Origin of the sequence: Siminovitchia fortis, assembly GCF_003605365.2 — a bacterium.
GTDB classification, from domain to species: Bacteria; Bacillota; Bacilli; order Bacillales; family Bacillaceae_C; genus Siminovitchia; species Siminovitchia fortis.
This window is the reverse complement of record NZ_QYTU02000006.1, coordinates 1-57,671: the sequence shown is the minus strand read 5'-3', so window position 1 is coordinate 57,671 and position 57,671 is coordinate 1. Positions and strand designations below refer to the sequence as shown.

The 57,671-nt window shown below is 45.0% G+C and carries 62 protein-coding genes and 1 other annotated feature (1 of these 63 running past the window's edge); of the genes, 8 read left to right on the top strand and 54 right to left on the bottom strand.

All coding sequences use genetic code 11. The features are described 5' to 3' along the window. The 7 genes from leuB to ilvE form a co-directional block, all read right to left on the bottom strand. Positions 1–872: the 5' portion of a 3-isopropylmalate dehydrogenase gene (leuB, locus tag D4N35_RS04725; protein WP_120070769.1), read on the bottom strand. The gene continues 229 nt to the left of window position 1, outside the view; 872 of the gene's 1,101 nt are visible here — the first part of the coding sequence; the start codon lies at positions 870–872; its stop codon lies beyond the left edge, outside the window. Positions 873–899: 27 nt separating this feature from the next. After that, positions 900–2,444 carry a 2-isopropylmalate synthase gene (locus D4N35_RS04720; RefSeq protein WP_120070766.1) on the bottom strand — a complete coding sequence of 515 codons (1,545 nt, stop codon included), beginning with the start codon at positions 2,442–2,444 and terminating at the stop codon, positions 900–902. Then, a complete protein-coding gene (ilvC, locus tag D4N35_RS04715) occupies positions 2,431–3,465 on the bottom strand; it encodes a ketol-acid reductoisomerase (RefSeq protein ID WP_120070763.1) in 1,035 nt (344 codons plus the stop codon). Before ilvC ends, D4N35_RS04720 begins: the two co-directional genes overlap by 14 nt. A 17-nt stretch (positions 3,466–3,482) precedes the next feature. Then, on the bottom strand, positions 3,483–3,998 hold the full coding sequence (ilvN, locus tag D4N35_RS04710) for an acetolactate synthase small subunit (RefSeq protein WP_120070760.1): 516 nt from the start codon (positions 3,996–3,998) through the stop codon (positions 3,483–3,485). After that, the gene (ilvB, locus tag D4N35_RS04705) at positions 3,995–5,716 is read right to left on the bottom strand and encodes an acetolactate synthase large subunit (protein ID WP_120070935.1); all 1,722 of its coding nucleotides are present in this window, start codon (positions 5,714–5,716) and stop codon (positions 3,995–3,997) included. Before ilvB ends, ilvN begins: the two co-directional genes overlap by 4 nt. A gap of 269 nt (positions 5,717–5,985) precedes the next feature. Continuing rightward, positions 5,986–6,233 (bottom strand) — a binding site (T-box leader). Positions 6,234–6,235: 2 nt separating this feature from the next. Next, positions 6,236–7,900: a dihydroxy-acid dehydratase gene (gene ilvD, locus D4N35_RS04700; protein WP_120070757.1), complete on the bottom strand. Its 1,665-nt coding sequence runs from the start codon at positions 7,898–7,900 to the stop codon at positions 6,236–6,238. 18 nt (positions 7,901–7,918) lie between these two features. Next, complete coding sequence (ilvE, locus tag D4N35_RS04695) at positions 7,919–8,818, bottom strand: branched-chain-amino-acid transaminase (RefSeq protein WP_120070753.1); 900 nt, start codon at positions 8,816–8,818, stop codon at positions 7,919–7,921. Between the two features lie 348 nt (positions 8,819–9,166). Between ilvE and D4N35_RS04690 the strand changes: the two genes are divergently transcribed. Both D4N35_RS04690 and D4N35_RS04685 read left to right on the top strand, forming a co-directional pair. Beyond that, the gene (locus tag D4N35_RS04690; RefSeq protein WP_120070750.1) at positions 9,167–9,829 is read left to right on the top strand and encodes a hypothetical protein; all 663 of its coding nucleotides are present in this window, start codon (positions 9,167–9,169) and stop codon (positions 9,827–9,829) included. An 18-nt stretch (positions 9,830–9,847) separates the two neighbouring features. Further along, a complete protein-coding gene (locus D4N35_RS04685) occupies positions 9,848–11,104 on the top strand; it encodes an efflux RND transporter periplasmic adaptor subunit (RefSeq protein ID WP_120070747.1) in 1,257 nt (418 codons plus the stop codon). A gap of 47 nt (positions 11,105–11,151) precedes the next feature. Here the strand turns inward: D4N35_RS04685 and nagB are convergent, their stop codons facing one another. Continuing rightward, a complete protein-coding gene (gene nagB / locus D4N35_RS04680; RefSeq protein ID WP_120070745.1) occupies positions 11,152–11,865 on the bottom strand; it encodes a glucosamine-6-phosphate deaminase in 714 nt (237 codons plus the stop codon). Between the two features lie 256 nt (positions 11,866–12,121). Then, positions 12,122–13,306, bottom strand: a complete 1,185-nt coding sequence (gene megL, locus D4N35_RS04675) for a methionine gamma-lyase (RefSeq protein ID WP_120070742.1) — start codon at positions 13,304–13,306, stop codon at positions 12,122–12,124. Positions 13,307–13,501: 195 nt separating this feature from the next. Between megL and D4N35_RS04670 the strand changes: the two genes are divergently transcribed. From D4N35_RS04670 to D4N35_RS18050, 3 genes are all read left to right on the top strand, one after another. Then, a complete protein-coding gene (locus tag D4N35_RS04670; RefSeq protein WP_235870288.1) occupies positions 13,502–14,809 on the top strand; it encodes a C40 family peptidase in 1,308 nt (435 codons plus the stop codon). Between the two features lie 160 nt (positions 14,810–14,969). Continuing rightward, a complete protein-coding gene (locus tag D4N35_RS04665) occupies positions 14,970–16,481 on the top strand; it encodes an alkaline phosphatase (protein ID WP_120070740.1) in 1,512 nt (503 codons plus the stop codon). Between the two features lie 189 nt (positions 16,482–16,670). Continuing rightward, positions 16,671–16,826: a hypothetical protein gene (locus D4N35_RS18050; protein ID WP_164876285.1), complete on the top strand. Its 156-nt coding sequence runs from the start codon at positions 16,671–16,673 to the stop codon at positions 16,824–16,826. A gap of 67 nt (positions 16,827–16,893) precedes the next feature. Here the strand turns inward: D4N35_RS18050 and D4N35_RS04660 are convergent, their stop codons facing one another. Next, positions 16,894–17,256 (bottom strand): single-stranded DNA-binding protein, encoded by a 363-nt coding sequence (locus tag D4N35_RS04660; RefSeq protein ID WP_120070736.1) that lies wholly within the window; start codon positions 17,254–17,256, stop codon positions 16,894–16,896. A 284-nt stretch (positions 17,257–17,540) separates the two neighbouring features. Between D4N35_RS04660 and D4N35_RS04655 the strand changes: the two genes are divergently transcribed. Beyond that, the gene (locus D4N35_RS04655; protein WP_164876284.1) at positions 17,541–17,969 is read left to right on the top strand and encodes a YwpF family protein; all 429 of its coding nucleotides are present in this window, start codon (positions 17,541–17,543) and stop codon (positions 17,967–17,969) included. 24 nt (positions 17,970–17,993) lie between these two features. Here the strand turns inward: D4N35_RS04655 and D4N35_RS04650 are convergent, their stop codons facing one another. The 9 genes from D4N35_RS04650 to spoIID form a co-directional block, all read right to left on the bottom strand. Next, positions 17,994–18,242: a hypothetical protein gene (locus tag D4N35_RS04650; RefSeq protein WP_120070724.1), complete on the bottom strand. Its 249-nt coding sequence runs from the start codon at positions 18,240–18,242 to the stop codon at positions 17,994–17,996. 165 nt (positions 18,243–18,407) lie between these two features. Beyond that, the gene (fabZ, locus tag D4N35_RS04645; RefSeq protein WP_120070722.1) at positions 18,408–18,833 is read right to left on the bottom strand and encodes a 3-hydroxyacyl-ACP dehydratase FabZ; all 426 of its coding nucleotides are present in this window, start codon (positions 18,831–18,833) and stop codon (positions 18,408–18,410) included. Positions 18,834–19,265: 432 nt separating this feature from the next. Next, the gene (locus D4N35_RS04640; RefSeq protein ID WP_120070719.1) at positions 19,266–19,544 is read right to left on the bottom strand and encodes a DNA-directed RNA polymerase subunit beta; all 279 of its coding nucleotides are present in this window, start codon (positions 19,542–19,544) and stop codon (positions 19,266–19,268) included. A 41-nt stretch (positions 19,545–19,585) separates the two neighbouring features. Further along, positions 19,586–20,416: a flagellar hook-basal body protein gene (locus D4N35_RS04635; protein WP_120070717.1), complete on the bottom strand. Its 831-nt coding sequence runs from the start codon at positions 20,414–20,416 to the stop codon at positions 19,586–19,588. 14 nt (positions 20,417–20,430) lie between these two features. Further along, a complete protein-coding gene (locus tag D4N35_RS04630; protein ID WP_120070714.1) occupies positions 20,431–21,207 on the bottom strand; it encodes a flagellar hook-basal body protein in 777 nt (258 codons plus the stop codon). 15 nt (positions 21,208–21,222) lie between these two features. Continuing rightward, positions 21,223–22,224: a rod shape-determining protein gene (locus D4N35_RS04625; protein ID WP_120070711.1), complete on the bottom strand. Its 1,002-nt coding sequence runs from the start codon at positions 22,222–22,224 to the stop codon at positions 21,223–21,225. 462 nt (positions 22,225–22,686) lie between these two features. Beyond that, entirely contained in the window at positions 22,687–22,947 is a 261-nt protein-coding gene (gene spoIIID, locus D4N35_RS04620) for a sporulation transcriptional regulator SpoIIID (protein ID WP_018706548.1), read from the bottom strand. Positions 22,948–23,569: 622 nt separating this feature from the next. Then, positions 23,570–24,457, bottom strand: a complete 888-nt coding sequence (spoIIQ, locus tag D4N35_RS04615) for a stage II sporulation protein SpoIIQ (protein WP_235870287.1) — start codon at positions 24,455–24,457, stop codon at positions 23,570–23,572. A gap of 176 nt (positions 24,458–24,633) precedes the next feature. Then, positions 24,634–25,653: a stage II sporulation protein D gene (spoIID, locus tag D4N35_RS04610; protein ID WP_120070709.1), complete on the bottom strand. Its 1,020-nt coding sequence runs from the start codon at positions 25,651–25,653 to the stop codon at positions 24,634–24,636. Positions 25,654–25,826: 173 nt separating this feature from the next. On the opposite strand from spoIID, the gene D4N35_RS18045 reads away from it, so the two are divergent. Then, on the top strand, positions 25,827–25,979 hold the full coding sequence (locus tag D4N35_RS18045) for a hypothetical protein (protein WP_164876254.1): 153 nt from the start codon (positions 25,827–25,829) through the stop codon (positions 25,977–25,979). A gap of 134 nt (positions 25,980–26,113) precedes the next feature. Here D4N35_RS18045 and murA (D4N35_RS04605) read toward each other — a convergent pair whose 3' ends face one another. The 32 genes from murA (D4N35_RS04605) to D4N35_RS04450 form a co-directional block, all read right to left on the bottom strand. Then, the gene (gene murA, locus D4N35_RS04605) at positions 26,114–27,424 is read right to left on the bottom strand and encodes a UDP-N-acetylglucosamine 1-carboxyvinyltransferase (protein ID WP_120070706.1); all 1,311 of its coding nucleotides are present in this window, start codon (positions 27,422–27,424) and stop codon (positions 26,114–26,116) included. Positions 27,425–27,457: 33 nt separating this feature from the next. Next, on the bottom strand, positions 27,458–28,195 hold the full coding sequence (locus D4N35_RS04600) for a YwmB family TATA-box binding protein (protein WP_120070703.1): 738 nt from the start codon (positions 28,193–28,195) through the stop codon (positions 27,458–27,460). Between the two features lie 169 nt (positions 28,196–28,364). After that, positions 28,365–28,610 (bottom strand): DUF1146 family protein, encoded by a 246-nt coding sequence (locus tag D4N35_RS04595; protein ID WP_120070700.1) that lies wholly within the window; start codon positions 28,608–28,610, stop codon positions 28,365–28,367. A gap of 88 nt (positions 28,611–28,698) precedes the next feature. Further along, positions 28,699–29,100, bottom strand: coding sequence for a F0F1 ATP synthase subunit epsilon (locus tag D4N35_RS04590; RefSeq protein WP_120070698.1), 402 nt, complete (start codon positions 29,098–29,100; stop codon positions 28,699–28,701). A 22-nt stretch (positions 29,101–29,122) separates the two neighbouring features. Then, complete coding sequence (atpD, locus tag D4N35_RS04585) at positions 29,123–30,544, bottom strand: F0F1 ATP synthase subunit beta (protein ID WP_120070695.1); 1,422 nt, start codon at positions 30,542–30,544, stop codon at positions 29,123–29,125. Positions 30,545–30,590: 46 nt separating this feature from the next. Continuing rightward, positions 30,591–31,448 carry a F0F1 ATP synthase subunit gamma gene (locus D4N35_RS04580; RefSeq protein ID WP_120070692.1) on the bottom strand — a complete coding sequence of 286 codons (858 nt, stop codon included), beginning with the start codon at positions 31,446–31,448 and terminating at the stop codon, positions 30,591–30,593. 92 nt (positions 31,449–31,540) lie between these two features. Then, positions 31,541–33,052, bottom strand: a complete 1,512-nt coding sequence (atpA, locus tag D4N35_RS04575; protein ID WP_120070690.1) for a F0F1 ATP synthase subunit alpha — start codon at positions 33,050–33,052, stop codon at positions 31,541–31,543. A gap of 30 nt (positions 33,053–33,082) precedes the next feature. After that, the gene (locus D4N35_RS04570; RefSeq protein ID WP_120070686.1) at positions 33,083–33,619 is read right to left on the bottom strand and encodes a F0F1 ATP synthase subunit delta; all 537 of its coding nucleotides are present in this window, start codon (positions 33,617–33,619) and stop codon (positions 33,083–33,085) included. Further along, a complete protein-coding gene (atpF, locus tag D4N35_RS04565) occupies positions 33,616–34,143 on the bottom strand; it encodes a F0F1 ATP synthase subunit B (RefSeq protein ID WP_120070683.1) in 528 nt (175 codons plus the stop codon). Before atpF ends, D4N35_RS04570 begins: the two co-directional genes overlap by 4 nt. A 152-nt stretch (positions 34,144–34,295) precedes the next feature. Continuing rightward, the gene (gene atpE, locus D4N35_RS04560) at positions 34,296–34,508 is read right to left on the bottom strand and encodes a F0F1 ATP synthase subunit C (RefSeq protein WP_018708433.1); all 213 of its coding nucleotides are present in this window, start codon (positions 34,506–34,508) and stop codon (positions 34,296–34,298) included. Between the two features lie 75 nt (positions 34,509–34,583). Further along, positions 34,584–35,297 carry a F0F1 ATP synthase subunit A gene (gene atpB, locus D4N35_RS04555; RefSeq protein WP_120070680.1) on the bottom strand — a complete coding sequence of 238 codons (714 nt, stop codon included), beginning with the start codon at positions 35,295–35,297 and terminating at the stop codon, positions 34,584–34,586. A gap of 7 nt (positions 35,298–35,304) precedes the next feature. Then, positions 35,305–35,697, bottom strand: coding sequence for an ATP synthase subunit I (locus tag D4N35_RS04550; RefSeq protein WP_120070676.1), 393 nt, complete (start codon positions 35,695–35,697; stop codon positions 35,305–35,307). 6 nt (positions 35,698–35,703) lie between these two features. Beyond that, positions 35,704–35,919 carry an AtpZ/AtpI family protein gene (locus D4N35_RS04545; RefSeq protein WP_120070673.1) on the bottom strand — a complete coding sequence of 72 codons (216 nt, stop codon included), beginning with the start codon at positions 35,917–35,919 and terminating at the stop codon, positions 35,704–35,706. A 302-nt stretch (positions 35,920–36,221) separates the two neighbouring features. Continuing rightward, positions 36,222–37,373 (bottom strand): non-hydrolyzing UDP-N-acetylglucosamine 2-epimerase, encoded by a 1,152-nt coding sequence (gene wecB / locus D4N35_RS04540; RefSeq protein WP_120070671.1) that lies wholly within the window; start codon positions 37,371–37,373, stop codon positions 36,222–36,224. Between the two features lie 35 nt (positions 37,374–37,408). Beyond that, on the bottom strand, positions 37,409–38,038 hold the full coding sequence (upp, locus tag D4N35_RS04535) for a uracil phosphoribosyltransferase (protein ID WP_120070668.1): 630 nt from the start codon (positions 38,036–38,038) through the stop codon (positions 37,409–37,411). 673 nt (positions 38,039–38,711) lie between these two features. After that, positions 38,712–39,974, bottom strand: a complete 1,263-nt coding sequence (gene glyA, locus D4N35_RS04530) for a serine hydroxymethyltransferase (protein WP_120070665.1) — start codon at positions 39,972–39,974, stop codon at positions 38,712–38,714. 110 nt (positions 39,975–40,084) lie between these two features. Further along, positions 40,085–40,657 carry a TIGR01440 family protein gene (locus D4N35_RS04525; protein WP_120070663.1) on the bottom strand — a complete coding sequence of 191 codons (573 nt, stop codon included), beginning with the start codon at positions 40,655–40,657 and terminating at the stop codon, positions 40,085–40,087. A gap of 26 nt (positions 40,658–40,683) precedes the next feature. Next, on the bottom strand, positions 40,684–41,130 hold the full coding sequence (gene rpiB, locus D4N35_RS04520; RefSeq protein WP_120070659.1) for a ribose 5-phosphate isomerase B: 447 nt from the start codon (positions 41,128–41,130) through the stop codon (positions 40,684–40,686). A gap of 92 nt (positions 41,131–41,222) precedes the next feature. Then, positions 41,223–41,657, bottom strand: coding sequence for a low molecular weight protein arginine phosphatase (locus D4N35_RS04515; protein WP_120070656.1), 435 nt, complete (start codon positions 41,655–41,657; stop codon positions 41,223–41,225). Between the two features lie 139 nt (positions 41,658–41,796). Next, positions 41,797–42,345: a manganese efflux pump MntP gene (locus D4N35_RS04510; RefSeq protein WP_120070653.1), complete on the bottom strand. Its 549-nt coding sequence runs from the start codon at positions 42,343–42,345 to the stop codon at positions 41,797–41,799. A 93-nt stretch (positions 42,346–42,438) separates the two neighbouring features. Then, positions 42,439–43,491: an L-threonylcarbamoyladenylate synthase gene (locus tag D4N35_RS04505; protein WP_120070651.1), complete on the bottom strand. Its 1,053-nt coding sequence runs from the start codon at positions 43,489–43,491 to the stop codon at positions 42,439–42,441. 264 nt (positions 43,492–43,755) lie between these two features. Continuing rightward, positions 43,756–44,472: a stage II sporulation protein R gene (gene spoIIR / locus D4N35_RS04500; protein WP_120070648.1), complete on the bottom strand. Its 717-nt coding sequence runs from the start codon at positions 44,470–44,472 to the stop codon at positions 43,756–43,758. A 54-nt stretch (positions 44,473–44,526) separates the two neighbouring features. Next, positions 44,527–45,402 carry a peptide chain release factor N(5)-glutamine methyltransferase gene (gene prmC, locus D4N35_RS04495; protein WP_120070645.1) on the bottom strand — a complete coding sequence of 292 codons (876 nt, stop codon included), beginning with the start codon at positions 45,400–45,402 and terminating at the stop codon, positions 44,527–44,529. After that, positions 45,403–46,473, bottom strand: coding sequence for a peptide chain release factor 1 (prfA, locus tag D4N35_RS04490; RefSeq protein WP_120070643.1), 1,071 nt, complete (start codon positions 46,471–46,473; stop codon positions 45,403–45,405). 182 nt (positions 46,474–46,655) lie between these two features. After that, positions 46,656–47,273 carry a thymidine kinase gene (locus tag D4N35_RS04485; protein ID WP_120070640.1) on the bottom strand — a complete coding sequence of 206 codons (618 nt, stop codon included), beginning with the start codon at positions 47,271–47,273 and terminating at the stop codon, positions 46,656–46,658. Positions 47,274–47,375: 102 nt separating this feature from the next. Continuing rightward, positions 47,376–47,576, bottom strand: coding sequence for a 50S ribosomal protein L31 (gene rpmE, locus D4N35_RS04480; RefSeq protein WP_120070638.1), 201 nt, complete (start codon positions 47,574–47,576; stop codon positions 47,376–47,378). 155 nt (positions 47,577–47,731) lie between these two features. Then, positions 47,732–48,982: a transcription termination factor Rho gene (rho, locus tag D4N35_RS04475; RefSeq protein ID WP_120070926.1), complete on the bottom strand. Its 1,251-nt coding sequence runs from the start codon at positions 48,980–48,982 to the stop codon at positions 47,732–47,734. 252 nt (positions 48,983–49,234) lie between these two features. Further along, positions 49,235–50,200, bottom strand: coding sequence for a class II fructose-bisphosphatase (glpX, locus tag D4N35_RS04470; protein ID WP_120070635.1), 966 nt, complete (start codon positions 50,198–50,200; stop codon positions 49,235–49,237). A gap of 103 nt (positions 50,201–50,303) precedes the next feature. Further along, on the bottom strand, positions 50,304–51,590 hold the full coding sequence (gene murA / locus D4N35_RS04465; protein WP_120070633.1) for a UDP-N-acetylglucosamine 1-carboxyvinyltransferase: 1,287 nt from the start codon (positions 51,588–51,590) through the stop codon (positions 50,304–50,306). A 121-nt stretch (positions 51,591–51,711) separates the two neighbouring features. After that, positions 51,712–52,359, bottom strand: a complete 648-nt coding sequence (gene fsa / locus D4N35_RS04460; RefSeq protein WP_120070630.1) for a fructose-6-phosphate aldolase — start codon at positions 52,357–52,359, stop codon at positions 51,712–51,714. Between the two features lie 242 nt (positions 52,360–52,601). Next, positions 52,602–53,465 (bottom strand): class II fructose-1,6-bisphosphate aldolase, encoded by an 864-nt coding sequence (gene fba, locus D4N35_RS04455; RefSeq protein ID WP_120070628.1) that lies wholly within the window; start codon positions 53,463–53,465, stop codon positions 52,602–52,604. Positions 53,466–53,588: 123 nt separating this feature from the next. Further along, positions 53,589–53,972, bottom strand: a complete 384-nt coding sequence (locus D4N35_RS04450) for a response regulator (protein ID WP_120070625.1) — start codon at positions 53,970–53,972, stop codon at positions 53,589–53,591. A 225-nt stretch (positions 53,973–54,197) separates the two neighbouring features. Here D4N35_RS04450 and D4N35_RS04445 point away from each other — a divergent pair, with 225 nt between their 5' ends. Then, positions 54,198–54,719: a DUF2529 domain-containing protein gene (locus D4N35_RS04445; protein ID WP_120070622.1), complete on the top strand. Its 522-nt coding sequence runs from the start codon at positions 54,198–54,200 to the stop codon at positions 54,717–54,719. An 85-nt stretch (positions 54,720–54,804) separates the two neighbouring features. Here the strand turns inward: D4N35_RS04445 and pyrG are convergent, their stop codons facing one another. The 3 genes from pyrG to D4N35_RS04430 all read right to left on the bottom strand — a co-directional run bounded on the left by pyrG (position 54,805) and on the right by D4N35_RS04430 (position 57,601). Further along, complete coding sequence (gene pyrG / locus D4N35_RS04440) at positions 54,805–56,409, bottom strand: CTP synthase (RefSeq protein ID WP_120070618.1); 1,605 nt, start codon at positions 56,407–56,409, stop codon at positions 54,805–54,807. A 263-nt stretch (positions 56,410–56,672) separates the two neighbouring features. Next, positions 56,673–57,221, bottom strand: coding sequence for a DNA-directed RNA polymerase subunit delta (gene rpoE / locus D4N35_RS04435; RefSeq protein WP_430722746.1), 549 nt, complete (start codon positions 57,219–57,221; stop codon positions 56,673–56,675). Positions 57,222–57,421: 200 nt separating this feature from the next. Then, complete coding sequence (locus D4N35_RS04430) at positions 57,422–57,601, bottom strand: hypothetical protein (RefSeq protein WP_120070615.1); 180 nt, start codon at positions 57,599–57,601, stop codon at positions 57,422–57,424. Positions 57,602–57,671 lie beyond the last annotated feature (70 nt).

Sequence of the window (57,671 nt, the reverse complement as noted above, 5' to 3'; positions counted from 1 at the left end):
AGCGGATTCGCTTTGTTCTGTCCGGCAATATCGGGAGCAGATCCGTGCACCGGCTCATACAGGCCGAATCCGTCTGCACGAAGGCTTGCTGAAGGGAGCATTCCAAGCGATCCGCAAATGACGGAAGCTTCGTCGCTTAAAATATCCCCGAACATATTCTCAGTTACAATTACGTCGAAAGAAGCTGGAGAAGTAATCAACTTCATGGATGTCGAATCCACAAGCATATGCTCATATTCCACGTCAGGAAATTCAGCCGCAATTTCTTCCACAATTTTTCGCCATAGACGGCTTGACTCCAACACGTTGGCTTTATCTACCGACGATACTTTTTTCTTGCGGAGTTTCGCCAATTCGAATGCAAATCTGACAACGCGCTCGATCTCTTCGCGTTTGTACACTAATGTGTCAACTGCTTCTTCATCCGTGTGAAAGCTCGGTTCCCCGAAATAAAGGCCGCCTGTCAATTCCCTGACGAATACCAAGTCGACGCCTTCTGCAACTTCCTCCTTTAAAGGAGAAGAGGAAAGCAATGTTTTGTATGCTTGCACGGGTCTTAGGTTCACACTTAACTCAAAGTGCTTGCGAAGTTGAAGAAGCCCTTTTTCCGGCCGCAATTCCTTTGGATAATGATCCCATTTCGGCCCTCCGATTGCTCCGAGTAAAATCGCATCACTTTCTTCGCATTTCCTGATGGTCTCTTCAGGGATCGGGTGACCGGCCTGGTCAAGGGCATCTCCGCCGAGTAAGCCATGCACCCACTCAAATTCGTGATGGAAGCGGCGGCCGATTGCATCCAAAACAGCCGTTGCCGCATTCGTTACTTCTTTGCCAATACCGTCTCCAGCGAGTACAGCTACCCGTTTCTTCATCCCGTTTTCCTCCTAATTTGTAATATTTTAAACTGATGTTGAAATAAGCTGTTTCATTTTCGATTGAAGCAAGTTTCTGTTAATGGCGTTCAAGTAAGCTTTCGCAGATGCTTCCAATACGTCCTGCGCTGCTCCCCGGCCTGTAAATTCTTCGCCGTTGAATGTAAGGTTGATGACTGCTTCACCAAGGGCATCGCGGCCTTTGCCGATGGAAGAAACTCTGTAATCCAACACATGGACTTTTCCATCAATGATACGTTCAAGTGTATTAAAGATGGCTTCGACGCTTCCTGCTCCGTTGCAGGCATCTTCAAGTATCCTGCCGTCGGGCACTTTGACGCGGGCAGTGGCCATTGGGCTGTCCTCCGTGCCGTAATGTACTTGAACGGATTCCAGTTCATAGATGGCAGCATCTTCATCTTTCAATTGCTGCTGGGTCAAAATGGTCCAAAGATCTTCAGATGTAATTTCTTTTTTACGGTCAGCCAATTGCTTGAATTCTTTAAATGCCTGATTGAGTGCTTCTTTGTCAAGCTCGAATCCCATGGACTTGGCACGGTCATTAAAGGCATGGCGTCCTGAATGCTTTCCGAGTACCAAGTTGTTTGATTCTTCGCCGATCAATTCAGGTGTGATGATTTCATAAGTAGTCGGCTCTTTCAAGACACCGTCCTGGTGAATGCCCGATTCATGGGCGAAAGCATTTTTACCGACAACAGCTTTATTCGCCTGAATAGCCATGCCAGTCAACTGGCTGACAAGCTGGCTTGTGCGCTTAATTTCATTCAAGGTCAAACCCGATTGAATGTCATACGCATCTTTTCTTGTGTAAAGAGCAACCGCGACTTCTTCCAAGGCAACATTGCCTGCCCTTTCGCCAATACCGTTGATGGTTCCTTCCACTTGATCCGCTCCGTTTTCAATGGCGGCCAGAGTATTGGCTACAGCCATTCCCAAGTCGTTGTGGCAATGGGAAGAAAGCTTAACCGCATCCACATTTGGTACATGATCCTTCATATACTTAAACATGGCCCCGTACTCCTGAGGTGTGGCATAACCAACCGTGTCAGGCAGATTGATGATCGTCGCCCCGGCTTTGATTGCCTGCTCCACAATATGGGCAAGGAATGCCGGGTCTGACCGGAAAGCGTCTTCCGCTGACCATTGGACGACCGGGAAGAATTGTTTGGCATATTTGATTGATTCAACCGCAGTCTCAACCACTTGCTCGGGCGTCTGCTTTAATTTATGCGTCATATGGATGGGAGAAGTCGCAAGGAATACATGAAGTCTTGGACATTCCGCCACTTTCAATGCTTCCCATGCCGCGTCTATATCCGATTTGACACAGCGGGCAAGCCCTGTTACAGACGAATCTTTAACCGTTGAAGCGATTTTCCTTACGGCATCAAGATCGCCTAAAGAGGCGGCGGGAAAACCCGCCTCAATGATATCCATTCCAAGCCTCTCCAGCTGTTTGGCAATCTCAAGCTTCTCAGCTGTATTCAGATTCACGCCGGGAGATTGTTCTCCATCACGCAAAGTTGTATCATAGATGTCAATTTTTCTCACTAGTTACCACTTCCTTGCCGGCTTTCTTTTTGCCTGCTTTGACAAACGGCATCATTTCACGAAGCTCTTGACCGACTTTTTCAATGAGGTGCTCACTTTCACGTTGGTTGATGGCGTTGAATTCAGGTCTGTTCAATTGGTTCTCAAGCAGCCAGCCTTTTGCAAACTTTCCTGTTTGGATATCATCCAGGATGTCTTTCATGCGCTCTTTTGTATCAGCATCGATTACACGCGGGCCGGATACAAAGTCTCCCCATTGCGCTGTATCAGAGATGGAGTAGCGCATACCTGCCAATCCGTCTTCGTACATAAGGTCAACGATCAATTTCAATTCATGCAGGCACTCGAAGTATGCCACTTCCGGCTGATACCCAGCTTCTACGAGTGTTTCGAAACCCGCTTTTACAAGGGCTGTCGTACCACCGCAAAGAACTGCCTGCTCTCCAAAAAGGTCTGTTTCTGTCTCTTCTTGGAAAGTAGTTTCCAATACGCCTGCACGGGCGCTTCCAATTCCTTTTGCATAAGCCAAAGCGATGTCTCTTGCATTTCCTGAAGCGTCTTGGTAAACAGCGAACAGAGCCGGTACGCCTGCACCTTCCTGGAATGTACGTCTTACCAAGTGGCCAGGACCTTTTGGTGCTGCCATGAATACATCAACGTTTGCTGGTGGAACAATCTGGCTGAAGTGGATGTTGAATCCATGGGCGAATGCCAATGCTTTTCCTTCAGTCAATTCCGGTTTGATTTCATTTTCATAGACAACTGTTTGTCTTTCATCTGGAAGAAGAATCATGATGATGTCCGCTTGGGAAGCTGCATCCTTGACAGTGTATACTTCGTGTCCGTCTTCTTGAGCCTGCTCAAAAGACTTACCTGGTCTTACCCCAACGATTACATCAAATCCGCTTTCTTTCAAGTTGCTTGCATGTGCATGTCCCTGGGAACCATAACCCATAATTGCGATTTTCTTTCCTTGCAGTACTGCCTCATTGATTTCGTTATTGTAGTAAACTTTTGCCATTTTAAATCCATCTCCTTTTATAATTGTAAAATTGATAGTTGTGGTGCGTCTTGCTTTTGCTGTTCCCGGACAAAGGCGGTTGCCCCTGTCCTGGAAATGTCTTTGATTCCATATGGCTTCAATAGTTCGATGAATGCTTCGACTTTTGAAGGTTCGCCAGTGACTTGGACGGTGATGATATTTTTTCCAATGTCAATGACGGTTGCCCTGAACGGTTCGATAATGCTGTATACTTCGCTGCGAACCGGCGGCGGGCAAGACACTTTGATCAGTGCCAGCTCCCGGGTCACCGCTTTGTCGGTAATATCCGTTACCTTTAGTACGTCAATTTGCTTTTGCAGTTGTTTTGAGAGCTGCTCCATTTTGGCTGGATCGTCGATCGGAACAATCAGCGTCATTTTGGAAATGTTTGGGTTTTCTGTAGGCCCTACTGAGATGCTCTCAATATTGAATTGTCTTTTTGAAATTAGCCCGGTAATTCTGTTTAACACGCCGCTGTTATTGTTGACTGTCAAAGATACAACGCGTTTCATTCTCCCACCCCGATCATTTCATGTAGTCCTGTGCCTGGTGCAACCATTGGATATACATTCTCATCCTGTACGACGCGGCAGTCGATCAAAACCGGTTCCTTGCTGTTCAGCGTTTTTTCAAATACTTCCTTGGCCTCTTGCTCGGTCTCGACTTTATATCCTTTTATTCCATATGCTTCAGCCAACTTGATGAAATCTGGCTGGTCAGGAATGAGGGATTGCGAATATCGCTCATCGTAAAACTTCTCCTGCCATTGGCGTACCATCCCCAGGGCCTTGTTGTTCAAAATGACAATTTTGATTGGAAGATTTAATTCTCTGACAACAGATAATTCCTGAAGACACATTTGGAATCCGCCATCACCTGAGATGGATACGACGGTTTTTTCGAGATCGGCCAACTGGGCACCGATTGCTGATGGGAAACCAAAGCCCATCGTGCCAAGCCCTCCGGACGTAACCCAATGATTCGGCCCGTTGAATCCGTAATATTGGGCGGCCCACATTTGATGCTGCCCAACGTCCGTTGTAACGATGGCATCGCCGCCGGTCATGTCATGGATCATTTTGACGACATGCGGAGAAGAGAGCTCATTATCGTTGGACACCGGTTTTTTAAACGGATATTTCTCCTTGTATTCCTGGATATGCTCAGTCCAGGCAGAAATATCAGGCAATTTGAAGTCCATTTCAACAAGCTGTTTCAAGACTTCCTTCGCGTCCGCAACAATCGGGATTTCTGTCGAAACATTTTTGCCGATTTCCGCCGGATCGATGTCGATATGGGCAACTGTTGCGTTCGGTGCAAAATGTTTCAGGTTCCCGGTCAACCGGTCATCGAAACGCGCTCCGAAGTTGATCAGCAGGTCGCATTCCGTGATGGCCATGTTGGATGCGTATGTTCCGTGCATGCCGGCCATTCCCAGGAATTGCGGATGGTCGCCGGGAATGCTTCCAAGGCCCAGGAGAGTATTTGTAATCGGAAATCCTGTTTTTTCGACAAATGCTTTTAAATCGTCAGCGCCTTTTGAAAAAATAACGCCCGCACCGGCCAAGATAAGCGGTTTTTTAGCTGCCGACATGACATTGGCAAGTTTTTGAAGCTGCAAATAGTTCGGCTTCGTTGTCGGCTGATAGCCCGGCAAATGAAGCGATTCATCCGGGTATTTTCCGGCCGTTTCTGTTGCGATGTCTTTAGGGATATCAATCAATACAGGACCGGGCCTTCCGCTATTGGCGATATAGAACGCCTCTTTGATGATGCGTCCAAGATCTTCAAGCTTCTTCACTTGGTAGTTATGTTTTGTGATCGGCATTGTAATTCCGACAATATCGGATTCCTGAAATGCATCTGTTCCAAGAACAGGACTTGCTACTTGTCCTGTGAAGATAACAAGAGGAATGGAATCCATCATCGCATCTGCGATACCTGTAACCAGGTTGGTGGCACCCGGTCCGGAAGTTGCGATGACAACACCCGGTTTACCGGTTACCCGTGCATATCCTTCCGCTGCATGGATGGCCCCCTGTTCATGTCTTGTCAAAATATGTTTGATGGGGTTCTTATATAATGCATCGTAAATCGGAAGTACGGCGCCTCCCGGGTAGCCGAAAATGATTTCTACGTTCTCCTTCTGTAATGCCTCAATAAACAAGTCTGCCCCTGTCTTCACTTGTTCCTTCACGGCCGTGTCTGATTGTTGGCTGCCTGTTTTCATCGGGAAACCTATGCTCACCACTAGCGCCTTCCTTTCAATTTTTATTTTTTAGTGTATTTGCTAAATGTAAATATCCTAATTTCTTTACAACTTAAGGAATTGTGTCTTGCTCCAGGCGCCATCGGCTCGAGGTCACAAGCCGAATTGCTGTGGTGGCTGAAAAGCCGCCTCCTCGCAATTCGTCTTGTGCTTGTCGCCGATAGGCGGGCGCCTTGCGCTTTTCTAATAAAAAAAAGTTTTTTCAGCCCACACAAAAGGAGAACCTTTTATGCAGGGATGAAAAAACTTTCATGGTACCACCCTACTTTACAGTGTCAATCACTGACTTAAGAACAGCTTTCGCGCTGTTCATTGATAACGGGAACTCCTAAGCATCCCCGTGAATTCCTAGTCGCTTTCGCTTTCAGAATCCCGGCTCCAAGGCGATGTCGCGAATGACTGCATTGCCGGCTTCCAGCATGACCGGCTCTCTGTAAATGCAGGGCTTCACCCACTTTTTCCTTATCATTGCCTTCAATTTTATATTTTCATGACTCCGCCTGTGCTTGCGGATGTAACTAACTTCGAATATCTTGCCAAATATCCTTTTTTAATTTTCGGTTCAAACGGTTTTAATTGCTTTTTCCGTCCGGCCAATACTTCATCGTCCACGAGCAATTGAATGGTACGGTTCACCAAATCTATGAAGATTTCATCGCCGTTTTCAACCAATGCAATCGGTCCGCCTTCGGCAGCTTCCGGTGAAATATGTCCGATCGAGATGCCGCGTGAAGCTCCGGAGAATCGCCCGTCGGTGATTAATGCAACTTCTTTCCCGAGGCCTCTTCCGGCAATGGCCGATGTAGGAGCGAGCATTTCCGGCATTCCGGGTCCGCCTTTTGGCCCCTCGTAGCGGATGACCACTACATGGCCCGCCTGGACAGTTCCGTCGTTGATGCCTTTTTGCGCATCTTCCTGGGAGTCGAACACAATCGCTTTCCCGCGGAAAGTTTTAATGGACGGGTCGACCGCTCCTACTTTGATGACTCCGCCGTTTGGAGCGATATTTCCATAAAGGATGGATAATCCCCCAACTGGACTATATGCATTTTCCTTCGGCCTTATGACTTCAGGATTTTTAATCACATTGTCTTTTACATTTTCGTAAACCGTTTTGCCTGTGACTGTCATACGGTCCGCTTCAACCGCACCCATTTCACATAATTCGCGGATGATGGCACTGATTCCGCCGGCATCATGGATGTCCTGCATCGTGTAGTCTGAAGCCGGTGCGATTTTCGCCAAATATGGGACTCTTTCCGCAACTTCATTGATTCTAGATAAATCGTAATCTATTTCTGCCTCGTGTGCAATAGCCAATGTGTGTAAAACGGTATTGGTTGATCCGCCCATTGCCATGTCAAGTGCAAATGCATCGTCAATCGTGCGTTCGGTGACAAGGTCTCTTGGTTTGACGTCTTCTTTTACCATCCGGATCAAATGGCGGGCAGCTTCTTTGATCAGACGGTGCCGTTCATCTGAAGTTGCAACAATTGTGCCGTTTCCGGGAATGGTCATACCCAGCATTTCCATCAAAGAGTTCATGGAGTTGGCTGTGAACATTCCGGAACAGGAACCGCATGTCGGGCATGCGTTTTGTTCAATGTCCAATAGTTTTTCGGCCGTCATTTTTCCGGCATGATAGGCACCGACGCCTTCGAATACCGAAGTCAATGTTAACGGTTCTCCCTCGGAAGACGTTCCGCCTTCCATCGGTCCGCCGGATACAAAGATTGACGGAACATTTGTCCTGAATGCAGCCATCAACATGCCGGGTGTGATTTTATCACAGTTCGGAATGTAGAAGACCCCGTCAAACCAGTGTGCGTTAATGACTGTTTCAGCAGCATCCGCAATCAATTCGCGGCTCGGGAGTGAATAGCGCATGCCGATATGTCCCATCGCGATGCCATCGTCCACTCCGATTGTGTTAAATTCAAACGGTACCCCGCCTGCTTCCCAGATCGCTTCTTTGACAACTTCCGCAAAGACATTCAAATGTTTATGTCCCGGAATAATATCAATATATGAATTACAGACACCAATAAATGGTTTGTCCAGATCTTTTGTTTTAATACCGGTAGCATAAAGCAAACTTCGGTGAGGGGCACGATCGATCCCCTTTTTTATCATATCACTGCGCATCGTCATCCCCCTCTAATCTTAGCTGACATGTAATGATTCGCTGTAAACTTTTACTCCATCTGTCAAGGTTATCTCTCTAAAGCTTGAAAGCAGATCATTTGTTACAGGACCTGGCTTGCCTTCACCGATGACACGTCCGTCCACTTTTACAACAGCAATGACTTCCGCTGCCGTTCCTGTCAGGAAGACTTCGTCCGCTGTATAAACGTCATGTCTTGTGAACATCGCTTCTTCAACTTCATAGCCTTTCTCTCCCGCAATCTCGATGATGGTATTTCGGGTAACCCCCACGAGCGCGCCGACATGCCCCGGAGGGGTCAACAGCTTATCACCTTTTACCAAGAATATATTATCAGCGGAACCTTCAGCCACGTACCCTTGGTCATTCAGCATTAATGCTTCTTGTACGCCGGCAAGGTTTGCTTCTATTTTTACGAGAATATTATTTAAGTAGTTTAAAGATTTAATCATTGGATTGAGTACATCCGAACGGTTGCGCCGGGTGGCCACTGTTGCGATTTCGATTCCTGAATCGTACAATTCTTGAGGGAAAATCCGAAGCGGTTCGGCAATCACAATCACAGATGGCTTCCTGCAGTTTGCCGGATCCAGTCCAAGATCTCCGACTCCACGAGAAACGACCAGGCGAATATACCCATCTTTCAGATTATTCTTTCGGAGAGTTTCCACAAGAATTTGTGTCATTTCCTCCTGAGTATACGGTATATCAATCATAATGGATTTTGCGGATTCATAAAGGCGGACAAGGTGCTCATTCAGGCGAAAAATATTGCCGCCATAAGAACGGATTCCTTCAAAAACACCATCCCCATACAAAAATCCATGGTCATATACCGATATAACGGCTTCTTCTTTATTCACATAGCTGCCGTTGAGGAATATCCACTGCTCACTCACCTTTGTTCGCCCCTCTCGCACATTTGTCGTTTGTGGATGTAATATATTGTTCCTAATCATAACGCTGATTATTTGTTTCGTCAACCATTTTTCAGAATCTTGTAGCTGTTGGAAAACCGGTAAAAAACCTGTATCCGTTTACATTGCGGTCATGCCAACGTTCTCCGTTTTGAGCATTTTTAAATTTTTTTCAACGGAATTTTCAGTCTGCAAATTATGGAGTTCTGCGTCCGTATTTCTACTGGATTCGACGAACTAAAGTCATATTCTCATATTGCAGATTACAAAAACGGACATTATGAGGTAAAATGAAAAGAAATCGATGGTTTTGAGACAGGTGATTTCAGATTGATTTATCAGTTAAGGATATTAAAAGGCTTGTTTTATCCAAATAGAAGTTTATTCCAATTGGAGAAAGCAGAGGCTGTTTATGGACTTCGGCCTAATATTTTGCTTTTATTTTTCCTAAGTGCTCTTGTTTTCAGCGTTTCAGGACTTGCTGGTATCGGCTCGCATGTCATTTCATCTGAGTTGACGGCGGTTTCGGGCGGGGTGTTCGAATGGCTGAAAAGCTATTTTGTTTTGGGCCGCTTTATTCAGGGGCTTCTTTATGCAGCCTTGGTTATCTTCTTTCAAGCGCTCTGGTTTTGGACGCTTACAGATGCCCCGTATCCTAAACTCGTTGTTTTGCAAGCTTTTATACTTCCAATTCTTCTATTGGAGCAGATTGTCAACATTGGACTGGCCGTGCAAATGAACCTTCCTTGGTTTTCATCCCCGTTTTCCTTCGGGCCGGCTGCTCATTACATCACTGATAAACGATTTTTAATTTATTTTCTTGGCTGTATCTCTTTATTTAAAATTTGGGTGATTTCGATCCAGCTTTACGGTTTGCGAATTTTAAGCAGCCGCCGCCGGCTGACATCGTTTTTTATCATCCTTGGCATCCATGTCATATTTTGGCTCGGTACGGCGTTTCTCGCATTTCTTAATTTTAAAAAGATCTTATAATGAAAGTGTGCTGTGACAATGAATAAGTGGCTTCGTTTAGCAGTTGTATTGGGAATAATCATTTTTCTAACGGCAAACATTGTGCTAATCGGCAGAGAGAAAAGCAAAGTCAGCCGCATTAATCATATTACAGACTGGTCCCAAATCAGGGAAACGGACATTGTTGATTCAATGCCTGTTGATGGAGTCATTGCGGAAGCCGAAACATACTATGTAATGGCCGAAAAGGATGAAACCATAGAGGAATTCTATGTAAACGAAGGAGACTTTGTCGAAGAAGGTACTCCTTTATTTAATTATCAAAGTGACGACATTGACCGTCATACCGCTATGCTGGATGGAGAGATAGAGAGCCTGCAATCTAAGAAAAACAGTGTCCAATCCCTGATCAATAACTTAAAATCAATGACCCCTCCTGTTACACCGAATCCACGCTCTACGGATTCTTATAAAGATTATGATATCGATTCTCGACTTCTACTTGACATCTTTCGGGACGACTATAATCAGGCCGAATGGAAGCAGGCCATTGAAAAAGAAATCGGAGAAAAAACATTGGAAATGGAAAAGATTGAAGCTGATATAAAAAAACTCGAGCAACAAAGGGATTCGTATTTAAGTGATAAGGATAACCTGTCAATCACAAGCCCTATCACAGGGATTGTAAAGGAAATAAACCCGGATTCACCAAAAGTCATAACGATCGCATCTGATGAAACAGTGTTCAAGGGAAAGCTTAGCGAGGAACAGCTTTCTCAAGTAAACGAAGGGATGGCAGTGAATATCCTTTCCAATTTATTTAAAGGACGCTTAACAGGGGAAATCAGCCAGATCGTTGAGCTGCCAGCCAACGGATCGGACCATAATGATAAAAGCCTTTACCCTTTTACAGCCACTTTTGAACAAGAAGACGAAGATGTACACATCGGTTACCATGTGACAGCAGATATTATCTTGGAAGAAGCGAACGACGTTCCCGCCGTTCTTGGAAAAAGCATTCGGAGGAATGGGGAAAAGTCTTATATTTGGGTACTGAACGAAAAGGGGATTGTTGAAAAGCGGAAAGTTGCTACAGGTTTGGAAGTGGGCAACCTTTATGCAATTACAGAAGGCGCAGAAGCAGAGGAGTTTTACGCGACTGATCAGCGAGAGGCAATAAAACAGGCGCCGTTCATCACCCCATTGAACCTTTATAAATTAGATAAAGCCGCCGTAAAAAATATCTCACGAAAAAAAGCTATCAAATATATTTTCATTGGTTTACTTCAGCAATAAAATACTAAAGGCCGGATACTCAAATCAAGAGTGCCCCGGCCTTTTTCTTATTTATTGCGCCCTAATTTGCTTGCTGCCTCTTTATCAAGAATGATGACAGCATTTGAATGATTTTGCAGGACAGAGGCAGGGCAGTCAACCGTAACGGGCTCATCGATCATTCTTCTTACCGCTTCCGCTTTGGCTTCTCCGAAAGCGAGCATCAAAACCTCTTTGGCGGACATGATGGAGGAAATGCCCATTGTAATAGCTTTTGTCGGAACATCTTCCTCTTTTTCAAAAAATCGTTTATTGGCCTCTCTCGTAGATGGTGTCAACTCAGTAATATGCGTCACTGAATCAAAGGAGGTGCCCGGCTCGTTAAACCCTATATGGCCGTTTGGCCCCATGCCTAATATCTGGAGGTCAACAGGATGGTTTTTAAGAATTTCCTCGTAGCGCTCACACTCTTTTTCCAGATCCTCAGCCACACCATTAGGAATATATGTTGCTGAAAAATTCATATATTTGAACAATTCCTCGTTCATATAGTAGTTGTAGCTCTGGGGATCGGACGGCTCCAGCCCGACATATTCATCCAAATTGACAGTCGTTACATGTGATACATCAATATCCATACTGCGGAGTTTTTCATAAAGTTTCAAAGGGGTGCTTCCTGTGGCCAGCCCGATTGTTTTCAGTCCTGCTTCCAAACGTTTCATTACAATGTCAAAAGCGGCTTCTGTAGCTTCTTTGGGGCTATCGAATATTAACACATTCATACTTTTTCCTCCTCGCATATCTCCGCGCTTTTACAATTTCACATTTATCGTAACTACGGATTACCCAGTCATAGATCAATGTATGACACTTGGAACCAATCCCAGTAAGTCATTCAACAAACCACGACTGAACATTTATTAATTATAAAGCTCATTATTTTTCGTTACAATAAAAAACTTTCGTTACTATAAAAAAACAGAGATATCCAAAAAAACCTTGCTTATTTCAAATGAAAATGGCAAGGTTCATAATCTATCAAATTCCGTCCAGGGCCTGCTTCAAATCCTCCCAAATGTCTTCCCATGCTTCAAGGCCGACGGACATTCTGATTAATGTATCAGAGATCCCCATTTTTTCCCGTTCCCCTTCAGGGACAACAGAATGGGTCATTGTCGCCGGATGCTGAATCAATGTCTCGGTATCACCCAGACTGACAGCAAGGCGAATGAGTTTCACCCGGTTTAAAATGGCCTGAGCATCCTCTTTACTTCCCTTGACTTCGAAGCTGATCATTCCTCCCGGCAGCTTCATTTGTCTTTTGGCAAGCTCATACTGGGGAAAATCCGGATCTCCAGGGTAGAGCATTCTTCCAACCTTTGGATGCGCTTTTAATTTGTCAGCAATCTTTTCGGCATTTTCACAGTGGCGGTCAAGCCTCACCGCTAATGTCTTCAAACCGCGCAGCAGCAGCCAGGCGTCTAATGGAGACATAATTCCCCCAATATCTTTCCTCATCGTGACGCCCATCTCCGCTATCTCCTCTTTATCAGCGCCAACGACAATACCTGCAACTACATCGCCGTGGCCTCCAATATACTTGGTAGCACTGTGGACAACATAGTCGCATCCCAAGGAAAGCGGCCGCTGCAGATAAGGTGAACAAAATGTATTGTCAACGACAACACGTATGCCGCGTTCCTTTGCAATGCTTACAATCATTTCAAGGTCCACCAGCTTCATTGTTGGATTGATAGGCGTCTCAATATAAATCACTTTCGTATTGTCACGAATAGCCGCTCTGACCGTTTCTTCACTGTCCATGACAATCAAATCATGGTCGATATCATATTTTTTCTTCATTAATTGTAAAAGGCCAAATGTACATCCATAAATCCCGTCGGAACATAAGATATGGTCGCCTGTATTCGTCAAATGGAAAAGCGTAGCGCTGACTGCCCCCATTCCTGAAGCAAATGCAAGCGCCGCCCCTCCCTCTTCAAGCACCGCCATTCTTTCCTCTAGTGCAGTGACAGTTGGGTTTCCCAGCCTTGAATAAATATGTCCATTCGATTCCCCTGCAAACCGTCTTTCCCCTTCTTCGGCAGATGGAAATGTATATGACGAAGTTTGGAAAATAGGCGGGACAAGGCTTCCCAGATGATCGGATGGTTTGTATCCTGCATGAATGACATCTGTTTCAAATTGATTCTTTTTTGCCAAGTCAAAAACCTCCTGAAATCCTTCTTATTCTTATTCTATGATATTGACCCACAGATGAAAAGAAAATCATTTATTTATACTGGTAAAATATGGTTGCATTATTAAAAAAATGTAACATTTTGTATTATTTGCATGGATTGTGAAGTATTTATGCTAAACTGGCTAATAAGCTATAATTATTAGGGGGAATAATTTGTGCGGAAAAAGTTAGTAGGCGGCGTGGCTACAGTAGCATTAATGGCAACTTTTTCTGGAAAAGCTTCGGCAGCAAGCCATGAAGTAAAGCCCGGGGACAATCTTTGGAAAATAGCAAGCCAATACAAAACAACCGTAAATAATATTAAAAAGTTGAATGGTTTAAGCAGTGAAATTATCTATCCGAAGCAAGTTTTGAAAGTGTCACAGGGAAGCGGCGGCACATCATCTTCACCGGCACCAAAGCCATCAACCGCTTCCAACTCCAGTTCATCAGCCAAAAGCAGCGGCGCCAATGCTGGTACATATAAGGTTGTATCCGGCGATACACTCAGCCGTATAGCGGCTAAATACGGGACAACCGTCACAAAGTTAAAGCAGGCAAACGGGTTAAAGTCAGACTTGATTTATGTAGGGCAAGTCCTTCGCCTAAATGGCAGCTCTTCGTCTGCACCGGCACCAAAGCCATCAACCGCTTCCGGCTCCAGTTCATCAGCTAAAAGCAGCGGCGCCAATGCTGGTACATATAAGGTTGTATCCGGCGATACACTTGGCCGTATAGCGGCTAAATACGGGACAACCGTCACAAAGTTAAAGCAGGCAAACGGGCTAAAGTCGGATTTGATTTATGTAGGGCAAGTCCTTCGCCTGAATGGCAGCTCTTCGTCTGCACCGACACCGAAGCCATCAACCGCTCCAAGCTCCGGTTCATCAACAAGCGGCAACAGTGGCAGTGCTAGTACACATAAGGTTGTATCCGGCGACACACTTGGCCGTATAGCGGCTAAATACGGAACAACCGTAACACAGTTAAAACAAGCAAACGGGTTAAGATCGGATTTGATTTATGCAGGGCAAGTCCTTCGCCTAAATGGCAGCTCTTCTTCCGCGGCCTCTTCCGGAAGCGCCGGAAAACAAACAGCTGCCTCGGTGTCAAACCCGGTGAAAAAAACCGGCAGCGTGGTCGATGCGGCCAAACAGCAAGTTGGAACTAAATATGCCTGGGGCGGGACATCTCCCGCAGGATTTGATTGCAGCGGATTCATTTATTATGCATTTAAACAAGCGGGCCACAACATAAGCAGATTAGGTACGGACGGATACTATAACCGCTCACATTATGTAAAAAGCCCTCAACCCGGAGATTTGGTATTTTTCAAAAATACATATCGCAGCGGCATTTCACATATGGGAATCTACCTGGGAAGCAATCAGTTCATCCATGCAGGAAATAACGGAGTCGAGATTACCAGCCTTAATAATTCATACTGGAAAAGCAAATTCGACGGATTCAAAAAGTTTTATTAGAACAAACCGTAACGCGAATAAAGCGTTGCGGTTTTTTATTTTTTTGAGAAAATATACGTTATGTCTGGCTCCAGGCGCCTTGCACTTTTCCTTTCACCCTCGAATAAATTCATTTTTCCTTCCAATAATAAGACCATCCAGCATAAATTGGAGGTAAATAATGTTTAAAAGACTGATCATTGCTGTTTTAATATATTCTTTTAGTTTTATGCCTTATAACGCAGAAGCCTCTTTGAGCGAGGGCAGCCGGAAAAATGTCATCTTTATGATAATGGACGGAACTAATTCGGACGTCATTACATTGGCAAGGCATTATAAAGGCAAACCGCTTGCATTGGATGAAATATTGACAGGAGGAGTCCGTACCTATTCCTTGCGTTCAGCCATTACCGACTCAGCGGCAGCTGCAACCGCCATGGCCACCGGACATAAAACGACCGTGGATTTCATTGGTATGGTTCCCGTTAAAGAAAACAGAGGACGGCCTGTCGCAAACGTTTTAGAAGCCGCCAAAGAAAAAGGCCTTGCAACGGGGATTATCGCCACAGCTCCTATTCAGCATGCCACACCCGCCGCTTTTTCAGCGCACACTAACAGCCGGCATCAAATGAAAGAAATCGGCTTTCAGCAGGCCCATCAAAATATCGATGTCATGCTCGGCGGAGGAAAAAAATATGCATTTATTCCGGATCATATTTCGACAAAAACAGAAATGATGAATTCAAACGGTTTGCGGCTTCACGGCTTTTTTTCCGAAGAGGACATTGCCTATGAGTTCGACAGAAGAAAGCTTCATCCTGAACAGCCTTCCCTTGCCGAAATGACTAAAAAAGCGCTGCAGACACTTGCTCAAAACCCTAATGGTTTTTTTCTCTTTATCGAGGGGAGCAAAGTTGATTTTGCCGGACACAAAAATGACCCGGTAGGAATGGTCAGTGAGGTTCTGGCATTTGATGAAGCTGTTAAAGAAGCATTGCAATTTGCAATAAAAGATCAAAATACCCTTCTAATCGCCGTCGCAGACCACGGAAACAGCGGATTGACAATGGGTAACAGACAGACGGACCAATCGTATCCCGAAACACCGCCGGGACATTTTACAGAACCTTTGAAGAAAGCTTCGCTTACCGTGACAGGTGCTGTATCCCAATTAAAAAGAAACAAATCAAATATGAAAGATGTCCTGGAAAGCTACGGATTGGATGATCTCTCGCAATCTCAGATAGAACGGATTAAAAAAGCGGAAGACATTGAAAAAGCGATGGTTCAATTGATGGCCGAACGTGCTCACTTGGGTTTTACCACCCGAGGCCATTCGGGTGAAGACGTCTTTTTATACAGCTATGGCGGTAAGGGAGTGCTGCATAAGCCTCAGGGCCTCATTAATAATACGGAGTTGCCTGAATATGTCATTAAACATCTTGGGCTTTCCCCGCTTTCCGAACTTACGAAAAAAAGGTTTGTCCCAGCCAGGGATTATTATGTACAAATGGGATATAACACAAAAATAAAAGCCGATAAAAACAAACAGGCCATTTTTACAGCCGAAAAAAACGGGAAAATCATCCAATACCCAGCCAACCGAAATATCAGGATAGTGAATGGCAAAAAAGAGACTTTAAAAGGGATTACCGTATATAACGGGAAAGACTTTTGGATTCCGAAGCCGTAAGAAAAGCGCAAGGCGCGCAGCCTTGGGCGCAAAGCTAGACAAGCGCTGAAGAAGGCGTAGTTTGTTTCATCAGCGCTTGGCTTAATCCTTGCGCCGATGGCGCCTGAAGCTGGACAAGTAAAAAAGACCAGCCAATCGCAGCTGGTCTTCCATTTTGGGGGCGGCCAAACGAGGATACAATTAAATTGGATGATTGAGGCTGAAAATGGATGGATCAATGTTTCTCTAGGAGGTTATAAGGATTTGCTGAAGATTGTTCGGGTGTCTGTTGATTTAAGAGAAGTTCAAGTTGATGAACCCGTTGGGAAAGAGTATGGATTTGCTGGTTGGCTTTTCCAAGCTTGAAAATGAGGTCACTGACAAGGAGTTCCAGCGAATCACCTTGACCGGCTCTTCTCAAATGTTCACCTCCTTAGCCTGCAGGCTGGCTTGAAACAGCAGGCCTTTCATCTTTTGTTCGCCCTCCCATGAATTTCACTGAATCAGCAACAACTTCGGTAACATAGACCTTTTTTCCATCATGATCTTCGTAATTTCTCGTTTGAATTTTCCCCATGATTCCGACAATGGAACCTTTACTGCAATACTTGGCGGTATTTTCAGCAATCTTGTTCCAGAGGGTGCAAAGCACAAAGTCTGCATCAAATTCACCTTGGGCATTTCGGTAATGGCGGTTAAGTGCAAGTGTAATATTCAAAACCGCTTTTCCTTCCACCGTGTAACGAAGCTCCGGATCTTTTGTCAGCCTCCCGACCAATGTTACCTGATTTATCAATTGATCACTCCTTTTTGTTTGGTACCCATATTTTATAAGCGATCCTTTGGGATGTAAAATGCTCAAAAATCATTTTTCCCCGAGAAATACACCTAAAAAATAAACTATTCCTATAATCAAATTTCGATTTTCATTATATTTTTTTGCCTATAAAAGAATATTGGATGTTTTTAAAAAAGATCAAACTTTGAAGGACCGTGTCGAATAAAGAGATCTTTTATAACTATGAAGCGAAAATGAGAAAATGATATACTTTAAAAAAGAACATATGGAGGAGACTCGATTTGAAGACTTTTAAAATCGTAGCCCTGCAAATAGTCGATGATCAGCGGGAAGCAAAAAACATACCGCTTACAGATGGTTTGATCATCAATAAGGAGAATGAAGAAGGAAGCTGGATCATTGAGGCATATATCGATAACCGGTTTCAATCGTATTTCGAGTCTATTCATGAAAAAGGAGAGCCATTTGAAATTCGGGTGATCATCACCCATGCTGCCAACGATCCAGCCCCATTTACCGTTTCAATTCACTCCATCAGACCGGTGAAGGACCACATCAGCGTTTTGTTTACGGGCCGACTGAGCAAGCGCCGGAACGAATACTTGGAATTGCTGTTGGACGATCTGATAAAAGAAGGGTTGAGCGGAGAAACATTATTAAAGGAGTTCAAGACAAGAATGAGAATGAAGCAGCCTGTTACCAAGAAATAAATAAAAAGCGGGGAATCCCGCTTTTTATCTGTTATCGTCTTCATCCATGCGATTATTGTTGTTGTCCAAATCATTGTTATCCGTATTAACGCCGTCATTGTTGTCCAGGTTGTTGTCGTTATTCAAATCGTTGTTATCGTTGACGTCGTTGTTGTCCTGGACACCGTTATTGTCATTTGGCGGAGGCGGCTCTTGGTTATTATTTGCGCATCCCGCGAAAAGCAGCGATGTGAGGGCGACTGCCCCAATGATTTTTCCGAACTTTGGATTCATTTTGGTAAGCTCCTTTCAGATTTTTAGGCCCACATCATGTGGGTAAGATCGGCTCAGACACCAGGGCCTGTTTGGCCTGATTTTAGCTTTCCCAAATTCCCCAAATTTCTTCAATCTTTTTTCGAAGATTTTCCATGAATCCCCTCCTACTTGGTTCTTTATCCATTATTCCCCAATGGCAAACATGATTTCAGTTTCGCAGACAATCTCTTCACCGACCCGAGCAGTGCCTTTCCCTTTGCCGATTGGGCCTTTCACCCGAATGATTTCCACTTCCAAATGAAGCTGGTCGCCTGGTTTCACCTGACGCTTGAAGCGGCATTTATCAATTCCTGTAAAAAAGGCAAGCTTTCCGCGATTTTCCTCTTTTTTAAGCATGGCCACTGCACCAACTTGAGCAAGCGCCTCAACAATTAAAACACCAGGCATGACGGGATAATCCGGAAAATGCCCATTGAAAAATTCCTCATTTGCCGTTACATTTTTCAATCCGGCTGCCCGTTTGCCTTCCTCAATTTCAAGGATCCGGTCGACGAGTAAAAACGGGTAGCGGTGCGGAATAATTTCTTTTATTTGCTGAATATCCATCATGATTCATTCCTCCAGAATAAATAGTAAGAAAAGCGCAAGCGCCCGTTTAGCGACGTACAAACTGGAGCACTCCGCAATGAGATAAAGGATAAGGAAAGGCTGAGAGTGCCTGCTTATCGGCGACAAGCATAAGACGAGCGCTGAAGAAGGCGTAGTTTGCCTTCAGCAGCGATTGGCTTATGACCTCGAGCCGATGGCACTCGCAGCCGGACAACACGGCGACGAAGGCAGGCTCAAGCAGCGACGTCCTGTCGCTTCGCCTGCACTAGGACGTCCTGTCCGTCGGAGCCGATGTTGACTTATCGTAGTGCTCTGAGCAACTTCCTCGAATAAACATCCACGCAGAAAAAGCGAAGCTTTTTCGAGGAAAGGAGTGTGAAGTTTGCTAGTCGCTGGGCGCTGGAGCTAGACAAAAAAAGGCTGAGACAGCCTTTACTTTTCCTTATTTACAATGTCGATAATATGAGTCCATGTTTCTTTTTTTAAAGCATCCTGCGGTTTTCCATCACCGATGACAGCATATCCTGTCACGACGCCTGCAATCAAACACACCGCGGTTAAAAAAATGACAATCAAAACCTTCAGCCAAATGGGGATGAGCCGGACCTTGACCTTTTTTAAAGGCTCTTCCATATTTTTTTCTTTGTTTCGCTTTTTATCCATTTGCTCACGTGTCTTAGATTGATCTTTGCTGATAAATTTAGCCGACATAGAAAAAAACTCCTTTTGGCCGTTTGAATAAATGAAGAAAGTTAACGTATTCCATTGATCAGACCCATCATTTGGTCTGCAAGAGTGATGGATCTGGACTGGAACTGAATTGACCGCTGTGCAGACATCAGGTCCGTCATCTCTTTTCCGATATCTACATTGGAAGCTTCCAATACACCCTGCTGAAGGGAGATTTCCTGCCTTCGGGCCCCGTTCAAATCAGCATAAATCTGATTTGCATTATTATCCGCACCATCAGGCAGCCCTATAAGCGTATTTCCCTTCTGTTCCATGTACTGGGGCTTGTTTAGAGCTATTACGCCCAATTGGAATGCGATATTCCCGCCATTATCCATTCTTGCTTCCAACAGACCAGGCCGGACCATTTGAACCTCTTCAACTTTTCCGGGAAAAGTAATCACTTGGTTGTTTTCATCTAAAACCGGATGACCGTCCTTTGTTGCGAGCATCCATTGGCCTCCGGCATTCACAATATCGAGTTCACCATTCCGGGTAAAACGGATTTGGGGCACGCCGCCTTCCTGGACCCTTACTTTTAAATATTGATTCTCTTTTGTAAAAGCAACATCAAGCGGGCGGCCGGTTGTTTTCAATGAACCCTGCTTGGAAAGCATCGCTGTTTGGGAAATCCTTGCGCCGGGGCTTTGGCGGATTCCCAGGGGTGACTGTCTGCCGGTTTCTAGCCCGGCGGAAGAATAGTTGTTGATTTGCTGAGCCATCAAATCAGCAAAGGAGGCTTCCCTTGTCTTATAACCTGCGGTTTCAGCGTTTGCCATATTATGGCCGATCAAATCAACTTGTTTTTGTAATTGTCCAAGTGTATTAACGGCCGTTATCATTGTTCTATTCACTCTTCTTCACCCTCTTATCCGTTGACCCTTCCGACTTCATTGACTGCTTTGTCCAGGCTGCGGTCATAAGCCTGCACGACTTTCTGGTTTGCCTCAAATGTTCTGTAAGCCGTGATCATGTCAGTCATCGAGCGTGTAATATCAACATTCGATTTTTCAACAAACCCTTGAGAAACGGCAAAATCAGCATTTTGGGCAAACGGAAGGGCAGTGTTATTTTCCGTCCTAAAAAGTCCGTCACCGTCTTTGGCAAGATTCTCCGGATTATCTGTCAGCACGATTCCTAAACGGGCTACTTGTGCACCGTTTTCTGTAATCCTGCCCGCTTCATCCACCTCGAACTCCTCGCTGGCCAACCGAATCTGATTACCGTTTACATCAAGGACAGGCCAGCCGTTTTCCGTTGTTAACACGCCCGACGGATCGACTGTAAATCTGCCGTTCCGTGTATATTTCACCTGGCCGTTCTGTTCCACTGAGAAAAAAGCAGTTCCATCCGCCCGATCCAATAGTGCAAGATCGGTAGACCGCTCGGTCTGAATGGTATCGCCCTGTACAAAACGCGGGATCATCTCCTGGACATATACGCCTGTATGCAGTCCTCCTACCCGATTCGTCCGGCTTTTTCCGGCATTGAAGCGTTCAATAAGCATTTCCGGAAAGGCCCGGACATGTGAATGGTCCGCTTTATATCCCGGTGTTTGGGCGTTTGACATATTATTCGTTAACATTTCCGTCTTTCGCTGCGAAGCATACATTCCTGATGCTGCTGTAAAAAGGCCTCTTAACATTGATCATGCCCCCGTTTAAACAATACTGCGCCTGTCGATCTTATCAATATTTTCCAGCATGATGCCTGTCCCGATCGCAACCGCATCCATTGGCTCATCAGCCACTAAAACCGGTACGCGCAGCTCCTCTGCAAGCAATTGGTCAATTCCATGAAGAAGCGCTCCGCCGCCTGTTAAAATGACACCTCTGTCAATAATATCTGCGGAAAGCTCCGGCGGAGTTTTTTCCAATACATTTTTTGCAGCCTGAACGATAACTTCAACCGATTCCTTTAAAGCCCCTTCTATTTCCTTTGAATTAACAGTGATCGTGCGCGGAAGTCCATTGACCAAATCCCGTCCGCGTATTTCCATTTCCTCATCACGGGCACCAGGGAAAACCGTACCAATATTGATTTTGATATTTTCTGCTGTCCTTTCCCCGATTAACAGCTTGTACTCTTTTTTAACGTAATTTAAGATCTCGTTGTCAAAATTGTCGCCTGCCATTTTTATTGAAGCGGACGTCACAATGTCGCCCATCGAGAGCACAGCCACATCCGTAGTGCCTCCGCCGATATCGATAACCATGTTTCCGCTCGGCTGAAAAATATCCATTCCTGCACCGATTGCGGCAACTTTAGGTTCTTCCTCAAGGTAAATTTTCTTTCCTCCGCTTTTTTCCGCCGCTTCCTTGATCGCTTTCTGTTCCACGCTTGTAATGTTCGTCGGGCAGCAAATAAGAATGCGGGGCTTTGATAAAAATCCCTTCACATTCAATTTATTGATAAAATGCTTCAACATTGATTCCGTAACATCAAAATCGGCAATGACCCCATCCCTCAAAGGGCGAATGGCTACAATATTTCCCGGCGTCCTTCCAACCATGCGTCTTGCCTCCTCGCCGACCGCAAGGACTTTATTCGTATTCTTATCTATAGCCACAACCGATGGCTCATTCAAGACGATTCCCTGCCCCTTTACATGAATCAGAACATTAGCCGTTCCCAAGTCAATGCCGATATCTTTTGCCAACATTTTTCGATCCCTACCTTCATATATTAAAAACTTCATTATGTACATTTCCGATGAACACACATATCCCTAATTATATATATTATCATACCCCGGACCTAAAAAGGAATGAAGGATTGACAAAATATTAGGTTTTTTGACATATAGAAAAGCGGAGACGCCTTGCTCAGCCCCGATAAGCATAAGACGAACGCTTGCGAAGGCGTACTTTGCCTTCAGCAGCGTTTGGCTTATGACCTCGAGGGGCTAGGCGTCGCAGCTGGACAAGGAAAAGCAGAGGGTGGCCGTTTAGGGGCGACAAGCGATGGCAGGCTTAGAACGCGACATCCTGTCGCCTCGCTTGCACTAGCACTTCTTGTGCGTCGGAGAAAAAGCCGTGAAGGCGTTCTTTTACCTTCATTGGCTTTTTTTTCGAAAAAAATCAAAGAAGAAGGCCCGCGATTTACTGCCTTCCTCAGCATAAAACTATTTTTGAAGCTCAGCTTTTTTGTACTTTTGTTTGGTCGCTTCTCCCCCCCTGAGATGCCTGATTGATTTATGATATTCCAAAATGCCTTTCACCTGGTTGGCAAGCTCCGGGTTCAATTCCGGCAGCCTTTCTGTCAAATCTTTATGGACAGTACTTTTGGATACGCCAAACTCTTTCGCAATCATGCGAACCGTTTTTCTCGTCTCCACGATATACTTTCCAATCTTGATCGTTCGCTCTTTGATGTAATCGTGCACACCACTCGCCCTCCCTGAATTGGATGTGAGGAGTGTGAAATGAGACTCGTCTTTTGTATATACATGCTGGGTCTGCTTTATTGGAACCTCCCATCTGTTCCACAGCATACTGTACGGATAGGAAATCATCTTTTGCAAATCAAGCTCCTAGTACGGGAAATAAACAAATATTGAATTCAATGTAGGCTCTATTTAAACGATTACTCACCTCAAGCACTCTCTGTTTTTATCGTGTTGGTATCATCTTATTTGTCCAGATGATGATATATGCTCGAAAAAGACAATAAGGACAAGGCGGTGGACAAATAATTTTATGATAAAAACAAATATTGGAATAGCCATTGAAAATAAGAAAAGCGGAAGGCGCCTGAAGCTAAAATTATATTGGCAAACGGAGAATGTTTCTCGAATAAGCAGCTATCAGTAAATCCATTTTCGAATCCGATAGTTTTCCTCCGGAAGAATGGGAAAACCCGAGAACTCCGGCAGGAAAGCGAGTGATTCCTTCCCGAAGAAGCAGTAAACCCGAGAACTCGGGCAGGTAACCATGGATCCCTCATCATATCGTTTCCCAAACAAATAAAAAGACAGGCCAGAAAAAATTCGCCTGTCTCGATATCAATTATTCATCTGTCATTTGGGATGACTGACCATCTTCATCTGTATCAGTCTCTTGGGACTGATTATCTTTCTCTGCATCAGTCTCTTCGGATTGGACATCTTTCTCAACTTCAGTCTCTTGCTGATTGGACTCCCCTGCTGCAGGATTTTGTTCCGTTTCACCGGATGCATCTTCCTGCTTGTCCGTGTCAGCTGTTTCATTGTCTACTTTTTCAAAAGCGGTGAATGGCTGCCCGAAAAAGTCGAGCGGATTGAGTGCCGTGTTGTCTTTCCGAATTTCAAAATGCAGATGGTTTTTGGCTTCCTTATTAAATTGGCTTGTTCCTGACGTGGCAAGCTTCTGCCCCTGCTTGACAGTATCGCCGGATTTCACCTGCATGTCTTTGACTGATTGATAGATCGTCTTCACACCATTTTCATGTTCGACTTCAATCACATTTCCAAGCAGGGAATCATTCCGGGCTGCAGTCACCTTCCCGCTGAGGGAAGCTATTACTTCAAACTCCGAGCCGTCCTTCATGGCAATATCGACCCCCATGTTAGGGCGATATTTATTTCCATCTACAATGAGTGCTGCTTCCTGCTCTTCCGCTGCCGCATCGGCGTCAAAAAATTGTGTAATGTATTCCACTTTTTCTTCATTCTTTACAGGAACAGAGACATTTTCCAGGGACTGATTGACCTCTACGACTGTATCATCGTTCATTCCGGTCAGCTCTTTGCTTTCCTCCGTCAAATTAGGCTTATCAGCCGTATTTTTGCCGGCGGTCTGGTACCAGAATATCGTGGAAATGAGCAATGCAGCACTGGCAAGATAGATTGCCGGAAAAACCCACCGCTTTCTAAAAAAGTTTTTTAGAGAAGATCGCTTCTTTTCTTCCTCTCTCATTTTCATCACCTCTGCCATCATTGTGAACAGAAAGACAGAATAATATACTTGAAAATGAGAAAAACACTTCTTATTTTCTGATATTATGTGTTTTTTATACAGAAAAATGGATTTTCCCTGCATATTCCCTCATTTTTAAAAAACCGGCATTCCCCTTTGGGGCTGCCGGCTTTTCATTATTGGGTCGAAGCCATCCTTTTATCAAAAAACTGGCTTACATTTGATATCGTTACACCCTGATAATAATGACTGACAATATCATCGTATTTTCGACCTTCTTTAGCCATTCCATTCGCGCCATACTGACTCATTCCGACACCATGGCCGAATCCTTTGGTTTTAATGATGATGGAATTTCCTTTCCTTTCCCAATTGAAATCTGTCGATTTAAGATCGAGCTTTTCACGGATTTCCCTGCCTGTAAAACTCTTTCCGCCGATCGTCACAGCAGCCACCTTTTTTCCCGGCGTTCGGGCTGTGACCGTTCCGATATCGCCAGACTTTTCAATGTTGACATTAAGCCTTTGCTGAAATTCTTTTACACTGATGACTTTTTGGTCACTGAATTTGGGTGATTGGCTGTCCCATGGGCTTTCCACACTTTTCAAATAGGGAACAGGGTTATTCCAATAATCCTCCGCGTTCTCCGTATAGCCATTGCTCGTGGAGAAAAAGGACGCGGAAATTGGTTTGTTATTATAAGTAAGTACTTTTCCTTCTGTCGCCTTTACGGCATCTTTTATTTTTTTCATCTTCCAATCGAAGTCTTTATCCCATTGACGCTTCAATTCTTCCTTATTTTTAAACACTTGATGGTTGACCGTATCGGTTACGTTTGCATTTTCAGGGATCTGCGCGTTTTCAGGATTGAGCAGCTGGTTGACGATATATGTTCTTGCAGTAAGCGCCTGTGCTTTCAGTGCTTCCTCTTCAAATTCAGCCGGCATTTCCGATGCAACCACACCGGCCACGTATTCTTCCAACGGAAGTTTTTCCACCGTTTTGGCGGCAGTGCGGTAAACCGCAACCTCAGCAGAAGGCTGAGCCGTTTCCTTTGGCGGCAACTCGGCCGATTGTTCATCAAGTTCAACAGTGGGTTCCTCTTTAGAAAAAGGCAGGACGAGGAGGGATGGAACGAGAAAAGAAACAACGATTAAGATAGCGGACGTAAAAAGCAGCGGTTTTAATTGCTTCATGCCTGATGCCTCCAATATAAAAATTAAGGTGACAAAAAAACAATCACCTCGGTCCAATTTATTCAGAAGGACAAGCATTTATGCTTTCTAAGATCGGGAAATAAGAAAAGAGTAAGCGCCTTGCCCATCGACGTACAGACTGGAGTGCCTCCGACGAGATAAAGGATAAGGAAGTGCGAGAGTGCCTGCTTATCGGCGACAAGCATAAGACGAGCGCTGAAGAAGGCGTAGTTTGCCTTCAGCAGCGATTGGCTTATGACCTCGAGCCGATGGCACTCGCAGCCGGACAACACGGCGAGGAACGAGCCGATGTTGACTTATCGTAGGAGGAGGTGCGAAGTCTGCTAGTCGATAGGCGCTGGAGCTAGACAACAAAAGGCTTTATTCAAAATTTTAAAGCTAAAAAATCTTATGCTTTCTTTAGCTTAATAGAAAAACCCGCTTTCGCGGGTTTATCGTATCATGCATTGATGTCAGTTACAATATTTATTTCTTCTTGGTTCATTTCTCCGGAGATATCCGTGATCCGTTCAACATCTGCCCCAAGGCTTTGCAGCTTTTTATGGAAATCGAGATAACCGCGGTCCAAGTGCTTAAGCTCGGTTACCCGGGTATATCCTTCTGCCCTTAACCCTGCGATGATTAATGCTGCCGCTGCACGCAAATCTGTTGCAGCAACCTCAGCTCCCTGAAGCTTGCACGGCCCTTGGATAATAACTGAACGGCCTTCGATTTTAATATCGCTGTTCATTCTGCGGAATTCTTCTACATGCATAAAACGGTTTTCAAATACCGTTTCTGTAATGACGCTTGTTCCTTCTGCACAAAGCAGCAGGGCCATCATTTGTGATTGCATATCTGTTGGAAATCCGGGATGCGGCATTGTTTTAATATCAACCGGCTTCAGTTTTTCAGGGCCAATGACGCGAAGACCATTTTCTTCCTCAATAATCTTCACATTCATTTCTTCAAGCTTGGCAATCACAGAAGCCATATGGTCGGCGATTGCACCTTCAATAAGCACGTCCCCTCCGGTTATGGCCGCCGCAACCATAAAGCTCCCGGCTTCAATTCTGTCCGGCATAATCGTATGGTCGGCACCGTACAGCCGCTCGACACCCTCGATAATAATCGTTTCAGTGCCTGCACCTCTTACATCAGCGCCCATTTTATTCAAATAAGCTGCAAGATCCGCAATTTCCGGTTCTTTCGCGCAGTTTTCAATGACTGTTGTTCCTTTGGCCAGTACCGCTGCCATCATAATATTTTGTGTAGCGCCGACACTCGGAAAATCCAAGTAGATCTTAGCACCAGTCAATTGTTCGGCTGCGGCCTCAATGTATCCATTTCCTACAGATACTTTCGCTCCCATCGCTTCAAAACCTTTTAAATGCAAATCGATCGGACGGGAACCGATTGCGCATCCGCCCGGAAGAGCCACGCGGGCTTTGCCCTGCCTCGCCAGTAAAGGGCCCATCACAAGCACTGATGCTCTCATTTTCCGAACATATTCAAACGGAGCTTCAATATGGAGATCTTTTGAAGCATTCACATACACCGTTTTATTTTCAAACTTTACTTCCGTATTTAAGTGACGCAACACTTCACCAATCGTGTATACATCGGAGAGAGTTGGTACTTCGCGAATGACGCTTTTTCCTTCGCTTGCCAATAATGATGCAGCGATAACAGGCAAAACAGCATTTTTTGCACCTTCAACCTTGACTGTGCCGCTGAGCCTTTTTCCGCCGCGGACGATGATCTTTTCCAAGAGTATTCCCCTCCGCGTCTATTTTCTTTTATATTAGTATTCATTTGTCAGGATGGGTGTGCCTACCGTGAAGTATGTACCATGTCCTGCATCGTTTTTGCGCAGACCAATCTGCAGGTTCATTTCCTCACCGGGAAGAGAGAGAGATTGTGAAAAAAGAGAGGAATACGCTGAGATGGACAAAAAATCCTCTTCTCTGAGTGCCTCTTTCTCCTTCGCCTGAAGAGATGTCAAAAGTCCATTTACAAGTGATTGCTCAAGGCCTTCATGGTCATTGAATATGCCTTTGATACAAGAGAAAACAACAGGCTTTCGCTTAAAAATCAATTCAGTTCTTGAATGGAACAGCTTTTCTGCCCTTTTTAACATGCCTTTATTCCACTTTGAACCTTTAATTTCATAAGCTACGTATGAAACCGAGTTGTCCGTGTTATCGGCTGTCACAGCTTTAATGATTTCTTCTATATTCCCGTGGCGTTTTACTCCTGCCACCGTTTCATTTCCATCTGTATGGGACAAAGACCAGTTCCACTCAGGAAAAGTTTTTTTCAGCCTTGTGACAGACCAATCCTGTGATGGTTGTTGAGCCAGTTCTCTTGTATGTAGAGACCATTCAATGACGGTACCGTGTTGTTTTTGAACAGCTTGTGCCAACTTCTCGATATCCGGTTCACTTTTTCCTGCAACACTTGTGTTATTCCCAATAAAAACAGCAATTAAACAAGTCAAAAACATGAATGAAATAAAATGTTTCCTGCAGTATTCTTTCATTTTACTCTCCCCTTTACCTTAAGTGTTTCCACTGAAGGGGAGGACATACTATAAGAAGGACTGCATTTGTAGACAAATTATTTTTGTTTTTTCGACAAATTTCTTTTTCAATGCACTCACAACTCAAATCATAAACAAAAAGCTCTCATTTGAAAACGTGCCAAAAGGCCTATAATTTGAATAAATATTGAAGTTGACGCGACCAATGCAGATAGTCAAGAAAGAAGTTGCTGACGGAAGAGCCGATTGCAATCGTTAAAATGATATACAGAACCCTTGCCTGGAAAACTCGGCCGGCACTAAAAAGCTTATCAAAATGCATTGCCTGGAGAGCCCAAAAGGTCAAACCGATAAATATTAAGTGCGACATGATGCTAATGAGAGCCTGCTGGCCAATCTCCATCCCGTCGATCATTGGAAAACCTCCTTGTCAGAGCGCAGCGTCCAAACTTTTTCATAAATAACACCTTCCGATCGTGCAAGACCAGAAGGTGTTATATTTCTTATCCGTGCTGTGACACATCAATCCGGTTCATCGCACGTTTCAATGCGAGCTCCGCTCTTTTGAAATCTATGTCATCCCGATTACTTTGCAGAAGCTGTTCTGCACGAGCCTTGGCTGCTTGAGCACGCGCAAAATCAATGTTCTCCGCTCTTTCAGCAGCCTGTGCAAGAATGGTGACTTCCTCAGGACGAACTTCCAAAAATCCGCCGGTTACTGCAACATATTCTGTTTTGCTTCCATTCTTTAATCGGACTGCACCGATTTGCAAGGGAGCAACCAATGGAATATGCCCTGGAAGTATTCCCAGCTCGCCTGTTTCAGCCTTAGTGCTGACCATTTCAACTTCTGAATTATAGACTGGGCCGTCTGGAGTGACAATACTTACTTTCAAAGTGTTCATTTGATCGCCTCCTCGTCCCTGTTTATGCTTCTACGCCCATTTCCTCAGCTTTTTTGACCGCATCTTCAATTGGACCAACAAGACGGAAAGCATCCTCAGGAAGATGGTCATATTTGCCTTCGAGGATTTCTTTGAATCCACGTACAGTTTCCTGTACAGGCACATAAGATCCAGGCTGTCCTGTAAATTGCTCAGCTACGTGGAAGTTTTGAGACAAGAAGAACTGGATACGGCGTGCACGGTGAACAGTCAGTTTGTCTTCATCTGAAAGTTCATCCATACCAAGAATCGCAATGATATCCTGAAGTTCTCTATATCTTTGAAGTGTTTGCTGTACTTGACGCGCTACTTCATAGTGCTCTTCTCCAACGATTTCAGGGGAAAGCGCACGCGATGTGGAAGCAAGCGGGTCAACCGCAGGGTATATACCCATTTCAGAAAGCTTACGCTCAAGGTTTGTCGTTGCATCCAAGTGAGCAAACGTTGTTGCCGGAGCAGGGTCAGTGTAGTCATCCGCAGGTACATAAATTGCCTGGATGGATGTTACTGAGCCGACGTTTGTAGATGTGATTCTTTCCTGTAGTTGACCCATTTCCGTAGCAAGTGTCGGCTGATAGCCAACGGCAGAAGGCATACGGCCAAGAAGGGCGGAAACCTCTGAACCTGCTTGTGTAAAACGGAAAATGTTGTCAATAAAGAAAAGAACGTCCTGCCCTTGTTCATCACGGAAATATTCAGCCATTGTCAAACCTGTCAAGGCAACGCGCATACGTGCACCAGGCGGTTCGTTCATCTGTCCGAATACCATTGCTGTTTTATCAATAACGCCAGAGTCTTTCATCTCGTAGTAAAGGTCATTTCCTTCACGCGTACGCTCTCCAACGCCGGCGAATACGGAAATACCGCCGTGCTCTTGCGCGATGTTGTTGATCAATTCCTGAATCAATACGGTTTTACCTACACCTGCACCGCCGAAGAGGCCGATTTTTCCACCTTTGATATATGGTGCAAGCAGGTCAACAACTTTTATTCCCGTTTCAAGGATTTCGACTTCCGTAGAAAGCTGGTCAAACTTAGGTGCTGAACGGTGGATGGAGTCACGTCTTGCATCTGTGTCAATTGGTTCGTCCAAGTCAATATTTTCACCCAATACGTTGAAGACGCGTCCTAAGGTGATGTCACCGACCGGAACAGAAATTGGAGCTCCCGTATCAACAACTTCCATGCCCCTTTGAACACCGTCAGTGGATGCCATGGCAATCGTACGAACGGTATCATCGCCAAGATGAAGGGCAACTTCCAATGTTAGGTCGATATTCACTTCTGTTTCTGATTGAGCATTGTACGTTACTTTCAGCGCATTATAAATCTCAGGGAGATGGCCGTCTGGGAACTTAACGTCGACAACCGGTCCCATTACTTGCAATACCTGTCCTTTGCTCATTTTTTTCCCTCCTACCTGGGATCAATATTAATAGTGTCAATTTGGTTTATTCCAATGCGGCCGCACCGCCGACAATTTCAGTGATTTCTTGGGTAATCGCTGCCTGGCGAGCCCGGTTATAGGATAATGTCAGGCTGTCAATGAGTTCAGATGCATTATCTGTCGCACTCTTCATCGCTGTCATCCTTGCAGCGTGCTCACTTGCTTTTCCGTCAAGCAGAGCCCCATATATCAAGCTTTCAGCATATTGTGGAAGCAAAACGTCGAGAATGGCTTCAGCAGAAGGCTCATATTCATATGACATGAGTTTGGTCGTTGTGCCCAAATCTGTCAAAGGCAATACTTTTTTTTCTGTCACTTCCTGTGTCATGGCACTTACGAAGTGATTGTAGTACATATATAGTTCATCGAATGTACCGTCGGAAAACATTCCGACTGTATTTCGAGTGATGTCCATGATATCAACGAATGAAGGCTGATCAGAAAGGCCCGTAATTTCCAGCACGACATTCATATTTCTTTTTACGAAAAAGTCGCGTCCCATTTTTCCGATAGCAATGATCGCATATTCGTCTTTGCTTTTATGGCGTTCCTGGATTTTGGCGTTAACAGTCCGTAAAATACTGCTGTTATATGGTCCCGCAAGCCCGCGGTCAGCTGTGATCACAAGGTATCCTGTTTTTTTTACCGGACGTGATACAAGCATTGGATGGGTTGCATCTTGGCTTCCCAAAGCTATGCTCGCAGCCACTTCCTGGATCTTTTCCATATATGGAACAAATGACTTGGCGTTTGTTTCTGCACGATTCAACTTTGCCGCCGATACCATTTGCATCGCTTTCGTAATCTGACTTGTTTTTTTCGTCGAATTGATGCGGTTTTGGATATCACGCAATGATGCCACTGGTTCTCACCACCCTGTATTTGAAGTAGTCGTATTCTTTCGAAAAGGCGCCAGGGGCTATTAGAGCTTGGCACCTTCAGCCGTCATCAAGATTAAGAATCGCTTTTGGCAAATGTTTTCTTGAATGTATTCAATGCATCCGCCATATCTTCGTCTGCCGGGAGATTTCCAGTAGAGCGGATTGATTCAAGCAATTCTGCACGGTTATGGTCAAGCCATGAATATAATTCTTCTTCAAATCTTTGGATATCCTGAACAGGGATGTCATCCAAGAACCCGCGGGTCAAAGCATAAAGAATCGCTACTTGCTTTTCGACTCTGATCGGTTTATTCAGATCCTGTTTTAACACTTCAACTGTGCGTTGGCCGCGGGCAAGTTTTGCCTGTGTGGCCTTGTCCAGGTCGGATCCGAATTGAGCAAATGATTCAAGTTCACGGAAAGCAGCAAGGTCCAGACGGAGCGTTCCTGCAACTTTTTTCATTGCTTTAATTTGAGCGGATCCACCAACACGGGATACAGAAAGACCTGGGTTGATCGCCGGGCGTACACCAGAGAAGAATAAATCGGATTGCAAGAAAATCTGCCCATCTGTGATGGAAATAACGTTCGTAGGAATATAAGCAGAGATGTCTCCTGCCTGGGTCTCAACGAACGGTAATGCTGTCAACGATCCAGCGCCTTTTGCATCACTGAGTTTCGCTGCACGTTCCAATAAGCGGGAGTGCAAATAGAAAACATCCCCCGGATATGCTTCACGTCCCGGCGGGCGGCGGAGAAGCAAGGAAAGTTCACGATATGCAGCTGCCTGTTTGGAAAGGTCGTCGTAAACAACAAGAACGTGCTTGCCGTTATACATGAACTCTTCACCCATTGTTACCCCGGCATATGGAGCCAAGAATAACAGTGGTGCAGGCTGGGAAGCTGAAGCTGTAACTACGATTGTATAATCCATTGCCCCATGCTTGCGAAGCGTCTCCACTGCATTCCTTACAGTAGATTCCTTCTGTCCGATTGCGACATATACACAGACCATGTTTTCTTCGCGTTGATTCAAAATCGTGTCGATGGCAACAGTTGTTTTACCTGTTTGTCTGTCACCGATAATCAATTCACGCTGACCGCGCCCGATTGGAACAAGAGCGTCGATCGCCTTGATGCCGGTTTGCAGTGGCTCATGAACTGATTTACGATCCATTACGCCAGGTGCCGGGCTTTCAATTGGACGGGTTTTTGCAGTATTGATCGGTCCCATTCCATCGACAGGCTGTCCCAGTGGATTGACTACACGGCCGATAAGCTCTTCACCGACAGGAACCTCCATGATGCGCCCTGTACGGCGAACTTCATCGCCTTCACGAATTTCTGTATATGGTCCAAGGATAACGATACCGACGTTGCTTTCCTCGAGGTTTTGCGCCATTCCCATAACACCGTTAGAGAACTCGACAAGTTCTCCGGCCATGACGTTGTCCAGTCCGTATGCACGGGCAATACCGTCCCCTACTTGTATAACTGTTCCAACATCATTTACTTCTAATTCAGCTTGATAATTTTCAATTTGCTGTTTTATCAGCGCACTGATTTCTTCAGCATTGATGCTCATGCATTTCACCCCACATTATTCAAATCTTTCTTAACTAGTCAGTTTGCGTCCAAGCCGGTCAAGTTTTCCACGAAGGCTTCCGTCAAAGATCCTGTTTCCGATGCGCACTTTGACACCGCCGAGCATGTTTGGATCAACAATATTTTCGATATTTAATGTTTGCTTGCCTACCTTTGGGGCAAACACAGCAGAGACGGCTTTGGATTCATCCGCAGTCAAAGCCCTGACTGAATAGACAGTCGCTTCGGCAATACCCCGTTCTTCATTCAGACGGTTGATATAGGATTCAGCCACTTCAACCATGATGTTTTCTCTGTGCCGATCTGCCAATAACATGAGAGTATTAATAACAGGCACAGATACGTTTGGAAAAGACTTTGCAATCAGATTTCTTTTGTCTTCCAAAGAAAGCTTCGGAGATTGCAAAAGATTGATAAAGCCTGGATTTTGAACAAGGACCTTTTTAATCGTCCTTAGCTCTTCGTCAATCTTATCAGACATGTTCTGTTCTTTTCCTACCTGATAAAGAGCCAAAGCGTAGCGTTCAGCAACGACAGGATTACTCATCGATCCTCGCCTGCTCTTTCGATATATTCATTGATCAGCTTTTCTTGGTCTTCAGCCGTCAATTCTTTTTCAATCACTTTCGACGCGATCATTACGGATAATGATGCTACTTGCTCACGCAAAGCTGCAACAGCATTTTCTTTTTCCTGCTCGATTTCCAAGCGTGCAGTTTCTTTTAAACGCTCCGCTTCCCGGCGAGCGGCTTCCATAATTTCCTGGCGTTGGTTTTCGCCATGTTTCTTGGAGTTTTCAATCATGTTTTGCGCTTCTTGACGCGCTTCTTTCAACAGAGCTTTTTGCTCTTCAAGCAAATTATTTGCTTCTGTACGGCTCTTTTCAGCCGCTTCGATTTCACCTGCTATATGCTCTTCACGCTGTTTCATAATGCCCATCAAAGGTCCCCAGGCAAATTTCTTCAACAGCGCCATTAGTATAATAAACATTACAAGCTGGAAAATGATGTCGCCGCCATTAAAACGTACACCGGCAATTTCCGCTCCTAATACAAAGCTGCTCGTTAACAAGCTCGCTCCACTCCTTTCGGACTTTCGTATCGGTTTTGAATCAACCGGCCCTCAGCCGGTGGCATGTCAATAAACTACTTGATTTCTTAAAAAATGGCGAAGCAATATTTTTCTTCGCCATTTTCAAACTTGTTCTGATTATTCAATAAATGTTATCTGCCTTGAACCATAAACGCGATAACAACTGCGATGATAGGAATAGCCTCTACCAACGCTACCCCGATGAACATTGTAGTTTGTAGCATACCACGTGCTTCCGGTTGACGTGCAATCCCTTCTACTGTGCGGGAAACGATCAATCCGTTACCGATACCTGCTCCAAGAGCTGCCAATCCGATTGCAATTGCTGCTGCTAACATTCCCATTATAAATTTCCTCCTTAAATATATGAAAAGTATTTTGGTTAAAAGTCATTGTCCAATTTGATGAACAATTATATATTAATGGTCTTCATTGACTTTGTGGGCCAAATAAACCATTGTCAACATAGTAAAAATAAATGCCTGAATCGCTCCGATAAATACGGAGAATCCCATCCATGCAAGCGTAGGAATAGCTGCTGCAATCCAGCCGACTGCTCCGATGGCTGCAAGCCCTCCGGCCAACAGGCCAAGCAAAATCTCCCCTGCAAAGATGTTTCCGTAAAGACGAAGACCCAACGTCAACGTATTGGCAAATTCTTCAATAATTTTGAGCGGGAATAAGAACCACATTGGGCTGACATAGCCGCGAAGATATTCGCCAAAACCTTTTTGCTTAATTCCATAGTAATGCGATAATGCCACTACCATTGTTGCCAATGTAAGTGTGATAACCGGATCGGCTGTCGGTGACTTCCACCATAATTCATCATTGATAGATACCGAAAATGGCAAACCAAGCATGTTGGACACAAATATATAAAATATCAAAGTTACGCCGAGTACGTGGAAGTGTCCGCCTGTTTTCCAGTCCATATTGCTTTTAACGATATTTCTGACGAAATCGAATACCCACTCCATAAAATTCTGCATACCTGTCGGTTTCATTGCCAAAGTCCGTGTACTGATCACCGCTATGATAAACACGATAAGCGATGCTACAGTAATCATCAATACGTTTCCGAGATTGAAATACAATCCAAATATTTCTTTAACTGGTGCTCCATGATCCATTTAGAACTCACCTCTCTTCCCGCTGCTTGTCTTTTCTAAAAAGGATGGAGATTAAAGCATCTATGACTATGACAAGATAAGATGTCATTAATCCTATAATTACACTCATGAGATTGAAGGTTTCCGGATATTGAACGGCGATGAATACTGCCAAAATCGCAGCCGCCATCCTGGATAGCGTCCCCAATGAACGCATTTTGCGCCCAGCAAGCACGGCTTCCCCAAACTTGTCCATTCTGCGGACCATCATCCACAGATTGAAAAAGCTGATGGAAGTTCCAAGAATCAACCCCATAAAAATAGATTGGTAATGGGAGAAGCCCCAGCCCAATACAAAAATTGCCAACAAGTATAGTATGTACTTCTTGTATCTATAAAATAACAGTTGGAGATCATCCATGTCTTTCTAATCCCCCGATTGCCGGATTGTTAAAATAACCGCAAAGACTCCGGCCGCCAAGCCCGCAAGAAGGCCGATGATCATGAAAAGCGGCTCAAGCCCGGCTTTTTCATCCAGCCATCTTCCAATAAAAATCCCAGCAAGAATAGAGCCTGTCAATTGTGCCAAAATGGCAGAATAAAGGGCCATCCCGTAAAGCGGATGACGATTTTTCCTACTCAATATGCATCATCTTTCGCATTTTTTAGTCAGGCTGCAAATTCCGTGTTTTTTCAACAATTTCCGAACGCTTTTTGGTTGAAAGAAAGTGAATAAACTCTCCTCTTCATACCCTTTGTTAGCATACAATAGGGTTATGTCAAAGTCAACGGGTTTCATGTGAAATTAGAAACAAACTAAACACGTTTTTCAGTTTGTCACAAATTCATCAAATTTCATCTAACATGTGGTTTTTCGACCTTTTTCTTCCACGGCTTATTATACATGCAGTATCACCAAAAACAGGAGGAAATTTTCCCTCCTGTTCAATCAACGGGCCGAAAAGGTTCAGGACGTTCATCTTTCATTTTAAAATAATATAAAATGGCATCCGCTATCCGTTTTGAAGCTTCCCCATCACCGTACGGGTTGATGGCATGGGCCATTTTATTATATTCTTCGGAATCAGTGAGCAATTCAGCTGCCAGGCGGTAAATCGTTTCTTCATCGGTCCCGGCAAGCTTCAGTGTCCCCGCTTCGATCCCTTCAGGGCGCTCTGTCGTATCGCGGAGAACAAGTACCGGAACTCCAAGAGACGGCGCTTCCTCCTGAACCCCCCCTGAATCGGTGAGTATCAAGTGGGCCCGGTTGGCAAAGTTATGAAAATCAATGACACCAAGGGGTTCGATCAGATGTATGCGCTGGTCATTGCCCAGCTCTTCATCAGCAATGTTTCGGACCACCGGGTTTAAATGAACGGGATAAATGACCTGGATATCCGGCTGTTCATTTACAATCCGTTTAATGGCCCTGAACATGTTTCGCATTGGCTGGCCAAGATTCTCCCTGCGGTGGGCGGTGAGAAGGATCAGCCGGTCGTTCCCAAGCTTATCGAGCACCGCGTGCCCATACTCCTTTTTTACTGTAGTCTTAAGGGCATCGATAGCCGTATTTCCGGTGATAAAGATATTCTCTTCCTTTTTATCTTCATTGATCAGATTCCGGGCTGCTTTTTCAGTAGGAGAAAAATGCAGATCCGCAATGACCCCTGTCAGCTGCCGATTCATCTCTTCAGGAAAAGGAGAATATTTATTCCATGTCCTCAAGCCTGCCTCAACGTGGCCTACAGCAGATTGGTTGTAAAAAGCGGCCAGGCTTGCGGAAAATGTGGTCGTCGTATCACCGTGAACGAGAACAATATCCGGCTTCAGGTCTTTCATGACCCCATCCAGCCCCTCAAGGCTGCGCGTTGTGACATCAGTCAGGGTTTGCCGGTCTTTCATGATATTCAAATCAAAATCCGGCTCGATATTAAAAATTTCAAGTACCTGATCAAGCATTTGCCGATGCTGGGCTGTTACAGCCACGAACGGCTCAAACTCATCGTTCCTATTTTTCAGTTCCTTCACAAGCGGGGCCATCTTTATGGCCTCCGGCCTCGTCCCGAAAACAGATAGTACTTTGATTCGCTTACTCATTTGGGGATCCCTCTTCTTTCTTTATATTCTCAGAATTACTTTGTTCCAAATAAACGATCCCCGGCATCGCCTAACCCTGGTACAATATATCCTTTTTCGTTCAGCCTTTCATCCACGCCCGCAACATAAATATCCACATCCGGATGGGCGTCCTGGATGGCTTTAATTCCCTCGGGAGCGGCGATCAGGCACATGAGCTTCATCTGTTTGGCTCCGCGCTTTTTCAAGGAATGAATGGCTTCTACGGCAGTTCCGCCAGTCGCAAGCATGGGGTCGACAATAATGAAAAATCTGTCTTGTATATCGCTTGGGAGTTTTAGATAATACTCAACCGGCAGCAAAGTTTCCGGGTCACGGTAAAGACCGACATGCCCTACCTTTGCAGCAGGAATTAATTTTAATATACCGTCCACCATGCCGATTCCGGCTCTGAGGATCGGAACAATGCCTATCTTTTTCCCGGCCAGCACTTTCGAAGTAGCCTTGCTCACCGGCGTTTCCACTTCAATCTCTTTCAGGGGCATATCTCTGGTAATTTCAAAAGCCATCAACGTTGCGACTTCGTCAACAAGCTCGCGGAATTCCTTTGTCCCTGTATTTTTATCTCGGATGTATGTAATTTTGTGCTGAATGAGAGGATGGTCGATTATATGAACTTTGCCCATGCGTGCTCTCTCCTTTGTTCTTTTATTTACGATCAAGACGGGAGCTTTGAAGTGATTCAGACGGCAGGCAGAACCAATTCACCCTCGCTCTGGTCGTTATATCCCTGCCCATTTTACATAAAAGAAAATCTTTCGGCAACTAGAAAAGCGAAAGCGCCTTGCCCATCGACGTACAGACTGGAGTGCCTTCGACGAGATAAAGGATAAGGAAAGGCGGAGAGTGCCTGCTTATCGGCGACAAGCATAAGACGAGCGCTGAAGAAGGCGTAGTTTGCCTTCAGCAGCGATTGGCTTATGACCTCGAGCCGATGGCACTCGCAGCCAGACAACACGGCGAGGAACGAGCCGATGTTGACTTATCGTAGAAGGAGGCGCGAAGTCTGCTAGTCGATAGGCGCTGGAGCTGGACATAGAAATGCGGAGACCGCCTGTTTATCGGCGACAAGCGCTGGCAGGCTTAGGACGCGACATCCTGTCGCTTCGCTTGCACTAGGACATCCTGTCCGTCGGAGGTCAAGCCAGTGAAGTCGTCTTTTGACTTCATTGGCTTGACTGAAGCGACCTCGAGCCCCTGCCGTCTGGAGCTGGACGAAAACAAAAAGCGGAGACCGCCTGTTTATTCGACAACCACAAGAACAGCCTGCCTTTGATAGACAGACTGTTCATAAAAGAATTATTCATAGAGAGGGAAACGGGATGTGATGGCTTCAACCTTCTTGCGTGCCTCTTCCAATTTCTCTTCACCGCCGTTATTTTTCAGGACAAAAGCGATCAAGGAGGCGATTTCATCCATTTCTTTCATTCCGAATCCGCGTGATGTAACAGCCGCTGTTCCTATACGGATGCCGCTTGTTACAAACGGCCCTTCAGGATCGTATGGAATCGTGTTTTTATTGACAGTGATCCCTACATCATCAAGAACTTTTTCCGCATCTTTTCCGGTCAATCCCAAAGAACGCACATCCAATAGAAGCAAGTGGTTGTCCGTTCCGCCGGAAACGAGGTTCACGCCTTCTTCTTTAAGGCTTTCGGCAAGCCTGTTTGCATTTTCGATAATGAGCTTTGCGTAATCTTTGAAATCAGCACGCAAAACTTCACCAAATGCAACGGCTTTTGCGGCAATGACGTGCATGAGCGGGCCTCCCTGTATTCCAGGGAAAACGGACTTATCGATTGATTTCGCAAACTTTTCTTTGCAAAGGATCATTCCCCCGCGTGGACCGCGCAATGTTTTGTGAGTAGTTGTTGTAACAAAATCGGCATATGGAACCGGATTAGGATGGAGTCCTGCCGCCACAAGGCCGGCAATATGAGCCATATCCACCATAAAATAAGCCCCGACTTCGTCGGCAATTTCACGGAATTTCTCAAAATCAATGACTCTTGGATAAGCACTTGCACCCGCAACAATCAGCTTCGGCTTATGTTCAAGCGCTTTTTGGCGTACATCTTCGTAATTGATGCGGTGGCTTTCTTTATCAACACCGTATTCGACAAAATTATATTGTACCCCGCTGAAGTTGACCGGGCTGCCGTGGGTAAGGTGCCCGCCGTGTGACAAGTTCATGCCCAGCACAGTATCCCCATGCTCAAGAATAGTAAAATAAACGGCCATGTTTGCTTGAGCTCCGGAATGCGGCTGTACGTTTGCATGCTCAGCACCAAAGATCTGTTTTGCACGGTCGCGTGCCAAGTCCTCGGCAATATCGACATACTCACAGCCTCCATAATAACGGCGGCCGGGATAGCCTTCAGCATATTTATTTGTCAACACCGATCCTTGCGCTTCCATTACCGCTTCGCTGACAAAGTTTTCGGATGCGATCAATTCAATTTTCGTCCGCTGCCTTTTCAATTCCTTTTGAATGGCTTCATAAACTTGCGGATCTTCTTGTGCAATAGCACTTAAAGCACTATTTTCACTCAGTTTGCTCATATTGCTCCCCCTCATCCTTTCAAGTCTCGCTTGTATTCGTAATCGCTTTTATTTTAACATGAAGAGTCGGACTTTCCAAACCTCTTTTGAACAAAAACGGAACATTTCTCTTAAAAGGAACATTGATCGTTCAGTTTTTGCTTTTCATATACCGCTCTTGCCCCGCCAATCAGCTTCGGCCTTGTCGTTGCAATCGTCACATGGGCGCCGCCCACAGATTTTTGGCTGACTCTTACCGGTACAGCCACATGTTTCAAATGCATTCCGATAAACGTGTCACCTATATCAATGCCTGCATCTGCCTTGATAAATTCAACAACCACCGGATCCTTCATTTGTGAATAGGCATAAGTGGCCATGGATCCGCCCGCATTTCGGACCGGAACAACTGTTACTTCATCCCAGCCATTTTCTGAAGCAATCTGCCTTTCAACGACTAAAGCACGGTTTAAATGTTCGCAGCATTGAAAAGCGAGATGGACCTTTTTATCGTCCGCAAACTTCTTCAATTCTTCGTACAGCATACTTGCGGCTTCCAGCGTGCCGGAAGTGCCGATTTTTTGCCCGGCAATTTCGGATGTTGAGCAGCCGATGACCAATACTTTCCCCTCAGCGATAGGGAGGCTTTCCCTGCATTCATCAAGAAGAGCTCGCATTTCTTCCCGCCATTGTTCAATTGCCAATTAAAACGCCCCCTTGTTGATTTCCATCATAGTTTTTCCGTTTCATAGTCCTTAATTTTTTTCACCCTGTTTTCGTGGCGGCCGCCTTCAAAATCAGTTTCCAGCCAAGTCTTTGCAATCTCGCGGGCCAATCCAGGGCCGATGACCCGTTCCCCCATTGCCAAAATATTGCTGTCATTATGAAGCCTTGTTGCTTTTGCACTAAACACATCATGTACAAGGGCGCAGCGTATCCCTTTTACTTTGTTGGCAGCTATGCTCATGCCGATTCCGGTTCCGCAAATCAGAATACCCCTGTCACATTCCCCTTTTACCACTTTTTCCGCCACAGGAATGGCATAGTCGGGATAATCAACGGAACAACCGCCTTCACAACCCAAATCTTCATAATCAATATTCATTTCATCCAGCAGCTGGAGAATTTCCTTTCGGATGTTTATACCGCCGTGGTCAGATGCAATTGCGACTTTCATTGAAAGATTCCCCTCCTTATTTGTTCGTCACACGCTTCCTTCATTATAAAAGAAGAGCAGTCCAGTTGCCATTTTGGCGCGCGGATTTTGGGCTAATCAAGGGAAAGCCGCTCAATCAGCTCCTTCATTTCTTTAAAAGTCTCACGATATGTATGAATGTCCCCCCCGAAAGGATCGTCTATATCAATGTTGCCTTCGGGTCCCTCAACATATTCCTTTAATGTGAATATCTTATCGGCGGCTGCCGGATACTTGTCCATCAGCATTTCTTTATGGGCTCTCGTCATCGTGAACACATAGGAAGCCCAATTCAAATCATCCTCTACCAGCTGCTTGGACCTGTGATTCAGATGCATTTTGTTTTCTGCTAAAACTTTCAATGCATTTTCGGCCGCCCGGCTGCCTTCGACGGAAAATAGGCCGGCTGACCTGGCAAAAGCATTCCCGGCTTGGAGATGATTAAAAATCGCTTCGGCCATCGGGCTCCGGCAAGTATTGCCAGTGCAAACAAACAATACGTTTTTCATAGATGCCCCCTTATGGACTTTTCTTTATATTATATCACTAAAAGAGAAATCACCTGCTAATCCCTGTAATCCGGAAATAAAAAAAGGCTGCACGAGGACAGCCGTTAATTTTTCAACCCATATGTACATGTGAGCAAGATCAGCCAATAAAAACCAGCTTGATTCCAAAAACGATCAGAATAAAGCCGCCAAGCAGCTCCCCGTAAAAGCCAAGCCAATTTTGTACTTTCCTCCCCAAAATAAGCCCGCTCCATGTCAAAAAGGCGGAAACCGCACCGAATATAATCATGGCAGCAATCGCCTTTGCACCAAACATCCCCAGGCTAAGCCCGGCAGAAAAGCTGTCCAGGCTTACGACCATGCTAAAAAAAAGCAGCCCCCACCCAATCGGCGCAACAATCGTTTGCTCTTCGTTGCGAAAACTTGAAACAATCATCATCACACCCATGATCACCAGAAGCATGCCGCCGATATAACCAGTAATTTTTCCAAAAGTCGCCGACAGCAGATGACCTGTCATAATTCCCAAAAGCGGCATTGCCATATGAAATAAACCAATCGTTATTCCGATTGAAAAAATTTGACGTAATCTCAGTTTAAACGTTCCCATGCCAAGAGAAACAGAAAAAGCATCCATCCCCACCGCAAAAGCCATGATCACTAATGTTACCAATTCAGGAAGCCACATGGATTATTCTCCTTTCACCTCGGACGTGCCTATAAAAAATAATATGCACCGAAATGAAAGAGTAGACATCCTTAAAATCATTCAGCTCGCTTCTCAATTTTTCCCCTTCGTGATCTTTCTGTGGGCAGCCGCTTTTTCAAGCCTGTTCATGATTGCCGCACCCACACCTTGAACCGGATAAACCTCCGCATAAATAATATCAAGGTTTTTTTCATCAAAACTTCTCAATGCATGATAAAGGCTATGTGCGACACTCTTTAAATCTGCCCTGCTTCCACAAACAGCCACCGCATCCGCGCTGTAAAAAGAAGCTGATTCTTCGGGGGCAAGAACGCCGACTTTTAGACCGGAATCCCTCTTTTGATCAATCAGTTCCTGAATCCATTCCTTATCCCCGTCCGCCAAAAATAATGGTGCAGACGGAGCATAATGCCGGTATTTCATTCCGGGAGATTTAGGCGCGGCTTCCGAAAGTTTAAGAGCTGGATCCTGTTCAACATGTTCGATGACTCTTTCAATATCTTCTTTGGACAAGCCGCCGGGACGCAAAATGACAGGAACCTCTGTGGTGCAGTCAAGAACTGTGGATTCCACACCCACCCCTGTAGGACCGCCATCAACCACTCCCGCTATCAGGCCATCCAAATCAGCCAACACATGCGATGCTGAAGTGGGGCTTGGCTTTCCTGACTTATTGGCGCTCGGGGCGGCAACAGGCACACCTGCGGCATCAATAAGCGCCAGCGCTACCGGATGATCCGGCATTCTTACAGCGACCGTATCGAGTCCAGCTGTTGTCAGCGATGATACAGCATCGGGTTTCTTTTTTAAAATCAGTGTTAACGGACCAGGCCAAAATTGCGCCATTAGCCTGGCAGCAGTCTCCGGAATGTCTCTTGTTAATAACTCTAGCTGCCCCATATTGGATATGTGGACAATCAAGGGATTGTCTGCGGGCCTTCCTTTTGCGGCAAATATTTTTGAAACAGCGGCATCCGACATCGCATTTGCTCCGAGCCCATAGACTGTTTCCGTTGGGAAGGCGATAACTTCTCCTTCTTTTAAAAGCTGTGAAGCTTCCACTATTTGTGGATAATTTTTTTCGCTATCCACATCATTATCCACAGACCAACATTTCGTTTCCATGTTCCCACCTCTTTTTGCCTAGATATACACCTTTAAATATAGGGATTAATAGCGTTACAGATTTTATTCAAACGTTTGATTAATAAATTATTAACAGCTTGGGGATAAAATTGCCTCGATTGTGGATAACCGTATTGTTTTTTGTGAATAACTGGCTATCATTTAGCTTCTTTCCAGCCGTAAAACTTAAGCTTTACTCACACAATATTACTTTCTCTTCTTATAAAAAACAAAAAATCTCCCTTTCGAGAGATTGGTTGTGTATCAAAGCAGCTCATCAAACAGTTCCTTCAAAAAGAATTTGACCTCTACTTCTTCTTCCTCTTCCTGTTCGCCTACGAATATAGGATCAGGCACCGCGGGCAGTCCGGCCTCTTCTGATAAGCTTTCTTCCTGCGCAACTTCCATATCAACGTGGTTATCCACATTTTCTTCTATTCCCCGGCTTACCGCAGCACTGTTGGAGTAATCCAGGAAACAAAGCGGCGGAAACAGTACACACCACCAATTGGCCCCTTTGCCTTCTCCAAGTGTGATCAATACAGCTTCATATGTGCCGGCCGGGTATAGATATTGACCGTATAATTTTGTCGGAAATTGAACGTCCCCGAAATCGATGCCTACTGAATAATGAAGATCATGTTTTGCAAGTTCGGCTTTCGCAATCTTTTCGAGCTCCGGAAGCCTTGAAGAAATGACATACCGTGCTTCCTCGATGGAGGTCAATTGCTCCACCCACTCGTTAATCTGCTTATTCACAGCATCCCGGACAGCTCTTTTGACTTCCTGATCTCTTTCACTGTCGCTGTTGGCAAGAATCCGAAGCCGGATCGCCTCATCAGGAATGACCGTTAGATTTTCCGCTGCCGAGCTCTCTTGTTCCGGAAAATAAAAGCTCATAACGGCAGCCAGCGAAAGAACTGCAATATATACACTTGCCATATATTTTTGATAGAATTTTGGTTTACTATTTTTTCTCATATTCCCCACCTGTCCCTTCACTAGGACAGTATGGACAACTTTTGAATCTTATAATCAATCGAAAGGTATTTTCCGCTGTATCAAAGTGACAATGCGCTCTTTGCCATTTATATCCCTAATGACTTCAATCTCCGCTTCAGGAAAGCAGCCCGCCAATAATCTTCTCACAGCCTCGCCTTGCCCATCTCCGATTTCAAAAGCAGCAAGCGCATTTTCTTTTAACACTTTTGGCAGTTCTGACGCAAACCGCCGATAAAAATCTAATCCATCTTCCCCTCCAAACAATGCCGAATGGGGCTCATGTTCGGAGACAACATCTGATAATTTCTCATGGACAGGAATATATGGGGGATTGGACACGACGATATCCAACTTCAGTCCACTATCAATAAACGGCTGGAGCAAATCTCCCTGTAAAAATTGAATTTCCGCATTAAGACGTTCAGCATTCCTTTCGGCCATTTGCAGCGCCTTTTTGGAAAAATCAGATGCATAGACAGAAAGAACAGGCCTCTCCAATTTTAAACTGACGGCTATTGCCCCGCTTCCTGTCCCAATGTCCGCCGCTTTCAAGCCGGACAAAGATTTAAATGTTGCATCCAATTTTTTTAAAACAGCCTCAATCAGCTCTTCCGTTTCCGGGCGCGGAATAAGGACATCTTCATTTACAAGAAATGTTCTTCCATAAAATTCTTCGTATCCGATGATATGCTGGACCGGCCGGCCTGCTGCATGTTCCCTCACTGCCTTTTCAAACCGATGCCACTCACGATCGGCAATAGGCATTCTCTGTTCAGCGAGCAGTCTTGACCGGCTCATGTTGAGCTGGTCTCGCAATAATATTTCACCGGCATTGGCATCCCGTCCATTTGCTTTTAAAAAAGAAGAAGCCCAGGAAAGGGCTTTGAATATCGTCCGTTCATTTGGCAATTAATCTTCCACGCTTTCAAGCTTTTTGGATTGATCTTCAACAATCAGTGCATCAATCACTTCATCCAGTTTGCCTTCCAGTATTTGGTCCAGTTTCTGGATGGTCAAACCGATGCGGTGGTCTGTTACGCGATTCTGCGGAAAGTTATACGTCCGGATCCTTTCGGAGCGGTCACCTGTTCCCACAGCCGATTTGCGGTTGGCATCATACTCTTCTTGTGCCTCCTGCTGGAATTTATCATAAATGCGTGCACGGAGAACCTTCATCGCCTTTTCCTTATTTTTGATCTGCGACTTTTCGTCTTGGCAGGAAACCACAATTCCAGTCGGGATATGGGTTAAACGTACGGCTGACATTGTCGTGTTGACGCTTTGCCCGCCTGGTCCGCTGGAGGCGAATGTGTCGACACGGATATCTTTCTCATGTATATCCACTTCCACTTCCTCGGCTTCAGGAAGGACAGCCACTGTAGCGGTGGAAGTATGGATGCGGCCGCCTGATTCCGTCTCCGGCACACGCTGTACCCTGTGTGCGCCATTTTCGTATTTCAACCTGGAAAAAGCTCCATTTCCGTTGATAATGAAAATGATTTCTTTGAAGCCGCCCAGGCCTGTGGAATGCTCTTCGATCACTTCCGTCTTCCATCCGCGGGCTTCTGCATATCTGCTGTACATTCTGTAAAGGTCACCTGCGAATAATGCTGCTTCATCTCCCCCGGCAGCTCCCCGGATTTCCATAATGACGTTTTTATCGTCGTTGGGGTCTTTCGGGATCAAAAGAATTTTCAGCCGTTCTTCCAGTTCCCCGATCCGGGTTTCCAATTCAGCGATCTCTTCCTTAACCATTTCGCGCATCTCCGGATCGAGCTTATCATCCAGCAATTCTTTGGCATCTTCGTATTCCGATTTTGCCTCTTTATATTCCCTGTACACTTCAACCGTCTCTGCTATTGAAGATTGTTCTTTTGAATATTCCCGGAGTTTTTCCGAATTGCTGACAACTTCAGGATCGCTCAGCAACTCATTTAACTTCTCATAACGGTCTTCAACCGCTTGCAATCTATCGAACACAAGTCTTCACCTCAAAGTTTTTCCTTTCATGCTCTTTTTATAGTACACTGTCCACTTTCCCCAAAGCAAATTTTTTTGAAAAAGGCATTCGTTTCATTTTATGTGGATAAACCCTCATCTGTTATTCAATTATGGACAGGAACCCAAAAAATCCAGCACTCTGTCTGGATTTTCTATCGGGTCTACTCTTCACTTTTCACAAGCTGCGCCAAATGTCCGCTCACTCCCGAAGGCACCTCATGATGGCGGCGGCATCTTGCTTCATAAGCCTCGGAAGCTCCCACTAAAATAACCGGATCATCATAACAGGCGGGCTTGCCATCGATCAGGCGCTGCGTCCGGCTGGCAGGTTCTCCACAGATGACGCATACAGCCTGCAGCTTGGTCACGTATTCCGCCATGGCCAACAACTCGGGCATGGATCCGAAAGGCTCTCCGCGGAAATCCTGGTCCAGCCCCGCTGCGATAACCCTGTGTCCCGAGTCGGCCAACTGATTTACGACCTCCACAATTTTCTCATCAAAAAATTGGGCTTCATCAATGGCAACAACATCCACGTCCGCATGGACCCACTGAAAAATATCGATGGAGTTATCCACAGGCTGTGCCATAGCAGATAACCCGTTGTGGGAAACAACTTCATTGATACTGTAACGATCATCCAGTTTCGGCTTGAAAATCATCAAGTTTTGCCGTGCATATTGAACCCTTCTGACCCGGCGGATCAGTTCTTCCGTTTTCCCGGAGAACATGCTGCCGCAAATCACTTCAATTGAGCCCTTTTGGTTGGTGACTTCCACTTATCCACACCCCTGTCCCATTTTACATAAGCGATTCGAATTTATCCACAAAAATTTCGCATAAAAAAACGGGCAAGCCTCCTTGCCCGTTTTTTACGATTATTATTTAAGCCCGTATTTTTTGTTAAAGCGATCAACACGTCCGTCCGCAGATGCGAATTTTTGACGGCCAGTGTAAAATGGATGGCAGGCTGAGCAAATTTCCACACGGATGTTCTCTTTGACAGAGCCGCTTTCAAATTCGTTGCCGCATGCACATTTTACTGTCGCTTTTTTATATTCTGGATGGATTCCTGTTTTCATTACATTTCATCTCCTTAATGCCCTGAATCATTTGCTGAAACAGAGTTCTATATTACGATGCAGATTTTAGCTGCATTAATTCAAAAAAGCACATTTTTTATTATAACAAGATGACAGCAAAAATGCAATTCATGCTGAAGGAAATTTTTTAGATATTACTTCGCCGTCAACGCCTCAAAAAATTCTTCGTTCGTCTTTGTCTGCTTCAGCTTGCGCAGGAATTTCTCCGCAAAATCAGGAGTGTCCGACATCGCTTTACGTAGCTTCCACATTTTCTCAAGCTGATCTTTCGGTATGAGAAGTTCTTCTTTCCTTGTGCCGGAACGGCGGATATCGATGGCCGGGAAGATCCTTCTTTCAGCCAAAGAACGGTCCAAATGAAGTTCCAAATTCCCTGTTCCCTTGAATTCCTCATAAATGACATCATCCATGCGGGACCCCGTATCTACAAGGGCTGTCGCCAAAATGGTCAGGCTGCCGCCCTCTTCAATATTTCTTGCAGCACCAAAAAATCGCTTTGGACGGTGGAATGCTGCAGGGTCAATACCTCCTGAAAGCGTTCTTCCGCTCGGAGGAATGACGAGATTATAAGCACGGGCAAGCCTCGTGATACTGTCCATCAAAATGATAACATCACGCTTATGCTCCACAAGCCTCATGGCGCGTTCCAAAACCAGTTCAGCCACTTTGATATGGTTTTCGGGAACCTCATCGAATGTGGAGCTTACAACCTCTGCATCTACCGAACGCTCGATATCTGTAACCTCTTCTGGTCTTTCATCTATTAACAGTACAATCAATTCTGATTCGGGATGATTCGTCGTAATTGAATTAGCAATGGATTTTAACAGCATTGTTTTACCGGCTTTCGGAGGAGCCACAATCAAGCCGCGCTGTCCAAAACCAACCGGGGAAATAAGGTCCATGATTCTGGTAGACAGGTTCGAAGGGGCTGTTTCCAGTTTAATCTGCCTATCCGGGTAAAGTGGAGTCAAAGCCGGGAAGTGGACACGCTCCTTTGCGCTTTCCGGATCATCACCATTGACCGCCTCTACATGCAGCAACCCGTAATAGCGTTCGTTTTCCTTGGGCGGACGCACTTTACCCGATACCTTATCGCCATTTCGCAAATCGAAGCGGCGGATCTGCGAAGCGGATATATAAATGTCCTCGGAACTTGCCGTATAGTTGATCGGCCTTAAAAACCCGAATCCTTCAGATTGGATGATCTCCAGGACGCCTTCCATGAAAAAGAAGCCTTCCTGTTCCGCACGGGCTTTTAAAATGGCAAATATCAATTCTTTTTTTGTGAGTTTGCTGTAATAGGAAACTTTATATTCGCGGGCAAGTTCATATAATTCTTTCAGTTTCATATCTTCCAACGAAGAGATGGTTAAACCAGCCATTTCTACACCACACTTTTTCAAATATTTTATTGCTTTTTCATACTTGTAATATTTCGCGCACACTTGTTTTCATCCTGCTTTAATCTTCTTGTCTGTTAATCCTCATGAAGTTGTTATATGTAAAATAACATTATGTTGAGAAAGTGGAAGGATTGTTTTGAGTGCATTTCACATGAAGAATAGGAAGAATGAGACCATGGCATTGTGTTACAACTTAAAAGGCATGAAGGAGGGAACGGATCCCTCCTAAAATTATAATTCCACAACCATATTTGGTTTTTTGCTTAGACTGTGGCGGCCTTCGATAAAGCGAATTGTACCCGATTTGGCGCGCAATACAATGGAATGGGTAGATCCGTAAGAGCCTTTAAATTGAACGCCTTTCAATAGTTCGCCGTCTGTTACTCCGGTAGCGGCAAAAATGGCGTCATCGCCCTTCACCAAATCTTCCATTCTGAATACTTGATTGACATCAATATTCATTTTCCTGCATCGTTCTATTTCACCATCATTGGAAGGGACAAGCCTGCCTTGAAGTTCTCCGCCAAGACACTTAAGCGCTGCTGCGGCTATTACGCCTTCAGGAGCACCGCCCGTACCAAACAAAATATCAACGCCTGTCTGGTCAAAAGCGGTATTGATCGCTCCGGCAACGTCGCCATTATCAATCAGTTTGATCCGGGCACCGGCTTCGCGGAGTTCCGCAATGATTTTTTCATGGCGCGGGCGGTTCAGAACAGTTGCCACGACATCTTCGATATTTTTATTTTTTGCCTTCGCCACTGCTTTTAAATTATCCGTAACTGAGGCATTCAAGTCGATTTTTCCTACCGCTTCAGGCCCGACAGCAATTTTTTCCATATACATATCCGGGGCATGAAGAAGATTTCCTGCGTCGGCAATGGCGATAACAGACAGGGCATTCCATCCGCCGGAAGCCACAATTGATGTCCCCTCAAGCGGGTCAACGGCTACGTCGACTTTCGGCCCCTGCCCGGTTCCAAGCTTTTCACCAATATAAAGCATGGGAGCCTCGTCCATTTCCCCTTCGCCGATTACCACTGTCCCTTGCATCGGAATCGTATCAAAAACATTACGCATTGCAGTGGTAGCAGCATCATCCGCTTCATTTTTCATCCCGCGGCCCATCCATCTTGCAGATTTAAGCGCAGCCGCTTCTGTCACTCTCACGAGCTCCATCGATAAACTTCTTTCCATTGACTTTCCTCCCGTCATTGGCAGCATATTGCCCTGAAGTTAAAGTATATCATATTTCTGCCATTTTCTGTATTGTATATCACTAGAAAAGACTGGGAAGTTTTTAGGAACTTTTTAATTGTTCTATCTCCTGGTCCGTCATTTTTTCGCGCCAAATGGTAGCACCAAGACCATTTAATTTATCTACCAATCCGCTGTAGCCCCTGTCAATGTGATCCAGTCCGGTCACTTCGGTAATCCCTTCAGCCATTAACCCCGCAATAACGAGGGCAGCTCCCGCTCTGAGGTCGGATGCCTTGACTCTTGCCCCTTGGAGGACAGTCGAACCGTTAACAATTGCGGAGCTTCCCTCCACCTTGATATTGGCATTCATTCTCCGCAACTCATCAATATGCTTGAAGCGCGCGGAATAAATTGTATCAGTGACAATGGAAGAGCCCTCCGCCTTTGTCAGCAAAGAAGTAAAAGGCTGCTGCAAATCAGTCGGAAAGCCCGGATATACAAGCGTTTTGACATCCACCGGCTTCAGCTTTTCACTCTTTCCGATGAAGGCCTGTTCGTCGCTTGTTTCAACCGGGACGCCCATTTCTCTCAATTTGGCCGTAAGAGATTCCATATGATGTGGAATGATATTATCGATCAATACACCTTCCCCAATAGCCGATCCTAATATCATAAAGGTTCCGGCTTCAATTCTGTCAGGAATGATTGTATGCTGGCATCCGTGAAGCCGATCTACCCCATCGATCCGGATGACATCCGTTCCGGCACCTTTGATTTTGGCCCCCATGTTTGTCAATAATGTCGCTACATCAATAATTTCAGGTTCCTTGGCAGCATTTTCTATAACCGTCCGTCCTTTTGCCTTTACTGCCGCCAGCATAATATTGATAGTAGCACCGACACTCACAACGTCCAAGTAGATTCGGGCGCCGTTCAATTCATCTGCCCGAAGGTATAAAGCCCCCTGTTCATTGGTTACCTTTGCTCCCAAAGCCTCAAATCCTTTAATATGCTGGTCGATCGGGCGCGGTCCGAGATGGCAGCCCCCAGGAAGTCCGATTACAGCTTTTTTGAAGCGTCCAAGCATGGCACCCATCAGATAATAGGATGCTCTCAATTTCTTCACTTTTCCGTTCGGCAATGGCATGGAAATCATATTGGTGGGATCTACATGCATAACACCATGATCCAGCGTCACTTTGCCTCCGATTTCTTCCAACAAGCCGCTCAACGTATCAACATCTGAAATGTGGGGAAGACCCTCAATTTTTACAGGGGAATCTGCCAGAATGGTAGCCGGTATAAGTGCGACAGCACTGTTTTTTGCACCGCTCACTTTTATTGTTCCTTTTAACGGATAACCGCCAGCGATCTTTAGCTTCTCCATTTTTGACTTCCTTTCAGGCCTGTTAAGGTATAATATTTTTTCGAAAATAGGCATTATACCCTTTATTATAAACAAAAATTGGCGAAACATGTAGGCTTCATAACCTTAAATGGGAAAATTATCATTTATTTTTTCTTGCTTCCCAATCACGGATAAAAGACTCGATTCCCCAGTCTGTCAATGGATGTTTAAACAGTTGGACAAGCACTTTATACGGCAGGGTTGCAATATGCGCACCGTTTAATGCAGCTTCCGTCACATGCTGGGGATGGCGGATGGACGCCGCAATGATTTGTGTATCAAGATGATGGATTGAAAAAATATCCGCAATTTCGGAAATAATCTCCCCTCCGCTGTGGCCGATATCATCCAGGCGGCCGATAAATGGAGAAACATAAGTGGCTCCGGCCCGTGCTGCAACGAGAGCCTGGTTAGAGTTGAAGATGAGCGTTACATTCGTTCTAACATTTTCTTTGGACAAAATGTTTACTGCTTTCATCCCATCATGGGTCATGGGAATTTTGACCGTAATATTCGGAGCGATGGCTGCCAGTTCCATCCCTTCTTTTACCATTCCATCCGTATCTAATGCAATCACTTCGGCACTCACAGAACCGGGAACAACTTTGGTAATTTCTTTTAAACGCTCATGAAATGAAACATCCTCTTTTGCCACTAATGACGGATTTGTTGTGACTCCGTCGATGATTCCCAATTCAATCGCTTTCTCTATTTCATCAAGATTGGCGGTATCAAGGAAAAATTTCAATGGGTACAACTCCTTTTCAATAATATGGAAACCGCCAAGATAAGCCAGGCGGTTTCTTTGTTCTCTGTATCTATAGTTTTTATTAAAAAATTACTCTGCTTTTCCAATGTCCAGCTCCAACGCTCAGCGACTAGCAAACTTCGCACTCCTCCACTACGATAAGTCAACATCGGCTCCTTCGTCGCCGTGTTTCCTTTATCTCATTGCGGAGTGCTCCAGTTTGTACGTCGCTAAACAAGCGTTTACGCTTTTCCCGACGATCCGAAATCACGCATTTTTCCCATGACGGTTTCTTTGATCGCTTCCCGGGCAGGGCCAAGGTACTTGCGCGGATCGTACATGTCAGGATTTTCAGCCAAAACCTCCCGCACACGCTTTGAGGAAGAAATTTGGTTTTCTGTATTTACGTTGATTTTTGCTGTTCCAAGGGAAATGGCCCTCTGGATATCTTTAAGCGGAATGCCTGTGCCGCCATGAAGCACTAGAGGAACACCCGTCAGCTTCATTACTTCCTCCATGCGGTCAAAGCCCAGTTTTGGCTCTCCTTTATATGGACCGTGAACCGAACCCAAGGCAGGAGCAAAGCAGTCCACATTCGTTTCTCTTACGAGGCGGTCGCATTCTTCAGGAATTGCGTAGGAGGCTTCTGCATCATCGACTGTCAGGTCATCCTCCTGGCCGCCGATTCTTCCCAGCTCTGCCTCGACTGAAACGCCAAACATATGGGCGAGCTCGACCACTTTCTTTGTCAATTCAATGTTTTCCTCCAGCGGCAGATGAGAACCGTCAATCATGACAGAGGTGAAACCCGCATGTATGGCTTTGGCACACATCTCAAAGCTTGAACCGTGATCCAGATGAATCGCTACCGGCACCGTAACGCCGTATTCTTCCATGAGCGCTTCAACCATACGGACTGTCAGTTTGAAGCCTCCCATATAACGTGCTGCACCTTCCGAAACCCCCAAAATGACAGGTGACTTCTCTTCCTGCGCCGCCTGCAATATGGCCTGTGTGAATTCCAGGTTGTTCAGATTGAATTGGCCGACCGCATATTTTCCTTCGTTTGCTTTATGTAACATCTCTCTCATTGATACTAAAGGCAAAATCTTTTCCTCCTTTAATATTGGGCCTGACCCAATAGAAACCTCAGTCGTTTTTTGCAGTATCATCATATCAAATTATTTACTATAATACCATTGATGCAGATATTTTTTAAAATTCATCTTTTATGTAGTGGTCCGGTCTGAGTTGACCAATAAAAACTTTTTCACAGCAGAACGGATTTCTTCAATATCAAACGGCTTGGAAAAATGGGCAAGCGCTCCCAATTTTTTTGTTTGTTCAATGAGATCCAGTTCTCCATATGCCGTCATGATAATGACCCTGATATCCGGATTGATTTCCTTCATTTTTTTCAATATTTCAAGCCCATCCATTCCCGGAATTTTCATATCCAAAAGAACAAGGTCCGGAGCATGCTGCTCTGTCACACTCAAAGCCTGTAATCCGTTTGCAGCCTGAAAAATTTCATATCCCTCTTTTTGCAAAACTTCGTTCAATAGGGTCCGTATCCCAAATTGATCGTCGACAATTAACACTTTTTCCCTCATTGTTATCCCCCTTCATTAAATTGGTACTCTAATAACCACCCCAAATCAAAATTTTCAGCTTTAATTTTTCAATTTTAGTTTGTAGTATATCCTTTCGCTGTCAGATGCCTTATTTCCTTCTAAAGATATATAGCCTTTCCGCCTTCTCCCACTGGCTCTTTCTTTTTTTTCCAAGTCCGGACCTCTATAATAGTTATATCTCCCTTTATGAAAGGAAGTTATTTCATGTTAAAAATGTTATCAACCCAGCTGACCGGACTGTTTTTGAAAATTAATGAAAAGGAAGAAATGGCTTTGGAAGATGGAGCAAGACTATTAGCCCAGGCTCCCGCCGGCGAGGGCAAAATATATATTAAGGGTTTTGGCGAAATGGAAGGAGTTGTCCGCGAAGCATTGAAAGGGGCTGAACCTATGGTACATGCAAAAGCTCTTGAGCAAGCGGATGCATTGGCCCATACAGACCGCGCAATTGTCTTTTCCCGCTTTTCCGACAGCCCGGAAGCGGTCTCCTTGGGCCTGGAGCTTACGGAAAAAGGCATCCCTTTTGTGTCTGTGTCAGCAGCGGAGAGTGAAACCGGCAAGGGTTTGGCGGATTTGGCCGACGTCCATATTGATACGCATGTTATCAGGCCCATTCTTCCAGCTGAAGATGGAACGAGAGTCGTATTCCCATCCCTGATTACCGCTCTTTATATTTATCATGCATTGAAATTTACCATAGATGAAATTCTTTTGGAGAATGAATAAAACTGCCCGGACTTTTGGGCAGTTTTATTCATTCTATATGAATTGGAACAGCTTTTTTCTCCGAAAAAAGGCTGTCCAAATGAAATTATTGGCCCAATTTTCCCAAGGCAGCTTTTATAAATCCTTTGAATAGCGGCTGCGGTTTTGTTGGGCGGGATGTAAATTCGGGATGGAACTGGCTGGCGATAAACCAGGGATGATCCGCTAATTCCACAATCTCCACCAGATTTCCGTCAGGGCTTGTACCCGAGAAAACAAATCCGGCTTCTTCCATCTGCTGCCGATATTCGTTATTAAATTCATATCGATGGCGATGGCGTTCATTTACTAAGTCTTCCTGGTACAATTCATGTGCTTTTGTTCCCGGCCTGAGTTTGCAAGGATAAAGGCCTAAACGCAAGGTTCCTCCCAAGTCAACGATTTGATCCTGCTCTGGAAGAAGATCGATCACAGGATGATCGGTTGCAGGATTGATTTCAGATGAGTTGGCTGTTTCGATTCCAAGTACATTTCGGGCATATTCGATGGAAGCCAGCTGCATTCCAAGGCAGATTCCCAAAAACGGCACTTTGTTTTCCCTGGCATATTTGATTGCCGCAAGCTTTCCGTCAATGCCCCGGTCTCCGAAGCCGCCGGGTACAAGGATTCCATCACAGTCATGCAGCAGTTCTTCCGCATTTTCTGTTGTCACAAGCTCCGCGTTGAGCCATTTGACTTCAACGTCTGAATCAAAGGCATAGCCTGCGTGTTTCAATGCTTCCACGACTGATATATAGGCATCGGGCAGCTCTACATACTTCCCAACCAGGGCGATTTTTGTTGTTTTGGACAGGTTTTGGACTTTTTCCACCAATTTCTTCCAATCTGACATATCAGCTTCGTGGCAGACAAGCTTCAAATGATCACAGACGATTTGATCCAGGTGCTGTTCCTGAAGGGAAAGCGGAACGGAATACAGCGTGCTTGCATCAAGCGCTTCAATGACCGCTTCTTTTTCAATATCACAGAACAAAGCGATTTTGTCTTTCATATCTTGGGAAATCGGCATTTCCGTACGCACCACAATAACATTTGGCTGGATCCCAAGACTTCTGAGCTCTTTTACACTATGCTGTGTCGGTTTTGTCTTCATTTCGCCGGCTGCTTCAAGATAAGGTACAAGCGTACAATGGATATACATGACATTGTCCCGGCCCACATCGTTTTTCATTTGTCTTATGGCTTCAAGAAAAGGCAGTGATTCTATATCGCCAACAGTACCGCCAATCTCTGTTATGACGACATCAGCATCCGTTTTCTCCGCTGCACGATAAATGCGGTCTTTGATTTCATTTGTAATATGGGGAATGACCTGGACCGTACCCCCGTTATAATCGCCGCGGCGCTCTTTTCTGATGACTTCCGAATAGACTTTTCCTGTCGTGATATTGCTGTATTTATTGAGGTTGATGTCAATGAAACGTTCGTAGTGGCCAAGGTCCAAATCAGTTTCAGCACCGTCTTCCGTCACAAATACTTCTCCATGCTGATACGGACTCATTGTTCCCGGGTCTACGTTAAGGTAAGGATCGAACTTTTGAATCGTTACATTCAAGCCACGGTTCTTAAGTAAACGTCCAAGTGATGCGGCGGTTATACCTTTTCCAAGTGAGGAAACTACACCACCGGTTACAAAAATATATTTTGACACAATTTTTCCTCCTTCATCCTGTCCCTATGTTTCCACATCTTTGCTCCGGATAGCCAAAAAAAGCAAAAATGCAAGCGCCCGCCAGCATGTAAAGCTAAATAGCTTCAGCTGCGGTACGCCGCATGTCATTCATGGTATCCATCATGTCAAAAACATAAAAAACGCTCCGCTACAAAAGTAAGGGAGCGTTGCGTATTGTAAGTCAGTCCTTTTTCAAGGAGCCCAAGTAAAATTCTACATACTGGGATGTAAGAAGTCAAGAACTATTCTTCCTCTTCTTCCTCTTCTTCCAAGTCTAATTCATCATCATCCAAATCATAATCTTCATCTTCATCAAGCAGTTCCTCATCTTCATCATTAAAATCAGCTTCTTCTTCCCGAAGGGCTTCCAGGCTCTCGTCTTCTTCGAGGTCGTCATCCAATTCATCTTCAAAATCAAGTTCCTCTTCTTCGATATCCAGCAGCAGTTCGTCATCCTCCAATGCAGCTTTCGCCTTCTTCTTTTTCTTTTTCGTTGGTGCCGGAGTAATGATTTCCTCATCCACTTGGTCAAATGGATACCATTCACGCAGCCCCCACTGATTTTCTCCCAATGCCAAGAAACTGCCATCCACATTCAAGTCAGTATAAAATTGAAGCATTCTTGAACGCAACTCTTCATCCGACAGCTCCAAAAACTTTCCAATTTCTGCAGTGAGCTCCTGAAACGGCATACCCTGCTTTTTTTCTTCCAATATGCTTTGCGCGATTTCAATAAACGACATCTCTTTACGCTCATCCATGGACAATTGCTCAAGTTTCAATCCCTGCACAACCTTTCCCCTATTGATAAAAGGCCCGCCGTCGCCTTTAATGCTAATTTATAGATACTCAACATTATAAACAAATATCTTTCCTTTATGCCACCTTTTTATTCAATAAATATTAATTCGGATAACCGCTGCCAACGGGAGGGTCTTTATGGATTATTAAAAAAGGAAAACCACAGCCCGCATGCTGTGGTCACACACTCCTATTCAGGCGGCCGTCCTTCCGCCCGATTTTTACCGGAGCCGAGAATGAGACGATAGCCCAAATAAAATAATACGACTGAGGTAACTAGAAACGGAATCGCCCCAAGACGGCTTTGGTATAAAAGATAACTAATTTCTGCGGCAATGAAAAAGCCTATAATCTTGAGCCCGAATTTCATGCACCCACATCCAGTCATATTAGATTTATTATTTATTTTATCCCACTAGCGTTGCATAAATGCCGTTAGA

Coding starts and splice junctions, on each gene's coding strand:
- ilvN (WP_120070760.1), bottom strand. CDS start 3,998: ATGAAACGCGTTGTATCTTTGACAGTCAACAATAACAGCGGCGTGTTA.
- D4N35_RS04665 (WP_120070740.1), top strand. CDS start 14,970: ATGTTTAAAAGACTGATCATTGCTGTTTTAATATATTCTTTTAGTTTT.
- atpA (WP_120070690.1), bottom strand. CDS start 33,052: ATGAGCATCAATGCTGAAGAAATCAGTGCGCTGATAAAACAGCAAATT.
- D4N35_RS04430 (WP_120070615.1), bottom strand. CDS start 57,601: ATGAAATTCGGGCTCAAGATTATAGGCTTTTTCATTGCCGCAGAAATT.
- spoIID (WP_120070709.1), bottom strand. CDS start 25,653: ATGAAGCAATTAAAACCGCTGCTTTTTACGTCCGCTATCTTAATCGTT.
- wecB (WP_120070671.1), bottom strand. CDS start 37,373: ATGAGTAAGCGAATCAAAGTACTATCTGTTTTCGGGACGAGGCCGGAG.
- spoIIQ (WP_235870287.1), bottom strand. CDS start 24,457: ATGAGAGAGGAAGAAAAGAAGCGATCTTCTCTAAAAAACTTTTTTAGA.
- D4N35_RS04625 (WP_120070711.1), bottom strand. CDS start 22,224: ATGTTGGCAAAAGATATCGGCATTGACTTGGGAACGGCTAATGTTCTG.
- glpX (WP_120070635.1), bottom strand. CDS start 50,200: ATGGAAAGAAGTTTATCGATGGAGCTCGTGAGAGTGACAGAAGCGGCT.
- rho (WP_120070926.1), bottom strand. CDS start 48,982: ATGGCTGGTTTAACCATCTCTTCGTTGGAAGATATGAAACTGAAAGAA.
- D4N35_RS04600 (WP_120070703.1), bottom strand. CDS start 28,195: ATGAAAGAATACTGCAGGAAACATTTTATTTCATTCATGTTTTTGACT.
- ilvC (WP_120070763.1), bottom strand. CDS start 3,465: ATGGCAAAAGTTTACTACAATAACGAAATCAATGAGGCAGTACTGCAA.
- D4N35_RS04505 (WP_120070651.1), bottom strand. CDS start 43,491: ATGGAAACGAAATGTTGGTCTGTGGATAATGATGTGGATAGCGAAAAA.
- D4N35_RS04590 (WP_120070698.1), bottom strand. CDS start 29,100: ATGAACACTTTGAAAGTAAGTATTGTCACTCCAGACGGCCCAGTCTAT.
- rpiB (WP_120070659.1), bottom strand. CDS start 41,130: ATGAAAGTCGCAATTGCATCTGACCACGGCGGTATAAACATCCGAAAG.
- atpB (WP_120070680.1), bottom strand. CDS start 35,297: ATGGATCATGGAGCACCAGTTAAAGAAATATTTGGATTGTATTTCAAT.
- D4N35_RS04630 (WP_120070714.1), bottom strand. CDS start 21,207: ATGTTAAGAGGCCTTTTTACAGCAGCATCAGGAATGTATGCTTCGCAG.
- D4N35_RS04570 (WP_120070686.1), bottom strand. CDS start 33,619: ATGAGTAATCCTGTCGTTGCTGAACGCTACGCTTTGGCTCTTTATCAG.
- D4N35_RS04445 (WP_120070622.1), top strand. CDS start 54,198: ATGTTAAAAATGTTATCAACCCAGCTGACCGGACTGTTTTTGAAAATT.
- D4N35_RS04685 (WP_120070747.1), top strand. CDS start 9,848: ATGAATAAGTGGCTTCGTTTAGCAGTTGTATTGGGAATAATCATTTTT.
- D4N35_RS04595 (WP_120070700.1), bottom strand. CDS start 28,610: ATGATCGACGGGATGGAGATTGGCCAGCAGGCTCTCATTAGCATCATG.
- D4N35_RS04640 (WP_120070719.1), bottom strand. CDS start 19,544: ATGTCGGCTAAATTTATCAGCAAAGATCAATCTAAGACACGTGAGCAA.
- D4N35_RS04650 (WP_120070724.1), bottom strand. CDS start 18,242: ATGAATCCAAAGTTCGGAAAAATCATTGGGGCAGTCGCCCTCACATCG.
- glyA (WP_120070665.1), bottom strand. CDS start 39,974: ATGAGCAAACTGAGTGAAAATAGTGCTTTAAGTGCTATTGCACAAGAA.
- ilvD (WP_120070757.1), bottom strand. CDS start 7,900: ATGCGCAGTGATATGATAAAAAAGGGGATCGATCGTGCCCCTCACCGA.
- spoIIR (WP_120070648.1), bottom strand. CDS start 44,472: ATGAGAAAAAATAGTAAACCAAAATTCTATCAAAAATATATGGCAAGT.
- D4N35_RS18050 (WP_164876285.1), top strand. CDS start 16,671: ATGATTGAGGCTGAAAATGGATGGATCAATGTTTCTCTAGGAGGTTAT.
- D4N35_RS04450 (WP_120070625.1), bottom strand. CDS start 53,972: ATGAGGGAAAAAGTGTTAATTGTCGACGATCAATTTGGGATACGGACC.
- D4N35_RS04550 (WP_120070676.1), bottom strand. CDS start 35,697: ATGGATGATCTCCAACTGTTATTTTATAGATACAAGAAGTACATACTA.
- upp (WP_120070668.1), bottom strand. CDS start 38,038: ATGGGCAAAGTTCATATAATCGACCATCCTCTCATTCAGCACAAAATT.
- D4N35_RS04510 (WP_120070653.1), bottom strand. CDS start 42,345: ATGTGGCTTCCTGAATTGGTAACATTAGTGATCATGGCTTTTGCGGTG.
- D4N35_RS04515 (WP_120070656.1), bottom strand. CDS start 41,657: ATGAAAAACGTATTGTTTGTTTGCACTGGCAATACTTGCCGGAGCCCG.
- murA (WP_120070633.1), bottom strand. CDS start 51,590: ATGGAGAAGCTAAAGATCGCTGGCGGTTATCCGTTAAAAGGAACAATA.
- rpmE (WP_120070638.1), bottom strand. CDS start 47,576: ATGAAAACAGGAATCCATCCAGAATATAAAAAAGCGACAGTAAAATGT.
- atpD (WP_120070695.1), bottom strand. CDS start 30,544: ATGAGCAAAGGACAGGTATTGCAAGTAATGGGACCGGTTGTCGACGTT.
- fabZ (WP_120070722.1), bottom strand. CDS start 18,833: ATGATGGATATTCAGCAAATAAAAGAAATTATTCCGCACCGCTACCCG.
- ilvB (WP_120070935.1), bottom strand. CDS start 5,716: ATGAAAACAGGCAGCCAACAATCAGACACGGCCGTGAAGGAACAAGTG.
- atpE (WP_018708433.1), bottom strand. CDS start 34,508: ATGGGAATGTTAGCAGCAGCAATTGCAATCGGATTGGCAGCTCTTGGA.
- nagB (WP_120070745.1), bottom strand. CDS start 11,865: ATGAATGTGTTAATATTCGATAGCCCCAAAGAAGCTACAGAAGCCGCT.